The following is a 57,671-nucleotide window of genomic DNA, read 5'->3' as shown; positions in this document are numbered from 1 at the left end:
ACGTAAGAAATCGACCCCGTGGTGTTCATAAAAGCGGGAATCTTCCGTTGCCAGGAAAGCTTCTTCGACAAGATCGGGTATGTCTTCATAATTTACATAATCCCGGTTTTCCTTTCCGATTTCAGCTAACAATTTACCATTTTCATCGAGAATCTTGGATGTGACCGGATCTTTCAAAAGCTTTTCGTCAAGTTTTGGAGCGTCGCTTATAAAGTAAGCCATTGCAGCTCCTCCGGCAACCAAGCCTATTATTCCGATTGTAACAAGTATAAGGAAAATGCGCTTAAGCATATTGGTTGGCTTTTGAGGACCTTTCTTCGGTCCCTTTTTTTGTGTCTGCCCCTGCTTTCGGCGTTCTTCTCTAGTATTATATTTTTCAGCCATTACAGCTAACCTGCCTTTCTAAAAAAACTAAAAATTTTCTGAGATGAGCGAATCTACTACTTTAATATAGTCAATTCTCGGTTGAAAGCCAAGAGTAATCTTTCGTGAACTGCTTTCAACCTCTTGAAGAGTTATAGATTTGCGTCCGCCGTCTTTCATTCTCTTCCAATAAAAACTCAGTTGTTCAGAACTCATTACATATATATCATCCATTGCGGAAAACCGAATGATCACAAATGCAATTCCGTCATGCTGAACGATATGTTTCATATGTTCGATTTGATGGTCATGAAAATTCTTCAGAGGGAAAGAACTGCTGTTTTTCGTCTCCTTTGCCTCAAAATCAATGTACTTTCCTTTATAAACACCATTGTAATCGGTGGTCGATGCTTGTTTGAAATAAGCTTCTTTAATGACTGCAGCACTTCTTTTCGGATAGTGGACATCGACAATTTGAATGGGTGTCGGTTTTTTATGGATGACGGCAATGCCGTGTGCTAAATAATACTGATTGGTTTCGTTCAAATCGTCTTCCAATGTTTTTCCCCGGTTGCTGTAACTGATTTTTTTAAGTGGGCTTTTCTTTTCTTCCATAGCCTGCGGTACAAATCTTCGTCCGTTGGGATAATGAAATGCCACTTTTACCCCTCCTTTTTTTCACTTATCTATATTAGCAAAAAAAGAATCCAAAATGTGAATAAAAAGAATTGTTTCTTAGAACGATAGGATTTATGTACAACTATATGTCACAATTCATCTCTATAGAAAGGCGGACACATAGATGCGAATATTAATGACGGAAAAGCAATTGCTACATTCCATAAAAGCCCAAACCGCTAAAGGAAATAGGGATAATATATCAAGGACAAAGGCATATGAACGATTTTTCAAAATGCATCCCGAAATACAATGGTCTTTTTTAGCGGGGATGGTTTCTAGAAATGCAGGCTGGAATATGTGTGATCTTGAAGGGATTTGGTTTTCCCATTTGCTTGGCCAGAAATACAGGCATCTTTTATTCCTGACGTATGAAGAAGCCAACTGGAGAATATTCCAAGATGCTTATCCGCAATTACTTCTCTATCATTATTCGACGAAGTATGGACGTCCTTTGTTTCACTTATGTCATTATTTTTTTATTACCAAATTCATGACGAACGAATGGTATTCCTTTTGGAAACATGGAAATCGGGAAAAATTAGTCACTGCGCTCATCATAAATGAACAAAACATCATAGAAGAACCGGTTATTAAAAAACAATCTTTCGTATTTCATTCTCTCTTATTTTTCCTGCAGGACTGGATGCATTTTAGCACGGTTTTATTTCCTGCTTGCAATGGAGAACTATATGGATCGTCCGTTTCGCATTTTAGAAATATCGATAAAAGGATTGAATTGGGGAAAAGGTTGGCCGGCCTTTTATTTTCTGAAGATTTGTTTCCGCTATTCTATGAATTTTCCTGCAGGACAGAACCAACGGGTGCCAGATATGATTATGAACAATATCGAAAAAATCCTAGGTACCATGAAACCCCGATGCTGAGGGGAGTATATCCATTGATTCATCATCAAGCAGGAATGACAGAGCAATGGGATATGAAAAAAAAGGTTAAAAAAAAATGGTTCATTGAACCCAAATGGGAAGAAGACCCGCATTTGACCGATTGGTATGACCTTAAACAAAAGCAGCTACATACGGCAGCAATGATTAAAAATTGGATATTATAATAGCAAACAGGGAAGGCGTCATGTAAGCCTTCCCTGTTTTATCAGTCAGTATTTATGTCTTACGTAGAGGGGCGGTTTTCTCCGCTAAGCTTCGGATTTCCCGTTCCTGCCTTTTTAGTGGGCGGCTTTTGTCGTTTTTCGTTTTTTTGCTGTCTGCTTTCATTCGACTGCATAAAATCACCTCCTGTCTGTATTCTTGTTTAAAACTTCATTCTTCATTCTGCCATTGTTGTCGAAGGGCATAATAAATTAAGCGAATTGCACTTTCTTTGCCGATTCCCTTCTAGTTTTGTCAGTCATGAAGGGCTTTCTGATAAAAAAAAGAATAGTACAGGTAAAGAATGGGAGGGATCAGCATGGTCAATAAAAGTGTCGCAACAGAGGAGATATTAAGGATGATAGCTGAGATCAGTACCAGCCTGGATCGTTTGGAAATTTCATATGGGGAAACTGTAAATACAGTGCGGTGCAAACTATGGGCGGAGCAATATACATTAGTTAACGAAGCCCAGGAAGCCATTGAGAAAGCCGAGGATTATTGGGTGAATGCTGAAGGTGTAAACCATTCCTTTTCCATTGTCCCGAAAAAAACAATAATAAAGCACAATGTTCTCACTGAATTGCACGTATAAGCCAGAGGAATATCATTTTATAATGAACTGGATTATAATAAGGGAAACAATTGTGCGGAGGAATATATTGTGCAAAAAGAAAAACTGCAGCTATTAACAGAACAATTAATAAAATATACGGACCAAGTGGATGATATCTATGAGGGTGTACGGAAGGAAGGAAAGGAAAAGGATTTTTTTTCGGAAGTCAAGCCGTTTGCAGACCAGGTAAGGACCGCATGCATCGAATGGGAAACCGGAATGAAGGAGTGGATGAAAGAAACTGAATTTAGGCATCTTTTCCCCGAGCAAATCGAACAAACCGCCCATAACCTTTCTGATGTGGCCGTACAGGCATTTTTTCCAAAAACAAGTTATAAGCGATTTAAAAGCCATGTTCAATCGGTGGAATTCATCCTTAATAATGTAAGAACGGAAATCAATCGGATTTTATCATAAAAATACCTACACTTTATTCCCCTTTTTTTCATATATTATCAGAACCATGTAATGAAAAAAGAGGAGGGCTCATTGACATGATGAGATCCGGTTTTAACCATATCTCCCCAAATCAAGGACAGTTTCCTCAATCAATGACGGAATATTGGGGAGGGTACCAGCAGCCAATGCCGTATCCTCCGCCCAATAATCATAATCATGAACAACCATTTATGTATCCATATCATCTCCAGGATACAGGGGGCTATATGACACCATATCATGATCCTTATCAGCAAGCGGCCTATCATCCATTCCAACCTGTCCAGCAGCAGGCGATGCCTGTGGGAGCTTATCCGGGCAGCAGTGTAATGCAGCCAATGGCACAAATACAGCCAATGGCACAAAGTCAGCCAATGGCACAAATGCAGTCAATGGCACAAATGCAGCCAATCCAGTCCAATCAGCAGCCGCAAGCTTTTAGCCCGTTCGCCAATCCGCTCCAGCCAGCTAAAAGACCTCCGCAAGGTCAGCAGCAGGCTCATAATCCATATCCTAAGCAACAGTTCATGCAAAAACCCCAGCCATCGGGTTTCAAATCGGTCATGAATCAATTCAAAACACAAGATGGCTCGATGGATATAACGAAGATGATGAATACAGCTGGACAAATGATGAATACAGTTTCTCAAGTATCTTCAATGGTCAAAGGAGTAGGGGGCTTCTTCAAAGCTTAGATGGTGAATAAAGGAAAAGCAGACTTACAAGTGACCCAGCCACTTTTTTAAGTCTGCTTTTATTCATGTCTAATGGATTTCAATCCGATTCCCCCTGATTTTGGGTAGCTGAAGCGTGAGAATGCCATCGCGATGTCGAGCGGTGACTTTTGCTTCATCAATGGGTTTTGGAAAAGAAATGGTTCTTGAAAGAGTACCTGCTGAAACTTCTTTTTGAAACATTCCTTGATTTTTATGTCTTCTATCTACTTGCTTTGCAGTTATGGTTACAGCATGGGCCAGTACATCAATTGATATTTGGCTGCGTGCAATTCCAGGCAAAGTGGCGGTAAGTGTATATTCTGAATGCGTTTCGTGAACATCAACCGGAAAGCTGCGTTCTTTCGCCGAACCGAAGAAATCGTCAAGAGATTGCAGCATGCCTTTAGGAGGCCTTTCGGAAAACAGCCGATCCATTTTGTTAATGAAGTGGGTAAAGGGTTCTATTCTCCGATTATTATTTTTTTCAGAAGAGGTCATCACGGTGCTCCTTTCTAAAAAATTCCTTTGCCTATAGGCTATGTGAGGAATTAAGAAATGTGAATGCGCTGTTGGGTTTCAGATAAAGGACTATAGGGAATAACGTTACTGAATGATTAGAAAAGGAAATGAGGGTTTTATATGAAAGATAATGGCAAGCTTTCCTACATAGATACCGGGAAAGGAAATAAAACATTGTTGTTTATTCATGGATTTTGTGGAAGTCATGAATACTGGAGTGACATCATTACTGAATTAAAGGCTGATTACCGAGTTATTGCCGTTGATTTACGGGGGCATGGTGCAAGTGAGGAAATAGGGGAATCTTTCTCGATTGATGATATGGCTGCTGATATTGCGTCGTTACTGGACGAACTGGAAATCGCAAAGGTATATATGTTTGGTCATTCGCTTGGGGGATATATCACCTTGGCGTTCGCAGAAAGGTTTCCTGGGAAATTGTCAGGTTTTTCATTGGTACATTCTACAGCTTTGCCGGACGATGAAACTGGAAAGGCTGGGCGCTTAAAATCTGTCGAGAAAATCAAAAGTGAAGGAATTCCCGCTTTCATTGACGGACTTATACCAAAGCTTTTCTCTAATCCCGAAGATTCCAATATTGAACAAACTAAGGAAATCGGATATAAAACAAGTGAAAGCGGTGCGATAGGGTCTTTACATGCCATGAGGAACAGAATAGACAGAAATCATGTACTCAAAGACACAAAGCTGCCTGTCTTATTGGTTGCAGGTGAAGAGGATAAGCTAATTCCCGTTGAAAAAACCTTTTCTGCAAAAGGGATCCATATCCATGAAGTTATACTTAAGGGAAGTGGCCATATGGGAATGCTGGAAGCTCCAAGCAGACTACTCGAAGAAATCATTCGCTTTGCCGAAAAGAATTAAATGATAAAAGACCGAGCTGGAGACGGGATGTTGCCGTTTCCAGCTTTTTTTTTTGAATAGGAAATAGTTTCCCTTTTGCATAGAACGTTCATTCGGTAGAATAGGAGTATGAGGTGGTTATATGAAACTGCGAAAAAATTTACAAGAAGTTATTAAGGATTTAAAAACTAATGAGGATTTTAAAGATAACATCGTACATTGGCAAGTAATTGAAGCGAAAGAGGCAAAACATGTCCCTTTTCCCGCTGCAATGAATGATAAGATCAAGCATGCTCTTGAAATACGGGGGATAAATGGGTTATACACCCATCAGGCAACTGCATTCGACACTGCTGTCAGTGGCAATAGCCTTGTGGCGGTCACACCAACAGCTTCTGGTAAAACATTATGCTATAATTTGCCGGTCCTACAAAAAATACTGGAACATGAAAAAACCAGAGCGCTTTATATATTTCCGACAAAAGCGCTAAGCTATGATCAAAAAAGCGAATTGAATGAAATGATTGATGAAATGGATGCTAATATAAATAGTTATACATATGACGGGGACACACCTTCAAACATCAGGCAAAAAATCCGCCAGGCAGGGCATATCGTGATCACCAATCCTGATATGCTCCATTCGGGAATCCTGCCCCATCACACGAAATGGGTCTCTTTGTTTGAAAACTTGAAGTATGTGGTCATTGATGAACTTCATATTTACCGCGGCGTTTTCGGAAGTCATACAGCCAACGTCATAAGAAGGTTAAAAAGGATCTGCAAGTTTTATGGAAGCGACCCTGTTTTCATCTGTACTTCCGCTACGATCAATAACCCAAAGGAGTTAGCAGAAGAGCTTACGGAAAAACAAATGGTCCTGATCGATAATAACGGAGCCCCAAGTGGGAAAAAGCATTTTGTATTTTATAATCCCCCAATAGTCAATAAACCGCTCAACATACGAAGGAGTGCGGTATTGGAAGTCAGGAAGCTGGCAAATGAATTTTTGAAAAATAAAATACAAACCATCGTTTTTGCGCGAAGCAGGGTTCGAGTGGAAATTCTATTGACATATTTACAGGAACTTGTATCAAAGCAATTGGGGCCAAAATCGATCAGGGGCTATCGAGGCGGATATCTGCCAACACAGCGTAGGGAAATTGAACAAGGCCTCAGGGATGGTTCCATTTATGGGGTGGTTTCCACAAATGCACTTGAGTTGGGTGTCGATATCGGTCAGCTTCAGGTTTGCATAATGACAGGTTACCCTGGATCCATATCGAGTGCCTGGCAACAGGCTGGGCGAGCAGGAAGAAGGCATGGTGAAGCATTGATCATCATGGTCGGCAGTTCCAGTGCCCTTGATCAATATATCGTACAACATCCCGATTATTTCTTTACCAGAAATCCAGAAACTGCAAGAATCAATCCGGATAATCTTTTGATCTTGGTTGATCATGTAAAATGCGCAGCATATGAGCTGCCATTTAAAAAAGGCGATACTTTTGGGAAAACAGAGATTATCGACGTTCTTGAATTCCTTACGGAAGAAAGGGTCTTACACCTAAATGGGGACAAATGGCATTGGATGAATGATGCTTTTCCCGCAAGCAATATCAGCCTGCGCTCAGCGGCACAGGAAAATGTCGTGATCATCGACCAAACGAATGCACCGGTTAATCGGGTCATAGGGGAAATGGATACTTTCAGTGCAATGACCCTTCTTCACGATGAAGCCATTTATTTGCACCAGGGTATTCAATTTCAGGTGGAAGAACTTGATTGGGATGAAAAGAAGGCTTATGTACGTGAAGTCAATGTGGACTATTATACGGATGCTAACCTTGCTGTTCAATTGTCTGTATTGGAAGTCGATAAACAGCGAACTTTCGCTTCCACAGCAGCTGCTTTTGGTGATGTCGCAATCCGGGCGATGCCTACGATCTTCAAAAAAATCAAATTCGAAACTCATGAAAATATTGGTTCAGGTCCAATCAGTCTCCCTGAGATGGAACTGCATACGAGTTCGGCCATGCTTTCCATGGATCCTGATATATTTAAGTGGGACGAAAATCGAATAGAACAAGGAATGATAGGTGCGTCGCATGCACTTAATTACATGATTCCGCTATATGTTATGTGCGATCCGCATGATATTCATGTTTATCCGCAGGTTAAAGCAGCGCATAATGAAAAACCGACCATTTTTATCTATGATAGTTATCCGGGTGGCATAGGGTTAAGTGATAAAGTATATGAAAACTCTGAAGTCATTTTGCTGGAAACAATATCAATGATTGAAAATTGCACTTGTGAGAGCGGCTGCCCTTCCTGTATCGGTACGGAATCCGCAACGAAAACAGCCAAGAGTGATGCCAAACAATTATTAGGTCAATTTTGTAAGCAAAAACATTAATAGATTGCATTGATAGGAGAAAAGAGGTGTAATTTCATGTCTTTAAAAAATAAATTGAACCGTATGAAAACGCATATGAACCTAGGGAAACAACCTTCTCCTGTAGAAGAAAATGACCAGAAAGTGAATGAAGAAATTCCTTACTTTGAAAAGTGGCTTGAGAACGATACCGTTTCCTTTCATTTCGACGGTGACTATTGTTTCATTAGGGAAGTCCGCTACCCTATAAATCACATACACGGGTTATATGAATTTTCCGAGCTGAAAAAGGTCGTAAAAGAGTGGAATCAAACTTCATTGGAGCATCCACTTTCCGCCAGGGGCGTTAAAAGTGAAGATCTGTTTTTCTTCGATACGGAAACGACAGGACTAGGAGGCGGAGCCGGCAATACCATTTTTTTACTAGGGTATGCCTATTTAGAAGGTGAAGAAGTAGTCGTGAAGCAACATATCCTTCCGCAGCCTGGAAGTGAAATACCGCTTTATCAAAGCTTTTTGGAAAACATCAATTACGAAACACTTGTCACTTATAATGGTAAGTCCTTTGATTGGCCACAGTTAAAAACGAGACATACCTTGATAAAGGAACATGTGCCAAAACTACCGGAATTCGGACATTTCGATTTGTATCATGCTTCAAGACGCCTATGGAGAAACAAATTGGAACGAGTGAAATTATCAGCTGTCGAAACAGATATTCTAGGTGTACATAGGGAGGATGATATTCCTGGATATTTGGCACCGATGATTTATTTTGATTTTGTTGAGAGGAAGAATCCGGAAATACTGTTTGGAATCATGAAGCATAATGAATTGGATATCTTATCATTGATCACTTTGTATATTCATTTGTCCCGAAAAATCCTCCAAATCGATGGATATACGGAAGAGTCCATGGAAATTGCACGATGGCTTGCTTATTTGGGGAAAAAAGAGGAGTCAGTTGAGACATATCAAAAAATATTGGAAGCGGGTAATGAGGAAGATCGGATTATAGCTGGCCATGCATTAGCCTTCCAGAAAAAGAAGCAAAAACAATTCGATGAAGCTTTGGAAATTTGGAAGGAAGTCGCCTTAAAAGGGAATGTGCAAATTAGGGTACAGGCACAGATTGAATGTGCGAAATTATACGAACATCAATTTAAGGACGTCGGTCATGCTCTAAAATGTTCAATAATCGCGCATCAAGAGATGGTTAGGGAAGGGACCGCCCTGGGGAAAAAACAGTTGGAATTGGAAAAGAGGATCCGGCGGCTCGAAAAGAAAGAGGAATCAAAGGATATTTCTGTATAAGATTAGGGAGTGAGAAACTTCTTTTAGTGCAAAAGGCCGAAAATAAAAAATATGTATACATTTATTGTAGCCTTCAACTATTGTGTGTAAAATGGAAAGAGTTGAGGGTGAAATTCCGAAGCGTTCATTTCATGCCTTTACATCATATAAAATTAAGGTGAAAGCGGAGCGGAGAAATGTATAAAACGACTTTATTTCTATTTTTTGTAGTTCTTTGTTTAACGATAGTTTTGTTTACTTCATTAAAAGACAGTCTCTATTCCTTTTTATAGAAAATCCCTCATTTCATTTGACGGTTAGCCAGATATAATAATGCTAGTGTACTTATTGACAGCCATCCATCGTTTTATACTTATTCTGTATAAATAGGTCATTTCATCAGTACACGTATCCCCTTTTTTTCATAGTCTGTAATGGTAAGACTAAACTTATCATGATGAAAGGGGACGTATTATAAATGTATTTTCGTAATTGTGGAGGAAATAACCCCAATGTAATGGGAGCATCCAACAATGTAATGGGTGCATCTAACAATGTAATGGGTGCATCTAACAATGTAATGGGCGCATCTAACAATGTAATGGGAGCATACGGGAACGCACCTGGAGTAATGGGCGCATCAACCGGTAAAAACTCCAACGTAATGGGAGCGTCAGCTGGTAAAAACTCTAACGTAATGGGAGCCTATAGTCCATCTGCTGTATCTCCAGCGCAATATGGTCCATCGGCTGTGTCTCCAGCGCAATATGGTCCAACCCAAACATCTCCATCTCAAGTTGCCCCAGCGCAAGTCTCTCCAACACAGCAATATGTCAATACGAATGTATCGAACACAGTGATCCCTGTCGTTCATCCATCACATACTACAAATGTCAATAAACATGTGAACACGTATAAGCATTATTTCCCGCATACTCAATCCGTGGTGAACGAGTGCTATAATCAACACTTGATTTGTGGCAGGCCGCCGCAAAACCCATGCTGTCCACCTAAGCATTTCGGATACTAAAAAATAAGGGCTTATTAAGCCCTTGTTTTCATACATAATCATGTTAAAGGAGATTAGCCAAGAGATGAAGGTTTTGTATATGACGGGCTACAAAGCTTTTGAATTCGGGATATTCAAAAATGACCATGAAGCCGTAAAATATATAAAGAAAGCGATGAAGGAGCGTCTCCTGCCATTGGTGGAAGACGGGCTGGAATGGGTGATCATCTCAGGTCAGTTGGGTACGGAACTATGGGGTGCCGAAGTGGTGTTCGAATTACAGGAAGAATATCATCAGCTTAAATTAGGGGTGCTTACTCCTTTTCTGAAACAGGAAGAGTCATGGAACGAGACGAATCAAGATTACTACCGATCCATATTGGCCCGTGCCGATTTTGTCGAGTCCATTTTCAACAAACCATATGAAGGGCCACAACAGCTGAAAACCAAAAATAGGTATATGGTCCATAAAAGCGATGCCATGCTCATCATTTTCGAAGCTGAAAAAGAAGGATCAGCCCGATATCCTTATTTCGAGGCGATGAAAAAGGCGGAAACACAGCCATACCCCATCTTTCAGATAAACTTTGATGATCTGCAACTGGCTGCGGAAGAAGCCAGCTGGTCCGAAGAATGATGGAGTGAAAATAATTATGGATTAAAAGTTGTTTCTAAAGCATAATCATATTATGATGAAATTTAGATACAGATTTAATGGGATTACATATCGTTCTCTGAAACAGTAAGCTTACAAAATGGTGTTTCGTTGACAAACCCAAGCAGATTTGAAAAAATAATAAAAAGTCGATTGTATTGGCGAAAGTATTGAGGTGAAGTCTTATGCTATCCGATAAGATAAAATTAACGGCTAAAGATATTCTTGAAAAAGATTTTAAAACAGCCATGCGCGGTTATAAACCTGAAGATGTGGATCAATTCCTGGATCTGATCATTAAAGATTATGAAGTGTTCCATCAGGAAATTGAAGATCTTAAACAAGAAAATCTTAAATTGAAAAAACAAGCCGAAGAGAGTACAAAACGTCCAAATCAACCTGCTCCCAGTGCCACTCCGGGAACCACTAACTTTGACATCCTTAAACGGTTATCCAACTTGGAAAAGCACGTTTTTGGTAACAAGCTTTTTGACTGAGATTTTGCATTGTAAAAGTGAAAATGATTTTGGTATTGTGTTTTCGTGAATAATGGAGTATAATCAATTATGTTATGTTAACGTTTGGGTAATTGCTGCTGCATTTATGCAGTAGAGGAAAGTCCATGCTCGCACGGACTGCGATGTCCGTAGTGTTCGTGCCTGGCGAAAAAATAAGCTTGGGCAGCAATCTTGGATTGCTGACGGCTGGGAAAATGCCTAAGTCCTTTTGGATATGGCATGAATACCTATAAAAGTGCCACAGTGACGTAGCCTTTACAGAAATGTAAAGGGTGGAACGAGGTAAACCCCACGAGCGAGAAACCCAAATTAATGGTAGGGGCGCTTTCTTCCTTGGAATTGAACGAGGAGAAGGACAGAAGCATATGCTTCTGTAGATAGATGATTACCGCCGAAGTACGAGACGCGAGTCGCTTGCAGTACTGAGGAACAAAACATGGCTTACAAAACGTTATCATATAACACCAAAAGCACAACTCTCCTTTTAAAAGGAGAGTTTTTGTTTATGGAGAATGCATTATAATAAAAAGATTGGGCATTTCCATTTATTTTTCGTTTTCTGAAACATGGCTGTGTTAAACTTAAAACTTGGCAAGTTTTTCATTGCGTTCGAATGATTAGGAAAATGGCTTAAATGAAGTCTGTCGGTAACGTTTTTAAAAATAGTGTTGGAATGTTAAGCATTTCTTTGATTCTGGGTATCCTATTTATAAAGGTTCCTTATTAGCCCTAAAATGAAGGTATCAAAACAGAACTTCAAACTTCAGGATAATGGATGGGAAGCATACATAATTGGTCGGATGATTTAATTGCAGCATGTATCCTAAGGTACATGGATAATTGAGTATAGCTTTACATCACGGTGATTAATACGCTACATGATCGGCTAACTGAAATATAAAAACGCGGTGGACCATAAGGTTTACATGTAAAAAATCAATGCCTGATTCTAAATACATAAATGAAAGAAATTCGGGAAAAAGTGCCATTGATTGGATTAATGGAAAGAAGGTGCAGGATTAATGAAACAATTCGATATAATTGCAACATCAGCAATGGGATTGGAATCAATTGTTGCCAAGGAGGTGCGGGATCTTGGTTACGATTGTCAAGTCGAAAATGGTAAGATCACCTATAAAGGGGATCAATCCGCCATTGCCCGCTCTAATTTATGGCTGCGCAGTGCCGATAGGGTGAAAATTAAAGTCGCGGAATTCAAAGCATATTCATTTGATGAGTTGTTTGAAAAAACAAAGGCCTTGAATTGGGAGGATTTCTTGTCAGCCGATGTCGAGTTCCCCGTTAGTGGAAAATCCGTTAAGTCAAAGCTATACAGTGTCCCTGATTGTCAGGCTATTGTAAAAAAGGCGATTGTTGATAGATTGAAAAGTAAATATAAGCAAGTATCTTGGTTTGCAGAGACAGGTCCTTTGTTTAAAATTGAAGTGTCTATTTTAAAAGATGTAGTGACACTTACCATAGACACTTCAGGTGCGGGTTTGCATAAGCGGGGTTATCGGACAGGGCAGGGAGAGGCGCCCCTTAAAGAAACATTGGCGGCTGCGTTAATCATGCTGACCAATTGGAAGCCGGATAAACCTTTCATAGATCCATTTTGCGGATCTGGAACGATTCCCATCGAGGCGGCCTTAATTGGACAGAATATAGCACCGGGGTTTAACAGGGAATTCGTTTCTGAAACCTGGTCATGGATGGACAGCAAGGTATGGGATGAAGCGCGGATTGAGGCTGAAGATTTAGCCGACTATGATCAATACTTGGACATAACCGGTTGTGATATTGACCATCGAATGGTCGATATAGCTAAAGCGAATAGTTTTGAAGCCGGTCTTGGTGATTTGATTGAATTCAAACAAATGCAGGTAAGGGATATCTCAACCAAGAAAGAGTATGGTGTCATTGTCGGGAACCCGCCTTATGGAGAACGTCTAGGTGAGAAAAAAGCGGTAGAGCAGATGTATAGGGAAATGGGCCAAGCCTTCAAGAAGCTTGATACATGGTCGGTATACATGATTACCTCCAATCCTGACTTCGAACAGCATTATGGTAAGCCTGCAACGAAAAAAAGGAAATTGTTCAATGGTTTCATCCGTGCTGACCTTTATCAATATTGGGGGAAAAGGCCGCCAAGGCAGCCTCAAGGTGAATGAGTAGGTAGAATATAATGGAGGATTTTGCTAGTCAGGACGATTTATTCATAATAGGTTCCAGTCTTGCTTATCATTTCCTTTTCTGTTATTCTAATAATGAATTATTTTTGTTCAGATTTAAGGAATACCTTAATATTCTTTTGAGCAAGGATAGTAATATAATGTGTGGAGAACACACTAGGAGGCAACAAAAATGGAACAAGGTAAAGTAAAATGGTTTAACGCAGAAAAAGGTTTTGGATTCATCGAACGTGAAGGTGGAGACGATGTATTCGTACATTTCTCAGCTATCCAAGGCGAAGGTTTCAAAACACTTGAAGAAGGCCAAGACGTTACATTTGATGTAGAACAAGGTCAACGTGGACCACAAGCATCAAACGTAAACAAAGCTTAATTCAACCCTATATTATTTACAGACAGGCTCTCTTGGAGCCTGTCTTTTATTTTACGAATCGGGCAACCAGACAGCATACATACATATTGCCTTTCATTCTGATAATAGGTAAATATCTTGACTACTAATGTGAAATAAAGGATAATATACTTTTGCCTAAGATAATAATGATTCGGATTTTATATAATGATGATAGATAAAAGGGGAGACCATGATGCTTAAAACACTGCCTTTTTCGGTAACAAAGGAAGATTCTTTTTACGATAAGCTTTCAGAATGGATCGGTGATGTTTTTTACGATATTCTTCCCGAAAAAGGATTTGAGCTGCGTGACGAACAAATCTTCATGGCTTTTCAGTTAGAAAAAGCCTTTAAAGAAAAAAATATAAGTTTTGCTGAAGCAGGGGTAGGGACTGGTAAGACTTTGGTCTATTTACTGTATGCGATTTGTTATGCGAGATATACGAATAAACCGGCAATTATTTCATGTGCAGATGAAACGTTGATTGAACAGCTTGTCAAAGAGGAAGGCGACATCCAAAAAATCAAGAATGCTTTAGGTATTGAAGTGGATGTCCGGCTTGCCAAATATCACGATCAATATGTATGTCTTAAGAAATTGGATTATGCTGTGAATCATGAGGATTCAGAGGGGATAGATCAGCTCTATGATGAACTTCCCAAGTTTGTTCATGATAACTCATCCATGAACGCCTATACACCATATGGGGACCGTAAACAGTATCCATATTTAAATGATGAAGACTGGTCTAAAGTTGGCTGGGATCAGCTTCAAAACTGTTTTACTTGTGATAAACGCCATCGTTGTGGGCAAACCCTATCACGGGACCACTATCGAAAATCAAGTGATTTGATCATTTGTTCACATGACTTCTTCATGGAGCATGTATGGACTAAGGAAAAGCGTAAGCGTGAAGGACAGTTACCATTACTGCCTGAACATAGCTGTGTTGTCTTTGATGAAGGCCATCTTTTGGAATTTGCTGCTCAAAAGGCTTTAACTTATAAAGTTGGGGAACAAACCCTCGCTTCGGTTCTGGAATTGCTAACAGCCAATCAGGTTCGTGAAGAAACCTTATACATCATCGAGGACTTAATTGATATCAATGAAGAGTTTTTTGATTTGTTGGATGAAAAAGCGATACATGTCAGCGGGTCTAATCGTTATGAAATCCCAATGTCAAAAGAAATAACAAGCTTTGCCCAAAAGCTTCATAAAAAGGTTGAAGAGTTAGAGGAGAACCTAGTTTTTGAAGCGGAAATGTACACGATCAATGATTATGATTTAAAAGTGACGGAAGAGTATTTAGAGCAGCTGGGCTATTCCCTTTCTCTATTTGTGAAGGATGAACAGGCCGTTTCCTGGTTTGAAGAAAATGAAATGACCAAAACATTGGTGATCATGCCAAGGCTAGTGCAGGATATTTTGTCTGAACAGGTATTCTCGAAAAAAATCCCTTACATTTTTTCATCGGCAACATTATCGGATAATAAATCCTTCCAATATATTGCAGATAGTTTAGGGATAGAAAAGTATGACAGCTTTTCCGTTGAATCACCATTTGATTACGATGAAGTCATGAATATGAACATGCCGGTCTTCGAAAATGGAGACCAATTGGCAAAACTTCAATATACAATGAATACAATTGAGGAAAATGAAGGTCGAACACTAGTGTTATTCCACTCAAAAGAAGAATTGCAATGGTTCAAGGAAAACTGCCCAGTATCATCCTATCCATTTTATTTTGAAGGGGAAGCGGAAATCAGCGAGCTTGTTAAGAAGTTCCAAGAGGATGAGCAATCTGTCCTTTTCTCCTATCATTTATGGGAGGGTCTTGATGTTCCAGGACCTTCATTACAAAATGTAGTGATACACTCGCTTCCATTCCCGCCTCGCGATCCGGTTTTCGAAGCCAAACGTAACTCGGTTACCGATGCATTCGAAGAGGTGGATCTTCCATACATGCTCCTTCGATTGCGCCAGGGAATAGGGCGTTTGATCAGGACGAGCAATGATTCGGGAACCGTCCAGATTTTGATTGAAAAGAATCTTTCGGAACATGTGAAAGAGAAGATTGTATCCATTCTTCCTGTAACGATTTAAATATAACCCCCAAAAAAAGAGCCAAGGGAACCCCTTGGCTCTTTTTTATTTTAATTTATTAATCGGAGTGGTTCTGATATGAAAGACTTTTGTATAATATGGTAAAGTGTAGTTGGAAGGAGCAGTGAATATGAAAAAAAAGGGTATAGATCTGATAGAAAAAGAGTTTAAAGAATATGTAAAGAAAATCTCTGCTTATAATGAAGCTCTCGCGTTAATTTTTTGGGATTTGCGTACAGGTGCACCTAAAAAGGGAGTTGAGCAGCGTTCCGAAGTTATCGGTATGCTTTCCTCCGAAGTGTTTAATATGAGCACAAGTAAGGAAATGGAATCCTTCATTGCAGAACTTTCGATGGATAAAGCCATTCTTGGTGAATCGACGAATAAGATGGTACAAGAGTGTAAAAAAGAGTTTGAAAGGAATAAGAAAATTCCTGTGAACGAATATAAGGAATTCGTCATTTTACAATCGCGTTCCGAAAGTGCATGGGAAGAGGCAAGGGAAAAAGCTGATTTTTCTTTATTTCAACCTTATCTGGAGCAAATTGTAGCATATACCCGCAGGTTCGTAGAGTACTGGGGATATGAAGGGACGAAATATAATACCCTTTTAGACATATATGAACCAGGAATGACTGTAGATATACTTGATGGAGTATTCAGTGAGCTTCGGTCGAGGATCGTTCCCTTGGTAAAACAGATTGCAAAAAGCGAACATAGACCGGAAACAGCGTTCCTATATAAAGAATTTCCAAAAGAAAAACAGCATCAATTCAACTTGGAAATTTTAAAACAGCTAGGATACGATTTCAAGGCTGGCAGGCTTGATGAAACAGTTCACCCTTTTGAAATTAGAATAAATAGGGGCGATGTCCGGGTGACGACCCGATACGATGAAAATGATTTTAGGGGGGCAATCTTTGGTACCATTCATGAATGTGGACATGCCATTTATGAGCAGAATATCGCTGAAGAGTTAACCGGAACACTTCTCGATAGCGGGACATCAATGGGGATCCATGAATCACAATCTTTGTTTTTTGAAAACTTCATTGGGCGGAACCATAGCTTTTGGAAAAATAAATTTTCCTTATTAAAGGAATATGCTCCCGAACAATTCCAAGATGTGACGCTGGATGAATTTTACCGGGGCATTAACGAATCAAAACCATCGTTCATCCGTATTGACGCTGATGAACTGACGTATCCTCTACATATTATGATTCGGTATGAACTGGAAAAGTCCCTCTTTAATGGGGAACTTGAAGTGAAGGATTTACCGGAAGTCTGGAATGAAAAATACAAGGATTATCTGGGAATTGTGCCAGAAAATGATGCAATGGGCGTGTTGCAAGATGTACACTGGGCAGATGGCAGCTTTGGTTATTTCCCTTCTTATGCATTGGGATATATGTATGCAGCTCAAATCAAGCAATCGATGCTTAAAGATTTGCCTGATTTTGATGAACTGTTGGAAGCGGGTGATATTGAACCAATCAGGAAATGGCTTAATGAAAAAATACATAAATACGGAAAAACAAAAAAGCCTCTGGAGATTTTGAAAGAAACGACAGGGGAAGGCCTGAATGTTCAGTATTTAATAAAGTATCTTGAAGATAAATATAAAGAAGTTTATAAAATCAAATGAATCAAAGAAGAAGGACTTGGATTAAATCTCAAGCCCTTCTCAGTTTGTAGACAAAAGGGGTTCGGAATTAAAAATTCCGAAACCCCTTTTGAAATTTCCTTTAAATTTCCGCCTGAAATTAAGAGATTGGGGCTCTACAAGCCCACCAGGTTAGGCCATTTTTGGACCTTACCATGTCCAATTGGCCATCTTCTTTAAAATAACAGCAGCGAAAGTAAGCATCGCCTGCATTGACAATTTTTAAGTCCCCTTAAAGTAGTCCACTGAATACCATTCTTTTGCATTTGCGAATACACGCTCAATCGTTTCTTTACGTTTCGCATATATAGGTTTTACATCTTAATGATGACGCAGATGATCTGCTTCTTCCGCATATGTTTGCCAGATAGGCCGTGTCACCACTTTTTGATATTCTTTTGTACACGGTGATAAAGATGATGAGCATGTTGCACAGAGGTGTTTTGGTGATTTGTACTCACGATAGCCCTCTTTATATGTTGAATACATATCTTTCACCAATTCATAAATGAAAAAAAGTCAATGGCAGCCTCCATTTCACGAACCAAATGGTTCGCTGGCACTAGTTGATTTAAAGTAATCATTTTCATTTGATTTCGCTGAATAGAATCATGATAGAAAGCATCCTCATTCCCTCAAGTTTTATAAATTTAAAAACAATCAAGACTTTAAGCAAAAGGATTCTATCTAAAAGTTAAAAACAAGTTGATTGGTGCGGGTGTGCGAGACTCTTGCGGGAAAAGCGAGTCCAGGGGAGACCCCGGAGGCACAAAGGCGACGAGGAGGCTCCCGGACCGCCCCCGGAAAGCGAGTGCCTGTAGAGGAAATCAACGGTCAAATTGTACAAACCATAAATAACTGTAGACAAACTCGATTTTAATCGAAGTTTGCCTACAGTCTGAGAAGGACTTGGGTTAAATCTCAAACCCTTCTTCTTTCTTTAGGGTCGCTACAAAAACGCATGGTATATACCAGTAAAATGGAAAATGGTGTTTTTTTTGATAGGAAATCCAAGTTATTTAGGTTTGGTGATTTCACAATTTTCTAATAATACGAATAATGATTTATTTTTTTAATTTAAAGTTCGGCTTTTTATCAAAAATTACTTTTCAAATAGAGCCAGCGTTGGTATAATTCAGATATTAATATAATATAATGTTTCACTCGTATAATAGCAGGGATATGGCCTGCAAGTTTCTACCGAATTACCGTAAATAATTCGACTATGGGTGAGTAATAGATCTTGTTGCGTAATGAAGGCTTTTGTTGATTCATTTTTCATTCATGCCCAAGAAGTATTGCTTCACTCCAAAAAAGTGCCGCAATGTTTCTTGGGCTTTTTTATATGCCGGGAAATAATTGTGTGGTTTATGGGTCAATAAACATCCAAGATTGGGAGGAACCTTCATGCAACTTTTAAAGGAAAAAATCTTGTCCGAGGGTCAAGCTTTATCAGAAGATATTTTAAAGGTAGATTCATTCTTAAATCATCAAATGGATCCTATGCTAATGAAAGAAATTGGTAAAGAATTCGTTAATCGTTTCGAACACAAGGAAATCACGAAAGTGCTGACAATTGAATCATCAGGCATTGGTCCTGGTTTGATGGCTGCTTTGGAATTGGGAGTTCCGCTCATTTTTGCCCGTAAACGTAAATCACTTACTTTAACAAATGATTTAGTGACGGCTTCCGTTCATTCCTTTACAAAAAAAGAAACCAATACCATTACGGTTTCCAATAAATATATTGAAGCTGGAGATAAGGTCTTGATCATCGATGACTTCCTTGCGGTCGGACAGGCAGCCAGGGGCTTGGTGGAAATCTGTAAGCAGGTTGGAGCAGAAGTGGCCGGAATCGGCATCGTGATTGAAAAAGCATTTCAAAGTGGTGGTAAGGATCTTAGGGAACAAGGCTTCCAAGTGGAATCACTTGCGAGAATTGCTGAGTTGAAATTCGGTGAGATAACGTTCGCTGAGGAAAAGGAAGGAGCAGCCGTCAATGTCTAATCAATCACCATTAAAAGTTGCATCCTTAGGATTACAACATGTTCTCGCCATGTATGCCGGTGCCGTCGTCATTCCATTGATTGTCGGTGGGGCGCTGGAATTGACTGCAGCGCAGTTAACTTATTTAGTTTCGATAGACATTTTGATGTGTGGGATAGCAACTTTATTGCAAGTGTGGAAAAATAAATTCTTTGGAATTGGGCTTCCGGTCGTCCTAGGCTGCACATTTACAGCAGTTAGCCCGATGATTGCAATTGGTACGCAATATGGAATCAACTCCATTTATGGATCTATTTTGGCGTCGGGATTGATCGTCATTATCATTAGTAAGTTCTTCGGAAAACTGGCAAGGTTCTTCCCGCCCATTGTCACTGGATCGGTCGTTTTGATTATTGGCATTACGCTCATTCCTGTTGCAATCAACAACCTTGGTGGAGGCCAGGGAGCTGCTGATTTCGGAGACTTGAATAATGTAGCTCTTGGTTTTGGAACTTTATTATTCATCATTTTCATGTATAAATTCTCGACGGGATTCGTACGCTCCATTTCTATTTTATTGGGGCTGTTAGTCGGAACCTTTGCGGCCTTCTTCCTTGGAAAAGTGGATTTTAGCTCAGTGGTCAGTGCCAATTGGCTGCATATGCCACATTTTTTCTACTTTGGAACTCCGACATTTAACGTCACGGCAATCATTACAATGACATTGGTGGCGATCGTCAGCTTGGTGGAATCGACTGGTGTTTATTATGCCCTTGGTGAAATCACGGACAAAGAGATTTCAGAAGACGATCTAGCTCGCGGATATCGTTCTGAAGGACTTGCCATCATGATTGGCGGTTTGTTCAATTCGTTTCCTTATACAGCTTTTTCACAAAATGTCGGCTTGATTCAATTGTCAGGCATTAAAACAAGAAATGTCATATACACAACAGCCGGCATTCTCATTTTCATAGGTTTTGTTCCGAAAATCGGTGCATTCACGACTATTATCCCTTCATCCGTGCTTGGCGGTGCAATGGTTGCGATGTTCGGGATGGTAATTGCCGCTGGAATTAAGATGTTGAGCAAAGTGGACTTTGCTTCTCAAGAAAATTTATTGATCATCGCTTGTTCAGTAGGTATGGGACTTGGAGTGACGGTCGTTCCTGAGTTATTTGCGCAAATTCCGGAAAGCTTTCAAATCTTAACTGAAAACGGTATTGTAGCCGGAAGTTTGACAGCCATTTTCTTGAATATTGTCTTTAACATCGTCCCTACAAAAGGCAAAGTGAAGGAAACGCGTATTGAAGGTCAAAATGTAGCCTGAATATAGTTTCGCTAAACTTGATAGATTCACCCATTAAATGCCCAAATTTCTCAGATGATGAGGATTGGGCATTTTTACATTTAGGCCGAATAATATCATTGATAATCAAATTGGCGTTTTGTCAGATAAAAGGAAACTCTCTTCACTTTTTGAATATATTGATAGTATATGTTCAGGAAAGTAGTGATAGGGATGGAGAAAAAATATTGTATTCATTGTCGGACCATTCTAAGCCAGGAGTATAGGTGCAGTGTGTGTGGAAAAGAGGAGTTTCAAAATATCATCATACAAGTGCAAAATCAATCTTCAGTAAAGAAGGAAGAATGAAAGTGCCCCCTTACCTAAAATCGGTAAGGGGGTTTTATTGTTTTGTGAATTACATTTCGATCATTAAGATGATAAGAAGGGTACCTACGCCCTTTTATGATATGGGTAACATGCATTTCGCCATTGCCCACAATGACGGTGGGCGGTGTAATATCAATCAATGGATTCTCTTCTGCTAAAGGGGCGGTAATATTACCGGCAATTATGTTACCGAATTCTACTGCATAAGATCAAGCATTTCACCTTCTAACGGCATGCCGAACATACTTTCACCTATTTTACTCATGCATCCGTTAGTCCCCTCAATCATTATTCTCCCAAGGATATCCCCTGTCATGCCAATAAGGACGCTATTGGGTTCCTGTTCGAAAGGCTGTCTTATAATTTAAATGTCCAAAGAGAAAGGAATAAGGGACTATCGCCCAGGATGGTTCCATATAACAATTTTGTGATTATAGTGTTGATTTCCAATTTCATTCCCACTTGTATGGTTATGTTCTTTTATCGAATTTATAGTCTTTTTTTCTATAAGAAAAAAGGAAAAAATATTATAAGATCCAGACAAATATAACCATTTAGCTATAAAGCATAATTGATATCCTGGTGGGTATATTAACCATATCATGAATAATTAGGGGTGGAATCATGCCGTATTTATTATCTGCATCACATGTAAAGCTGCCATATTTACTTTCACAGGAAAAAATCATGGAATTTTCGAGAGAAATATTTGGAGCATCTTTTAAGAATATAGAACGGTTACTAAAGGCCTTTAAGAATGGACAAGTGGAGAATCGATATTTTTCAAATGATCTCGATTGGTTTAAAGAGGATCATTCTTTTGCCGAGCGGAATGATTTATATATACAGCAGGCAGTCAAGTTTGGGAAAGAAGCTATAGAAAAATGCTTAGCGAACACAGCATTTTTAAAAGAAGAACTGCCGGCAAACGAGTTAGATGCTTTCTTCTTTATCTCAAGCACGGGGATTGCCACCCCGACCATTGATGCCAGGATAATGAATGAACTTCCATTTAACCCGCATGCTAAAAGGATTCCGATTTGGGGGCTTGGCTGTGCAGGGGGAGCGAGTGGACTATCACGTGCTTTTGAATATTGCCAAGCATACCCGACTGCGAAGGTCATTGTTTTAAGCGTGGAGTTATGCAGTTTGACATTTCAAAGGAATGATATCTCCAAAAGCAATTTAATTGGGACTTCCTTATTTTCCGACGGAGTAAGCTGTGTTTTGGTTTGCGGTGATGAAGTGCCGAATGAACAGTTTTCAAAAAAAGTAAGACATTTGCAATTTTTGGATTCGCAATCGACGCTTATGCCGGATTCATTGGATGTCATGGGTTGGGATGTAAAAAATCAAGGGTTATACGTGATCTTTTCGAAAGATATCCCTACAATCATCAAGGATTGGCTTAAACCGAATGTTCAAGAGTTCTTAATGGAGAATGGATTCGATTTAAACGATATAAAAGATTTCATCGCTCATCCTGGAGGCAAGAAAGTAATTGATGCATATCACGAAGCTCTCGGGTTCGATGAAAGCATGACGGCAGAGGCAATGAGCGTATTGCGTGAATTTGGCAATATGTCATCAGCGACTATTTTGTATGTTCTGGAGAGGTTCATGCAGCGGGGCGGGAATAAAGGTGAGGTGGGCCTGGCTGCTGCATTAGGGCCTGGGTTTTCATCTGAACTTGTGTTAATGAGGTGGAAGTGATGATCTTTGCCATTCTCATTATCTTGATCGCTATACAGCGCCTAGTTGAATTATATATCGCCAAACAAAATGAAAAACAGCTGAAAGCTGCAGGAGCAGTGGAATACGGTGAGTCCCATTACAGGTGGATGGTTCTAATGCATCTTAGTTTTTTTATTGTTCTCATTATTGAAGTAATCGTGCTTGAAAGGAATATGTCTGGACTTTGGCCAATTTTGCTGACCCTTTTTCTAATTGCGCAGTCAGGCAGGATTTGGGTAATCCGTTCATTGGGCAAACATTGGAATACAAAAATCATAGTGGTTCCTGATGCCGATGTAGTCATTAAAGGTCCTTATAAATATTTCAAACATCCGAACTATATCATAGTCGCAACTGAGATTTTAGTTATTTCCTTATTATTCAACGCATATTATACTGCTATCATCTTTAGTTTATTGAATGTTTGGATGATGACGGTAAGAATCCCGCTGGAAGAGAAGGCATTAAAGGAACATACGGAATATTCTACGGTTTTTAAGGGAAAATAATAAAAAAATTTAATTTCTTATTGAAAATGATTATCGTTCGTGATAAGATTCTAAATGAAGATGAAAATTATTCTCATTCGGATCTCGATAATTTTATTTAAATAACTAATAACTAATAACTAAAAGCTAAACAATATATAAGAGGATGGTGTTGGTAATGGTTTGGGTATTCATTTTATTGACAATCGCTACATATGGTTTTGTGATGAAACATGTATTGAATAATATTCAAAAACCGGCAAAGGCATTAAAACCTTATACCGAGTCACCAATTGAAAACCGAGCTGCTTTTAACCCCACCCCTACAACCAGGTAAACATCCTGGTTTTTTTTTTTGCATTCCAAGTCAATATGAATCAAACTGCATGAATCCACCAATCGGTGGTTTTTTTTTTGAACATGGACTGTAATGAATCATATAGTAAAAATAAAGCTGATGGTATGAATAACAAACGAAATCGTTTACAATAAGAATATCAAAATGACGATAGATTAAGGGGTATGGATTCATGATTCAAGAAACATTAAAGCAACAGTCCAAATTGGGGATTTTGACTGCCATGTATGAGAAATTTCAATCGGCAGGTGATACAGGCAATGCCGATAAACTGAAACAGTTAATCATGAAAGTGAATAAAGAGGAGTTCATCATTGCTTTTTGCGGGCATTTTTCAGCGGGGAAATCCAGTATGATCAATTTTTTCCTTGGTGATCAAGTACTGCCTTCAAGTCCGATTCCAACGAGTGCAAATACGGTAAAGGTCCAAAAAGGCGAAGACTATGCCAAGGTCTTTTACCATCATCAGCCACCAGTATTATTTCCTGCACCTTATGATTTTAAAGAGGTCAAGAAATTTGCCAAGGATGGAGACTCAGTATCGGCAATAACGATAAGCTCCAATGATTTTTCACTGCCGGATTCATGTGCGATCATGGATACGCCAGGAATTGATTCAACAGATGATGCACATAGAGTTTCTACGGAATCTGCCTTGCATCTAGCTGATGTCGTCTTCTATGTCATGGACTACAATCACGTCCAATCAGAGGTGAACTTCCTATTCACTAAAGAGCTGTTAGAGGCAGAAAAACCGACATACTTAATTATCAATATGATTGATAAGCATGATGAGAACGAGCTTAGCTTTCAAGACTTCAAGCTTTCCGTTTCTGAAGCATTTGCGAACTGGAATGTATATCCTGACGGGATTTTTTATACTTCCGTAAGAGACTTGAACAATAGTGAAAATGAAATAGAAGTGGTCAAGCAATTCATATATGAAATGGCTGGCAAAGGTCTAAATGATGGCAAAGATGCCATCATGCAATCTGCTAATGCCCTTGTCGAAAGGCATCTTAATTGGCTGAAGGAGCAGTATGAAGAGGAACATGCCGATGATTTTGAAGTATTGTCAGAACTTCCTCATGAAGAACGAGTACACCTGACGAATCAAGTGGACAGCCTATTGAAAGAAAAAAAATCATTAACGGGACGCATAGAGGACATCAAGGTTCAATACGCTGATGCATTAGAAACGATTTTGAAAGGTGCGTACATCATGCCCGCGGCAACACGGGACCTGGGTAAATCTTTCTTGGAATCGGCTCAGCCAGATTTTAAAATGGGTCTATTATTTGCCAAGAAAAAAACGGATGCCGAACGTGAGGCACGTATCAAGGCGTTCTTGAGCGATCTACAAGAAAAGGTAAAAACCCAGCTTGAATGGCATATTAAAGAATTAGCAGTTAAAATGCTTAATCAAGCGGAGATGCATGATTCAACACTTGAAGGTAAGGCTCAGGCACTTCAGATCGAGGTAACGGAATCTTACATAAAAAATTCTTTGAGGCCTCAAGTCGATATTACGGGTGAATACGTTTTAAACTATACGAATGATTTAGCATCAGCCATCAAAAAGAAAGCACGTGATGTATCTGAAGGATTTTTGAATGAAATGGTTACCGTTATGGAAGGAATAGTGGAACAGCAGTCTATATCCATCGATAAGGAACTTGAAGGATATTCTGAATTTGCGGAAGCCCTTAAAGTTACTGCTGCGATGAACGCGGAAATCGTTTACCAAACGGAGCGTTTAGAGGCCATTGCCCATCAAACTGAATCATTAGTAGATGAGCGTGATATCGATATGCTGTTAACTCAATGGAATGAAGAGGAAAAAAATATTACGGTCAAAATCATGAAAACCGAAAAAGGAAGTAATTCAAGGTCCGTCAACGAACAACCTGAAAGTGATGATAAAGAAAACAAGGAAGCTGTACCTTCCGTGACAGTTTCTTCATCTGATGCTGCTGATTTACGCGGAAAAGAAAAGCTGATGGAGACTGCAGCGAGTTTACAACAGGCAGCCAAGCTTATACAGCCTTTGAGAGGATTTCAATCACTTTATAAGGAATTGAAAGAGAAGGCAAATCGCTTGGAACAGCAGACGTTCACGGTTGCCCTCTTCGGTGCATTCAGTGCGGGCAAATCTTCCTTTGCCAATGCGTTGATGGGAGAAAGCGTTCTTCCTGTTTCACCAAATCCGACAACTGCCGCAATCAACAAAATCATGTCTTCGGACGCTGAGCATCCACATGGAACGGCAACCGTCAAATTAAAGACCGAAGCGATGCTGTTGGAAGATGTAAGCCTGGCCTTGGCAGCTTTTGATAAATCGGCAAAGACTCTAGATGAAGCCCTCCAACTAGCAGGGCAAATCATTGCGAAGGCGGGGGAAGTCGATAAGGGGAAGACTCATTTATCCTTTCTAAGGGCTTTTCATCAAGGGCTGCCTGAGTACCAAAATGATCTAGGAAATGTGGTTACGGTAGATCTTGAAGGATTTAAACGTTTTGCTGCAGAAGAGTCCAAGTCATGTCTTGTTGATCTGATTGAATTGCGTTATGACTGTGAAATGACAAAGCAGGGGATGGTCCTTGTTGACACGCCTGGGGCGGATTCGATAAATGCACGACATACAGGAGCAGCTTTCGAATATATTAAGAATTCGGATGCCATTCTTTTTGTGACCTATTATAATCACCCATTCTCACGGGCGGACAGGGAGTTCTTGATACAACTTGGACGTGTGAAAGATTCATTCGCTATGGATAAGATGTTTTTCATTGTCAATGCCGTCGATCTGGCTCAAACCACTGACGAATTGGACGAAGTGATGGATTATGTCACAGATCAATTGAATGGATTCGGAATCCGTTTTCCAAAACTGTTCCCGCTTACGAGTAAGGGAGCGTTGATGGAAAAACAAACGCCTGGTTCATTTAAGCATTCTTTCCTTCCTAATAGCGGAATTTCCGAATTCCAAGGCCAATTCGATTCTTTCATAGAAAACGATTTAACTGGACTTGCAATTGAATCGGCTCAAGCGGCTGTAAAAAGAACGGAAGAACTGCTACGAGATGTAATTACAGCTTCAAGGCAGGATGAGAAAGCGAAACGAAATGCCCTGGAGACCCTTTCTCAAGAGGCACAGTCCATTTCGGAACTCCTCTCAGTCATTAAAGGGGATGCAGAAAGGCAGCGTTTGAAAAAAGAAGTCGACGAATTGACCTTCTATAGTAAACAACGAGTCTTCTTCCGGTTTAATGATTTCTTTAAAGAATCGTTCAATCCGGCTGTTTTAAAAGATGATGGAGGCGATCTGAAAATTGTCCTCAAGCAATCGATGAAGAACTTATTGGATGCGTTAGGCTTTGACCTTGCCCAGGAAATGCGGGCAACGGCATTAAGGACGGAAATGTTCGTAAATAAATTACTGAATGAGAAACAAAGCAGTTTGCTTCAGCAAATGCAAAAAGTAAGAAGAACCCTTTCATTGCAGCCATATGAGCCTAATGAGAGGGAGTCCATTGAATTTACAGGAGCTTTTGCCCAATTGGATTCAGGAGAATTCAAAAAGGAATTAGCATTATTTAAAAATCCAAAATCTTTCTTTGAAAAAAATGAGAAAGCGAAAATGAGCGAAGGGCTTCAGAAGCGTTTGGATGAACCTGCCCTTATATATGTTAAAGAACAGGGTGAGCGGATTTTCGAAATGTATACTGAAGTCCTCGATCAAGAGTTACTCGCGATTCAAAAAGAGTTTAAAACGGAAATATCGGATATCTTTGCAGGCTTACGTGCAGCATTGGAGGAAACGGTCGATTTACCGTATTATGAAAATGCTGTAGCTGAATTGGCAAAAATGCATTCGAAATAGAAACGAGGTTCATTCATGAAAGAAAACCTTATTTCAAGATTGAGATACCTGGAAAAGAAAGAGGATATGACCATTTTGATGGCTGCTGTTACTGGCAGCCATTCTTTTGGTTTAGCATCCGGCCAATCTGATTATGATGTTCGATATATATATGTTCATAATGATAAGCGATCATACCTCAGCTTAAGTCAGCCAGTTGAAGTCATTCAAATGAAAGAAGGCCAATTTGACATGGAAGGCTGGGATCTATTTAAATCATCACGTCTTACCTTAAAGAGTAATCCTGCTTTATTTGAATTATTTCAGTCGCAAATCAAGTTGATTATGCATCCGGATTATTATAGGAAGATGAATGGTTTGATAGCGGATTGCTATTCCAAAAAGGCACTGGGGCACCATTATTATCGGATGATGAGCGACAATCTTCAACAATTGACAAAAACAAGGGAATCCAAAAGAAAAGAACTAAAAATATGGGTACAAGTATGCCGTTCATATTTAATCTTGGAATATATCATCCAACGGGGTTCACTGCCACCTTTATCGGTATGGGAATTACTTGATTTGGTTTCAATTGATCAAGACCTGAAAACCCGGATGACCCGGATATTCAAGACAAAACAAATGGAAGAATGTATAAGCAACAATGAAAGTGAAAAGAATCTTTTGCTATTGGAAGGGAAATCACTTTCCTTAAAGAATGAGATAACTGAGCTACATCAAGGGAAGAGCATGGAAACGGAGCTTAATGAATTAATTTGGGCCATTTTGAAGTAGGGGGTTATACAGATGAGTTTAATAATCGAAAAAGAAGAGCTGTTGCCGTTGTTGAATTCCAATGATATCAGAATTTGTGACTGCCGCTTTCAGCTAGGCACTCCTGATGCAGGGTATAAGGCATACAAAAAAGACCATATTTTAGGCGCTGTTTATTTCGATCTAGAAAAGGACTTATCGGGTCAGGTTAAAGAACATGGAGGAAGACATCCTCTTCCTGACCTGGAAACCATTAAAGGTAAACTGGAATCACATGGAGTCACCAATGATACGGTACTCATTGCTTATGATGGCGGAGAAGGTTCTTTTGCTTCCAGGTTTGCGTGGCTGCTGAGCTACCTTGGACATAGGAAAGTTTTTGTTCTTAACGGGGGATATCGCGCCTGGAGGGATGCGGGCTATCCCATTGACTCGAATCAAACGAATTATGTGCCAGCTGAATATCATATTGATTTAAATGAGTCCGTTTTTGCTTCTTTCCAAACAGTAAAGAATTACACAATGAATAGGCCAGACGATGTCATTTTAATCGATTCAAGGGAATCTAAACGCTACGAGGGAATTGAGGAGCCGATTGATAAAAAAGCCGGCCATATACCTGGTGCCGTAAATAAGGTGTGGACGAACGTTCTGGAAAATGGCTATTTTAAAAAGAAGGAAGATCTTCAGTCGAATTTCACAGGCATCGGTAATGATAATGAAATCATTGTTTACTGCGGTTCAGGTGTAACCGCATCACCAAATTATATCGCCCTGAAAGAAGCGGGTTTTAAAGATGTGAAGATTTATATTGGCAGTTTCAGTGACTGGATCTCCTATGACGATAATCCAATTGAATAATATTTTTTCCAATTAAACGATCCTTAAAAAAGGGGACGGTTATGTTAAAATGGAAGTACATCATGATAGAGGTGATAATGTGTTAATGAAAGAAAACGAGCAGCACCCTTCCTTTATGCTTGTCGATGGGATGGCGCTTTTATTTAGAGCTTTTTATGCAACGGCTGTTACTGGTCAATTCATGATTAACTCGAAAGGCATACCAACCAATGCCGTTCAAGGTTTTTTGAAGCATATGCTGACGGCGGTGAATCACTTTTCACCCAGTCATGTAGCGGTTTGTTGGGATATGGGCAGCAAGACCTTCAGAAATGAATTATTTGATGGATACAAGGCTAATCGATCAGAAGCTCCAGTCGAAATGATTCCTCAATTCGACCTGGCGAAAAAAGCGGTTGAAGCATTTGATATCCCTAACATAGGGCTCTCTGGATATGAGGCGGATGACTGTATCGGGACAATTGCCAAAGCATCTGCCCAAAATAGCCGGGTGGGTATATTGACTGGCGATCAAGATATGCTGCAGTTAATAGATGAAAACATTTCCGTACTTTTGTTAAAAAAAGGGTATGGTAACTATGAGGTGCATAATCCCGATAGCTTTTTTGAATGGAAAGGGATTACACCAAGACAAATGATCGATTTAAAAGCTTTAATGGGTGATACAGCTGATAACTATCCCGGAGTTAAAGGAATAGGGGAAAAGACAGCGTTGAAATTATTGATCCAGTATCAAAATATCGAAGGGATTCTTGAAAATGTTGCTTCATTGACGAATGGGCAACGGGCTAAAATTGAATCCGCCGTCGATATGCTTCATTTATCCAGAAAGCTAGCAGAAATAAAATGTGATGTACCAATTTCATGTTCTTTGGACGATGCGGTCTATCAGTATGATCGCGAGAAGGTAAAAAATCTGGCTAATGATCATGAATTCAGGGCTTTACTGCGAATGATTTAATCAAACAAGCGGAGCTTCCCAATGGGGGCTCCGTTATTTTGAATGGTGATTTTTTTGTCGAAAAATGGATAGTCAAAATCTTTGATATACGGTAAGATGAAAATAAGGTATGAAGTATGGAGTGGATGCAGAATTGGCGAAGTCAACTGAAGAGTATGTTAGTTTTTTAGAGGGTAAGGGATTCACTTTTGGTAATGACGCTATTGGTTTTATTTATTTTGGTAAGCGCTACACGGATGCAAGTGATATTTTAGTCAATGCAGCAATAGAATTGACATTGAAGGTACAAAAGAATTTTGATGGCAGTTTTTATATTTCCTTTTTGGAAAACTTAAAACAAAATGGCATTGAAACGCGTAGTGCAGCGGTATCGTTTGCAAAAGAACAGGGGCTGCTTAAATAAATCGGACTTCGTAACTGGAAGTCCGATTTATTTAATTGGGCTTTTCAAGAAAACTCCTGTGTCACCGATTTCTTTTTCTTAACAGGCAGTTCAGCGAAAATCATTCCCAAGAAAATGAATGCGCAGCCGATTATGGAGGCGGTAGTCAATTTTTCCCCTATCAATATGTATGAGGATAACGCAGCAAAAACCGGTTCCATAGAAAAGATCAGCGCCACTCTTGTAGGTGTCGTATAAGCTTGGAAGAAGGTTTGTGCGAAAAAGGCGAACGCCGTGGCAAGGGCTGCAGTAACCAATAAAGCAGTCCATACATCCTTCTGTAACATGACCTCTGAGCTGAAGATGACGGAATGATTCTCGTTGAAAATGAAGGCTGAAACAAATGATAATAAAGATACGGTCGAAACCTGAATCAGCGTCAACGGTAAAGCGGGTAGGGTCTTGGCATATCTAGCGGTAGTAATGATCTGCATGGCAAAACTGATTGCGCATAAAAATACCAGTAAATCACCGATATTCAAATTGGAGCGGTCAGCGAAAGTCATTAGATAAAGCCCAATGGTTGCCGCTGCGACACCGATCAATGTATTGCGGGAAAGCCGATGTTTTAAAAGCAGCAAGGAAAAAACCGGTACCATGACGACACTTAATCCTGTTATGAAGCCTGTCTTTGCAGGAGTCGTATAATTCAATCCGATCGTTTGAAGCCCATATCCCAGAAAAAGCCAAACCCCAATATGAAACCCGGCTATAATGATGCCCTTATTCCAAGTTTTCCCTTTTTTGTGTAAAGTCGATATATATGGAATGAGCAAGAAAACGAAGGCCATGAAGAAACGGACGGCATTAAACGTGAATGGGTCAAGAAATGACAGGGCGTTTTGAACCATGACAAAAGTCACGCCCCAGATGAATACAACGAATAATAACGAAAAATCAGCTGTCTTGTTCATGAATTTCCTCAGCCTTATTCATGCGAATGGCCCGTCTCGCCAATTCATCCGCGGACTTGTTTTCAAGGTTTGGAATCCATTTCATGAAAAATAATTCAAGCTCGTCGGAAAGCTTTAGCGCCCGTTCCAGCAATATCGCATACTTATTTTTTGCAAATCTTTTTTCAATGGCCTGGTTGATGGCTTGGGAGTCAGTACGGAAAGAAACGACTTGATACTTATTGGCTACACAAATTTCCAATGCTTTGATTAAAGCATGGTATTCCGCTTCATGGTTTTCCATATTTCCAAGCGGAAATGAATGCCTCTCGACCACACCGTTATTATTTATGAAAACACCTGCGCCGCTCGGCCCGGGATTGCCCGCACTGGCACCATCAATATACACTTCGATCAATATATGCTCCTCCTCGAGTTTAACTGTCAATATGCCTTTATAAAAAATGTTTCATATAAAATAAGATTGAAACATGAGAATTTCAGGCTGATATGGGAACTATAATTAAAAAGAGTGATTCAAATGCTTACAATATATTATAAAGGGTATGACGAAAAAAAGGTATGAAAATTGTAAGCTGTTCTGCATGAATGGTGAATGGATAAGGAGCTGGAAATCTTTGAAGGTAATTATGCAATGGACATATCATGCTTCAAAAAAACCATCTGCCGTTTTCGTTTCAGATTGGCTTGATGCCGGGACTGCACTGGTCATTACGGAGGATCTTGAAAAGGCAGGAAGGCTGAAAGAAGTGGAATTCAAGGATGAATTCGATACAACATGGACGAAGAAAGAGCTAAAGAAACTCCTGACGGAAGTTGAGGAAGAGCCGCAGGATGTGACGGTTTTTTTTGATGGCGGTTTTCAAAAAGATGAAAGGGTGGCAGGACTCGGTGTAGCTATTTACTTTCGACAAGGTAAGAAGTTCTGGCGGTTACGCACCAACGTTAAATTGGACCAATTCGAATCCAATAATGAAGCGGAATATGCGGCCTTTCATGAAGCGGTCAGTCAGATGGAAGAACTTGGGGTGCATCATCAAAGCTGTGTCTTTAAAGGGGATTCTCTAGTTGTCTTAAATCAACTTTCCGGTGAATGGCCCTGTATGGAAGAAAACTTAAATAAATGGCTGGACCGCATTGAAGCGAAACTGGATAAATTAAAGATCATTCCGGTCTGCAAACCAATTTCTCGGAAGGAAAACCAGGAAGCTGATCGCCTGGCAACACTTGCACTGCAGGGAAAAGCCATTTTCAGCAAAATAGAGATTGTTGAATCAAAGGAGCCATAACAACAATGAACAGGAAAAAAATATATGAAGAAGTGGAAGATGTTCTTGCTTCATTTTGCCAGGATTGTTTTTTACGAAAGCATTTTCGAAAAGAGAAGGGGCGTACGTATGCCCATCAGTTTTGTATTTCAGAATGTACGGTTGGTGAAAAATTAAAACGCCTAGGCAATGAACTTAGTGACCGAACTTAAGTGCCAAAAAATTGTTTTCATTAAGACACAATGTCAGATATGGTATTATAGGTAAAAAATAGAGAAAAGTGTGAGAGCGATGAAAAATAGAAGAGGGAAGCTGATTAATAAAGCGAATCCGCCTCTTACCATACCTGAAATTGATTTCAAAATGGAAGAATTGAAAAAAGGTGAATCTACTCTAACTGAAGATCATGTACAACCTAAAGTAAAGATTCATGAAAGAATCAATAAAGCTTCTATTCAAATCAAAAACATCTTTCAAGATATACGTAATGAAGGGAAAATACAGCTTGAAAATGTTGAAGTGATTAAAGCGGAGGTAGCACCTGTCATTGCACAAGCTGCAAAGAATCCTGATGTTTATTACCTTTTCGAAGAGCTGCAAGCAAATAACGAGTACACGTATAAGCATAATATCGGTGTCGGAATCATTGCCACTTATCTAGGGATGAAGCTTGGATTATCGAAAGAAAACCTTTCAGCACTGACACTGGCAGCCACACTGCATGACGTGGGTAAAACAAGGATTCCGGATAGTATATTGGAAAAGCCGGGTAAACTGACTGCGGCAGAATATGAAGAAATGAAACGCCATGCCATTTATGGTTATGAATTACTAAAATCTATCCCAGGAATCCCACCATCGATTGCATTAACAGCCCTTCAGCACCATGAACGGGAAGATGGGAAAGGCTATCCACATGGTCTGATGGGGAATGATATCCATCATCATTCGAAAATCGTCGCAATAGCCGATGTATTCCATGCGATGTCTTCAAATCGTGTATATCATCAGGCCATGCCGTTTTATAAGGTGATTGAGCAAATGAACAGCGATAAGTTCGGTAAATTCAATCCAGAGATACTGCTGGAGTTTGTAAACCGATTAATGTCCACTTTAGTCGGAAAAGAAGTCACGCTTACCAATGGACGAAACGGGACGATCATCATGATCAATCCATACGATCCCCTTAAAGTCCTATTGAATACGGGTTCAGGGATCATGGATTTGCGAATGGAAAAGGAATGGCAGATTGAACGAATCATCGGTTAATGAAAAAGAGCCCGATTATAAAAAATCGGGCTTTTCGTCATGCTGCTTAACTGAATCGAAATAAGTTTTGAGCATCACTTTATTTTCGCTGAAGTCTGCAATCGTATATTGATCAAGGACCTTTAAAAAAGCATCCAAGGCATTATTAAGGACAAATTTCAATGAACAAACGGGAGAAATTACACAGTTATCGTGATCTTTAAAACATTCCACTAAATAAAAATCTTCTTCAGTTCTCCGTACCAGTTCCCCTACATTTATTTCGGCGGGTGATTTTGCAAGCCGGAAACCGCCATTTCTTCCACGTATGGTCTCAATATAGCCTAATTTACCTAGATTATGAACAATCTTCATCAAGTGATTTTTAGACAGTTGATAAACTTCAGATATCTCTTTAATATTTGACAATTTGCTTTGGTCGTGGGAAGCCAGGTAAATCAACACTCTTAGTGAGTAATCGGAATAACTCGTCAACCTCATGTTTATCGCCTCACATTCTATCCCCATTAGACTATATCATAAATGTGAACATTTTATAAACATGAAAACTTATTATTTAAAAAGATGTATAAAAAATATTGCTTTTAATGCATTTAAGTTCTAATATAAACATGTATTTAAAATACTTGTTTATGAAGAGGGGTTTACCTATGCTATCCCAGAAAACTATCGATGTTATCAAATCAACCGTACCCGTATTAGAAGTCCATGGTGCAACTATCACAACTGTATTCTATAAAAATCTTTTCGAAGCACATCCTGAATTGTTAAATGTCTTTAATCATGCCAATCAAAAAAAGGGGCGTCAGCAAACTGCACTTGCCAACACGGTTTTGGCAGCGGCTAAACATATAGATCAACTTGAAACAATCTTACCTGCCGTGAAGCAAATAGCACAAAAACACAGAAGTCTTGCTGTTAAAGCTGAACATTATCCTATTGTTGGAGAATATCTATTAGGAGCAATCAAGGAAGTGTTACAAGATTCGGCTACAGAAGAGATCCTCCAAGCTTGGGGAGAGGCCTATGGAGTCATTGCCGATGTTTTCATTAGCATTGAAAAGGAAATGTACGATCAAGCTTCCAATCAGGTCGGCGGATGGTCTGATTTCAAACGATTCACTGTGGTGGAAAAAGTACGGGAAAGTGACGTAATCACTTCCTTTTATTTAAAGCCATCAAATGGTGACAAGGTTCCAGCATTTCTTCCTGGACAATATATTACCGTTCGTATCGAGATACCGGGTGAACGCTATTTATTCAACCGTCAGTATAGTTTGTCTGATGTTCCGGGAAAAGATTACTTCCGGATTTCCGTTAAAAAAGAAAAGCCTGGAACCTCTCCTGATGGAAGGGTCTCTAACTACTTGCATGAATCCATTCAGATGGGTGACAGTATAGACGTAACGGCTCCTGCAGGTGATTTCACCATTGATTTGGGAAAACGAACTCCGGCAGTATTCTTGAGCGGAGGCGTTGGCATAACGCCTTTCATGAGTATGGTTCATGCAGTAGCTGAACAAACACCTGAGCGTGATGTCCAATTCATTCACGCATCCGATAAAGGCACTTTACAGCCGTTCAGAACGGAACTGACAGAACTAACGCACAAGCTTGCCAGTTATCATTTATCCTTTGTCTTTAAAAATCCGAGTGAGGATGATAAGAACCTGCCGAATTTTGCAAAGCAAGGGTATGTTGATAAGGAATTATTGAGCAGTATTGTTAAACCTGAGGCTGATTATTATGTGTGCGGCCCTGTGCCTTTCATGAAGGCCATCATCACTTACCTGAAAGAGCTTGGGGTAGATACGGATAAAATCCACTATGAATTCTTCGGCCCAGCCATGGCGCTATAAGGTTCATTCATCGAAGGAATGTTATTGACATCAAGAAGATAATTTTGCATACTATATTAAAACAATGAACGTTGAGAGAAGATTAGTATGCGAGAATCACTGTGACAGAGAGCGGCGTCAATTGCTGGAAGGCCCGCGACAGGAATGCGCAGAACCTGCTTCTTGAGTCCTATGCAAAACATAGGCGCAAATCCTGGCGTTATCAGGCAAAGTGGAATGCATGAATTTGCATTCAATGAAGGTGGTACCACGGAGAGCAGCCCTTTTCGTCCTTATTTCGAGGATGAAAAGGGCTTTTTTTCATGTCTTAGATATTTATTGGAGGAAGTAATCGATGGAAAAGAAACGCATCGTTGTAAAGATAGGAAGTAGTTCTTTGACCAACACACAAGGTGAAATCGACCAGAATAAATTTTCCGATCATATCCAGGCAGTGGCAGCTTTAAGGAAAGCCGGACATGAAGTTGTCCTTGTTTCATCAGGTGCTGTAGCGACAGGTTTTCGCAAGCTTGGCTACCCGACGAGACCTGTCACTCTCAAAGGAAAACAAGCTGCTGCAGCTGTAGGTCAAAGCCTATTGATTCAATCGTATATGGAACAATTGGGGCATTTTGGAATCGTTCCGGCGCAGATTTTATTAACAAGGAAAGATTTCTCGAAAAAAGATAGATATAAAAATGCATATGCCACATTGATGGAATTGCTTGAACGCGGCATCCTTCCGATCATAAATGAAAATGATACAGTATCGGTCGAGGAGTTGACTTTTGGTGATAATGATATGCTATCCGCCTTAGTAAGCGGCCTGGTCCACGCGTCCAACTTGATCATATTAACGGACATTAATGGGCTTTATGATTCCAATCCACAGACAAATCCAGGGGCTAAACGATTTGATAAGCTATCCGAAATAACGGATGATTTATTGCAAATGGCAGAAGGTGCAGGTTCCAATGTCGGAACCGGTGGGATGAAATCGAAGCTGATTGCAGCGCAAACTGCATTGTCTCTAGGGGTGAAAGTATTCATCGGTTCTGGTTTGGGGAGTGATAAACTTCTAACAATCCTTGAAGGCAATGGTGATGGCACGTATATTGGGAATGATCTCTTGACGACGGTAACGAAAAACAAACAATGGATATCACTTCATTCAAAAGTATCAGGGAAAATTTTCGTTGATGAAGGTGCCGAAAGGGCCTTAGTTTCAAATGGCAGCAGTCTGCTGCCAGCTGGAATTTATGAAATTAAAGGAGTCTTCAATAAGGGTGATGTTGTCGAAGTCTTTGGTGCAAATGGGTTATTAGGGCGGGGTGAGGTCCTTTATTCCGACGAAGAATTAAAACAGGCGATGGGAAAGAGGACATCCGAGCTTATAATCACTTCCATAGAAGTTATCCATCGCGATAAATGGGTGAAAGCATAAAAAATCAATTTCAACAAAAAAGGGGGAATTTAGAAATGAGTGAAGTGACGGCGAAAGGAAAGGCAGCCCAAAAAGCCAGTTATCAGCTAATCGGTTTGAGTACGGAAAAGAAGAATGAGGCACTTGGAAAAATTGCTAAACAACTTATTATCGATAAAGATTTTTTGATAAAGGAAAACCAAAAGGATCTGGAAGATGGCAGGAAAAAAGGTCTCAGCGAGTCTATATTAGATCGAATTATGTTGAATGTTAACCGTATTGATGACATGGCAGCGGCCATTATGCTTTTAATCGATTTAAATGATCCGATTGGGGAACGATTGGAGACGATCGAAAAAGAGAATGGTTTATTGATTAAAAAGCAACGGGTGCCGATCGGGGTAATCGGAATGATTTATGAAGCAAGGCCTAACGTGACCATCGATGCAGCTACATTATCCTTGAAAACGGGGAATGCTGTCATCTTAAGAGGCAGCTCGTCAGCCAAATACTCCAATATGGCACTAGTCTCTTCCATTCATAAAGCATTGGAGAATACGGAAATCCCTGTAGAAGCTGTTCAGTTGATCGAGGATACAAGTCGTGAAACCGCTAAGGAACTTTTTCATCTTAATGAGTATTTAGATGTTTTGATTCCCCGCGGCGGAAAGAATTTAATTGAAACGGTCATTAAGGAGTCCACTGTTCCTGTCCTTGAAACAGGTGCAGGCAATTGCCATATCTTCATCGATCAGACCGCAGATATCACGATGGTCGAGAAAATTGTCTTAAACGGTAAAACTCAGCGCCCATCCGTATGCAATGCTATTGAGGGGCTTCTAATCCATGAAGAATGGTATAAAGAAAATGGAGTGCGTATTCTGGAACTCCTGGACGAAAAGGGTATTGAATTATATGGAGATGAAGCGGTTTGCAGCTCCTTTCCGAGAGCGAAAACGGCTACGGAGGAAGATTGGTCAACTGAGTACCTGGCTTTAAAACTCAGCGTGAAAACTGTAAAAGGTGTATCCGATGCCATTGATCACATAAACCGATACGGTTCCAAGCATTCTGAAGCAATCCTAACGAGGGATGAACAAAATGCTTACGCATTTTTGAATAAAGTAGATGCCGCAGCAGTTTATCACAATGCTTCCACCCGTTTTACCGACGGCTTTGAATTCGGTTATGGCGCAGAAATCGGCATTTCCACACAAAAGCTGCATGCACGTGGACCAATGGGGTTACCGGCCTTAACATCAAGCAAGTACTTCATATACGGCCAGGGGCAAATCCGGGAATGAAATTCATTTCTTTCATGGAAGGTTATTAAACCTCAATTAAGGGTATTGTACAATACATTACTTTTAAAGGAGCAGATACCATGGACAAGAGGTTTATAGCAATATATGATAATGAAAATGAAGCGACTTCAGCAGTCAAAAATTTAAAGGAACAAGGATATACATCCGATCAAATATCAGTAGTGGCAAAAAACATCGATAAATTACCAACTGAAGCCGAGGAAGTCAGCCCGGCAAAAACTGATGGATTAGTAGCTGGGGCAGCAGCCGGCGGAGCTGTCGGGTTGACAGGCCTGCTTATTGGAATGAGTGCATTAGCCGTACCAGGAATTGGTCCGATATTGGCAGCGGGTCCGATTTTCACCACATTTGGCGGAGCCGCAGCCGGGGCAGCATCGGGAGCAGGCGGATTGAGGAAGCCATTATTGAATCTTGGACTGGAGGAAACCGAAGTCGATCAATATATGGAGGATATTAAAGCAGGGAAAATCCTTGTCATAGCCGATCCTTTTTAAGTTCGCAAGTAAAACCACCTTGAATGAACAGACTTATGATGTTTGAGAACTTAACTCCATAAAAACTCAAAATTAAACAGCCCTTATTTATTGAAAAACCCCGTTCAGGATTCTTGAACGGGGTTAATCTTTTTGTAGGCTAATTTTATTGTCACTTACGATAAAATCAAAAGGAATTCCACATTGGTATGAAGAATAAAGGAATATAGTCCTATTAGCGAGAAAGGGAGGGGGATTATGGTGAAAAAGCAGAAGCCGATGCCACTTTAAGAAATTATAGCTATTTTATTCATGATGATTTTCCCCTTGAGAATCATTATACTGATTATAATGTTAAAAAGCGTTTTCCAGTGATGAAAAGCAAGTTTTATTGAGAAGAATTGAATGACCATTCTTATTGTGATATTTAATACCAATCGAAATCCTTGTGATGAAAAAACCCACGATAACAGGGTTTTTTATTTTTAAAAGTGAAAGATGGAATATCTTGATAAAATGGGGAATTAATCTCATGCGTACTTAAGGCATTAACTTTTCATATTCTGGCTTTGAAAAACTTTACGGCATTCTTAGTTAACTCGAACTATCAAGACCTTGTATGACCAGGGCTTTGAGCTTTATCCAATAAAGCAAAATGATTTTAGGTTGGAGGTGGGTGTTTTGATAAAAATAAAACTCGTTGTTCCTCGAAAAGGGTATATTACGGACGCCTTTGAAAGATTTGAGGAATTCAACAAGTTGGAAGCATCGGAAAACAATGATAACGGATCGGTGAAGTTTGTATTAGAGGAGGTAGTTGAGGATGCCGATAAGATTGGAAAGCTGAAGCTTGATGCTGATGTAATCATCTCAAGGGGGTTAATCACGAAACTTTTAAAAGAAAGCAATGAATTCATTCCAATCGTTGATATACCAGTGCAGGGTATCGATCTCATTCGTTCCCTGTATGATTGCAAGGCTCGTTTTGGCAGTAAAAAAGTGGCTGTCATAGGTGCGTTAAATATGATTTATGGTGTTGAAAACCTTTCAGATATCGTTGATTTGCCAATTCAGTCCTATATATTAAATGATATCGAGTCCTCAGTCAGTTTAGTGGATTTAGCAGCCAGAGATGGCTGTGAGGTTGTGTTAAGTGGTTTAAGTACATGTAAATATGCCGAAGAAATAGGGTTGGGAGCCATTCTGGTTGATACTGGAAAGGAATCATTTCGGCAGGCGTTGATTGAGGCGAAACGAGTAGCTCTTGTCAGCAGAAGGGAACAGGAGAAGACCAAGCGTTACCAAACGATTCTTAATTATGCCTATGAAGGGGTTATTGCTATAGATTTAAAGGGACAAATATCCGTATTAAATACGGCGGCTCAGGAGATTTTGTCCATTGCTAAGGGGAGCTTAATTGGAAATTCCATATACGATATAATAAAGCCCGGGAAATTTCGTAATATGCTTTTAAGCGATGATGAATACGAAAAAGATACGGTTGCTTACCAATCCATTCAATTATCGGTAAAAAAAGTCGGGATATTTTTAAAAGGTAAAAAAGTGGGGGATATGGTCGCCTTTCAAGATGTTACCCGCATTCAGGAGATGGAAGGGAAGTTCTTTAGAAAGCTTCATTCACGCGGACATGTGGCGAAGTACACATTTGATGATATATTGTATCGGAGTTCGGAAATCAAGAGGACGATTGAAACGGCTCAACGTTATAGTGAAGTAGATTCAAACATTCTTATAATTGGAGAAACTGGAACGGGCAAGGAAATATTCGCCCAAAGCATACATAATCATAGCAACCGTAAAAATAACCCGTTTGTAGCCATTAATTGCGCAGCCCTTCCCGAAAATCTATTGGAAAGTGAGCTTTTCGGATATGCAGAAGGAGCTTTCACGGGAGCCATGAAAGGCGGAAAGCAAGGATTTTTTGAACTGGCCCATAGAGGTACGATTTTTTTAGATGAAATCGGAGAAATCTCCCCAAAAATGCAAAGCCGGCTGCTACGTGTCCTGCAGGAGCGGGAGATCATGCGCATCGGTGATGATAAAGTAATTCCGGTTGATGTGAGAATTGTGTCGGCAACGAACAAAGACCTCATGCAAATGGTAAAAAGTAATGACTTTCGGGAGGATCTGTATTATCGCTTGAGTGTGCTGGACCTTGTATTGCCTCCGCTTCGGGAACGCAGAGAAGATATTCCGTTATTGGTGAATGCCTTTATTCGGAAAGGTCATTCGGAACAAAAACAAATCAAGATCACGGATAGTGCCATGAAAAAGCTAAGTGAAGGGAATTGGGAGGGGAATATTCGCCAATTGCAAAATTTTTGTGAGCGATTATGTGCTCTTTATAAGAACAAATTAATTGATGTGTACGATATCGAAATGTATTTTCCGAATAGAGTTAAAAAGAAAATACCGCTGTCGCAACAAGACGGAGAGAGCGATATGTCACCCGGAATACATTTATCCGAGCGTGAAAGAATTGTTCAAACGTTAACGAAGGTTAATTTTAATAAAGGAAAAGCCGCCTTTGAGTTAGGCATGAGTCGCACGACATTATGGAGAAAGATGAAAGTCTTGAATATTGAAACAAATTGAAACGGATTGAAACAAATTAATTCATTATGAAACAAATTGTTTACTTTATTTATCTCTTAATTTGAGGACTAATTGGCTTCTTTCTTGAATAAACGGATGTTTTTTATGTTGGCACAATAATTGTATATAAACAATGTAGTAGGAAAGGTTTTTCCTTCAAGGTTAACATGGAAGGTTGGTGGGAATGTGAGTCATTTAGTGTATATTCCTCAAGATATTGAGAAAGAGGGGAAAAGTTATTTAGTAGAAAAAGGCTTTAAGATTAAAGTAGGGTCTGATTTGTCGCAAGAAATTCTTATGGAAGAAATCAAGGGTTGTGATGCAGTACTAACGAGATCAACGGCTGTAATAAATAGAGAAGTTATTACAGCAGCTGAAAACCTCAAAGTAATAGCTAAGTATGGAGTGGGCTTGGACAATATCGATATCGAAGCCGCTACAGAGCGTGGCATATATGTAACAAATACCCCAGAGGCGAATGCGAATTCTGTAGCTGAACATGTAATGGCATTAATTTTATCATTGTCCAAAAACTTAAGCTTGGCTGATAAAGAGCTGCGCAGCGGGAATTTTGCTATCCGTAATCAACTTTTTGGCATGGACTTGGAAGGCAAGACTTTGGGGATTATCGGACTAGGGAGAATCGGTAGAATACTGGCAAAAAAGGCTTCCGAAGGCTTCGATATGAAAGTAATTGGCTACGACCCTTATGTTACAGCCAGTCCGAATTCTGAGCTGGAGATAGCAACAGATTTAGAACGGGTATTCAGAAACTCTGATGTTATTAGTCTACATCTGCCGTTAACGAAAACAACAAAAGGAATAATAGGAAGCCGTGAGTTTTCCTGGATGAAACCTTCCTCCTTTTTTGTAAACGCTTCCAGGGGCGGAGTGGTGAAGGAAATTGATTTAGTAAACGCTTTGCAAGCAGGCGAGATTGCCGGAGCTGGAATAGACGTATTTGAAGTTGAACCTCCTGATAAATGGAATCCCCTTTTTAAATTGGATAATGTGATTGTCAGTCCTCATAATGCGGCATTGACGAAGGAAGGTTCCGTACGCATGGCTGTACATGCAGCAATGCAGGTGGAACAAGTTCTTACTGGCGTAAAACCGAACTGGGCTGTAAATGAGCCCTTAACTAAAGGGGTGTCAATGTAATAATACAGTGATAATTATCTGTTTTTTCTGATAAATAGGGTTTGGAAGATTCGAGTTTAGCATTTGTTGATAAGGATGATTATGCCAATTTATCAAGTAATCATCATTTTTTCGTTATTTATTGGTTTTTCTGCGATTCTCCAAGTTCCGAATTTACAGGGAGCGGAAGCAGACTTAGCTTTATTAAAAATGCCGAAGATGTCATTTGATCCCTGGTTTGTCGGAGTTATTGGAGCATCAGGGGAGATGGCCGTCCTTATACCCAGTTCACTCGTGTTGACGGCTACGGCCACGATCCTTTCAAAAAATGTATTTAAGGTGTGGAAGCCGAATACAACAGATGAGCAGCTTCAAAGACTGAGCAGGATGTTAGTACCTGTCATTTCTATAGTGACTCTATATTTTACGTTCAATGGCGGGGAGTCGATTTTTAAGTTATATCTTATGGCATATAGCTTCATGGCACAGTTGTTTCCAGCACTATTTTTCAGTCTGTGGAAAAAGAATCCGGTTACCGTTCAAGGAGCTTTTGCCGGAATGATCGTTGGAATCCTAATTGTCATATACTCGACTACTTCAGGTACGACGCTTGCTACTTTATTTCCATCTCTACCGCAAGGAATACAAGATCTTGATGTGGGGTTAGCTGTATTATTCATCAACATTGCAGTAACTTTGGGAGTGAGTGCCGTTACTGGAAAAACTCCAATTCGGATGGAAGAGAAAAAACAAGTTTCCGGTATGGAAAAACTTATTAAATGATAGTGGGAATGAGTTCAATATTAATATAATCATAAATTACGAGAACAAAAACACGTACTTGAAAGCGGGAGGCTTGATTATGAAAGTCAGTGGAGGAAGAGCAGTCGTAGAAGTAATGGCTATAGAAGGGGTGAAAAAAGCTTTTTGTGTACCAGGTGAAAGTTATCTTAGTGTAATGGATGCACTATATCAACATCCTGAAATAGAACTTATTTCCGCCAGGCATGAAGGCGGTGCCTCTTTTATGGCGGAAGGTTATGCCAAGGCTTCAGGGGAGGTAGGAGTTTGTATGGCAACGCGTGGAGTGGGGGCTACAAACTTAGCTATCGGCATTCATACTGCTGCTCAAGATTCAACCCCTTTGGTTGCGCTTATTGGCCAAGTCGAACGCCCTTTTAAAGAGAAGGAAGCATTTCAGGAAGTGAATTTGACGGGTTTTTTCAGTCATTTATGTAAATGGACGGTAGAGATCGATCGTGTGGAAAGAATCCCGGAATTATTGCAGCGGGCTTTCCATATTGCGCGATCGGGTCGGCCGGGCCCTGTATTAGTGGCTTTACCGCATGACATGTTAGAAGATGAGGCAGAGTTGAACATTAATCCATCTTATCGCCCGCGTCCTCCTCAACCACATATGGAAGATGTGAAGCGGGCGATGGATACGATACGAAACGCGGAGCGCCCCGTATTGATTGCAGGCGGAGGTGTGATTCACGCTAAGGCCAACAGGCTGCTTGTACAATTTGTAGAGACAATGAAACTTCCTGTCGTTACAGCTTTCCGTCGATTTGACGCGTTTCCTAACTCACACCCTAGCTATGCAGGATGGCTTGGGTTTGGGACACCTCAATATTTACTTGATGCAATCCGTGACGCAGATGTAGTTTTGGCATTAGGGACACGATTCTCTCAAGTAGGAACCCAAGATTACACCTTGCTTTCTAAAAATACTAAACTGATCCATGTGGATATTTGTCCGGAAATTTTTAGTAAAGTGTATGCTCCTTCCCTTGCCATTGAAGCAGACGCCAAGAGCTTCTTGGAACAAGCACTACTAACGCCAGAATCAGAATCTTTTATTTCAAGCGAGGATCATTTGAAGGAATTGCACGATAAATATATGGAATTTTCTGAACTGAAGGCCGACTATACAGAAGATTTCGTGGATATGGACGGATTGATGCATGATCTTGCCGTCGGTCTGCCGAAGGATACCATCATTACAAATGATGCAGGAAACTTTTTTGGATGGCTATCCAGATATTATCGTTTTGAACAAGAAAACACATACGTGGGGCCAACTTCGGGTGCGATGGGATATGGACTGCCTGCTGCTATTGGGGCAAAGCTGGCGCAGCCTCACAAACATGTTGTTTCTATTTCAGGAGACGGCGGCTTTATGATGACTCTCCAAGAGATTGAAACCGCTGTACGGTATAAAATTCCGACTATATCAATTGTTGTGAACAACAATATTTACGGAACAATTCGTGTACATCAAGAAAGGCATTTTCCAAATCGGGTCGTTGGAACTGACTTGTCTAATCCTGATTTTGCTGAATTGGCGCGTTTATTTGGAGCACATGGTGAAAAGGTTGAAAAAAATAGTGATTTTGTGCCAGCGTTGCAAAGGGCGATTGCTTCAGGGCTGCCTGCTGTAATCGAAGTTGCAGTCAATCCAAAGATTCAATCTGTAGGCCAAGACAAGAAGGAAGTCCACGAAAAGCTAATGTCGAACAATTAACATTGGAAGTTAGCAGGAACCAATAAAAAGAAGATATTTAGGGAGGTTTCATAGTTGTTAAAACCATATTTAGTTGTGGAATGGAATGATACGGAAACAGATGCTAAAGGCTGGCTGGTCGTCCATAACTTTGTCAAAGGTTACACAGGCGGCGGTACTAGAATGCACCCAACGGTTACAAGAGAAGAGGTCGAGAGGTTGGCCGAGGCTATGGCTTATAAGTATGTAGCCTGTGAGTCTGAGACGACTGGCGGTTGTAAAGCGGGCATTGCCTATGATTATAAAGCGCCAGACGCATATGCAGTGTTAAGAAGATTTCTGATTGCGATGATGCCTTATATAGATATAGGGGTATCGTTAGGAAGTGATTTAGGTACCAAGTATGAAGATGTGCTCAAAATATTTAATGAATTTGGCATTGATATCCCATTAACGAAATCAATGAAGCAGAATCCGGATGTTCTGCAAGGGATAAAAGACTTCGATGAATTATTGACGACAAAAATCGACGGGTTGTTTTTAAACGATGTCGTAACAGGCTATGGTGTGGCTTTTTCCGCAGATGAGGCATGGAAATTTAAAAGCGGAAAAGGTGGAGCGAGAGTTGTCATTCAAGGATTCGGCTGTGTAGGGGCAAGCTGCGCATTGAAAATGTCCCAGTTAGGATACAATGTTGTGGGAATTTCCGATGCAGCCCTTTTGGTTACGTGTGAAGAAGGATTGGATGTCCAAAAGCTTATTGATCATAAGAATATGTACGGGGAAATGGATAAAGCCTTTTTTGAACCGCATTATGATGTAAGGTCAAACACGGAATGGCTCGACATAGATTGCGACATTTTAATTCCGTCCGCATTGGAGGATGTCATCCACATATCCAATGCCAAAAGCGTAAAAGCGAGTTTGATCGTTGAGGCGGCAAACATTCCCCTTTCTTCAGAGGGAGACGAAATCATAAAACAGAGAGGAATAGATGTTGTCAATGATTTCGTTGCCAACCTTGGGGCGATAAGATTTTATGATGTGGTTATTTTCGGACTGGTTAAACCAAATCCACAAGCTGTCGTTGATGATATAGAAAAACTATGCAGGAAAAATACGTATCATTTATTTACACAAGCTAAAAAACAAAAAAAATATCAAAGAGAAGTAGCCTATGAAATATTTAAACCGACAATCAGCGGCTTTCCAGAATATGCAGTGCCTTCCGAAGCGTTATCGTGAACTCTCGTTAACTTGTGTTAATCATAAAAGTGTTTAAGCTGATTATCGATCAGAAACGGGGGGGAAATCATGCAAACAGAACATGAAAATCAGCCAAAAGAATTACAGCGTTCAATGAAGAGCAGACATTTATTCATGCTCTCCTTAGGTGGGGTAATTGGAACAGGTCTTTTCCTGGGCTCAGGATATGCCATCGGTGAAGCTGGACCCTTAGGAGCGATTGTTGCCTATTTGGTCGGTGGTTTATTAATGTACTTGGCGATGATTTGTCTCGGTGAATTATCGGTAGTGATGCCGGTATCCGGATCCTTTCAGGTTCATGCAACGAAATTTATCGGTCCCGCCACTGGATTTGTCATTGGCTGGATTTACTGGCTGAGCTGGGCTCTTTACGTAGGCCTGGAATTTGTAGCGGCCGGTTTGCTCATGACTAGATGGTTTCCCAATACACCAGTATGGATATGGTGTGTGATATTTACGGTACTTTTATTCACTATAAATGCATTAACAACTAGAAGTTTCGCTGAGACAGAGTATTGGTTCTCCGGGATTAAAGTACTTGCCGTCATTCTATTCATAATTATCGGTGCAGCAGCGATGTTTGGATTGATTCATATGGAGGATGCACAGCCTGCCCCGTTCTTTTCCAATTTTATAGGAGATGGACTATTCCCTACAGGATTCACGGGTGTGTTTATATCGATGATGACAGTTGTGTATGCTTTCCAGGGATCGGAAATCATGGGTGTTGCAGCAGGAGAGACGGAAAACCCGCAAAAAAGCATTCCTAGAGCGATTAGAAATATCGTAATACGTGTGCTGCTTTTCTATGTACTGGCAATCTTTGTTCTATCGGCCGTCGTTCCTTGGAAAGAAGTTGGGGTACTGGAAAGTCCATTTGTTACCGTGTTTGAAATGGTAGGCATTCCTTATGCAGCTGACATTATGAATTTCGTAATTTTGACGGCGGTCCTCTCTGTAGGAAACACGGGTCTGTTTGCTTGTACAAGGATCCTTTTCTCCCTTTCTCAAAACGGTATGGCGCATTCTGCATTTGGAAAGCTCAATCGGCGCGGTGTACCGTTTAACGCCTTACTTGTCACCATGGTCTTTGCCTTGCTGTCCTTACTTACTAGTGTAGTAGCGGAAGAAACGTTATTCGTTGTACTACTTTCCATAAGCGGGGTTGGAGGGGTGCTTACTTGGATGGCGATTGCGTTCGCACAATACAGATTCCGTAAGCAGTATATCAGAGCAGGCGGAAAGGTTGAAAATCTGAAGTTCAGAGTACCTTTTTTCCCGTTTGCCCCGATTCTCTGCATCATTATGTGTCTAGGTATTTTCGTGTTCACCGCTTATGATCCGACACAGCGAACCTCATTGTATTGGGGATTAGGTTTCGTCATTGCTTGCTATATCTTTTACTATTTTAGATATGCGAGAAGGAAAGTGGAGGTGCCAGCCTTAACAAATGATCAGCCCAATGATTTTGTTCAATAGGAGAATATTCTTAATGTGCCCGACAAAAGAAAACGTTAGGGTATGCAGAAGGAGTCGTTGAAGTATCCATTTAGAAGTTACCGGTTATAAGTAATCCTATTATTTAAAAGTAGAAAAATAGAATACGGAGGAAATCGTATGCGTTACTTAAATTATATTAATGGAAAATGGAAAGAACCCACTACAGGTGAGTATAAGGAAAATCTTAGTCCTCATAATGGAAAAAATTTAGGGGAATTTCCATCAAGTGCTGCGGCTGATTTACATGATGCAGTGGCAGCCGCAAAAAATTCATTTCCTGACTGGAAAAAGCTGTCGTTTCAGCAACGGGCTTCATACTTGCAGAAAGCAGCTGATATTTTGAAAAAGAATATTCAGGAAGTAGGTCAAGATTTGATAAAGGAAGAAGGAAAAACATTCTTGGAAGGGATGGGGGAAGCCAATCGTGCTGCAAGCATACTTGAATATTATGCTGCTGAAGCCCGACAGCCAATCGGGGAAGTAATTCCTTCAGCAAATGCCAATACATTTTTATACACTATTCGCACCCCGCTAGGTCCGGTGGGGTTGATTACCCCATGGAACTTTCCTATCGCCATCCCTGTATGGAAATTGGCGCCGGCCCTGATTTACGGGAATACAGTCGTGATTAAGCCGGCTGATTTTACACCTAAGTCGGTCTACCATGTGATGAAAGCCTTCGATGAGGCGGGTCTTCCACCTGGTGTCATCAATTGTGTATTCGGAAGGGGCTCCGTCATTGGTGCTGCTTTAGTGGAACATCCGGATGTGAAGGCCATATCTTTTACCGGCTCGAATCAAGTAGGTCAGCAAATTCAAAAACAAGCCATTGAGCATGGAAAGAAAGTGCAAGCGGAAATGGGAGGGAAAAACCCGCTTGTCGTCCTCGCCGATGCTGATCTTGAAAAAGCAGTGGAAATAGCTATAGGCGGAGCTTTTAAATCCACAGGGCAAAAATGCACAGCCACTAGCCGGGTGATTGTGGAAGAAGGAATTTATGAAGTATTCCGGGAGCGGCTTGTCGCGCGTACGAAAGAATTAAAAGTGGGCGACCCGCTCAAAGAAGAAACATATATCGGTCCCGCGGTTTCTAGATCACAACGTGATGGCGTGCTTGAAATGATCGATGTTGGGAAATCAGAAGCTACGCTGTTGTGTGGAGGGGAGATTCCGGCAGAAGAGGAATTGGCGAACGGTTTTTATGTCCGGCCGGCTATCTTTGAAAATGTTCCACAACAAGCCCGCATTGCACGTGAAGAAATCTTCGGACCAGTCATCGCCCTTTTTAAGGCCGTAAATTATGAGGAAGCAGTTAAGATGGCCAATGATACAGAGTATGGATTGAGCGCAGCAATTTGTACAAACAATTTAACGTTGGCTCAACGGTTTATTGAAGATGTGGAGGTGGGTCTTGTTCATGTCAATTCGGAAACAGCAGGAACCGAACCGCAAATGCCATTTGGCGGATGTAAAAATTCAAGTGCAGGCAGCCGTGAACAAGGGAAGAGTGCCGTTGAATTCTATACAGAGGTCAAGACAGTCTATATGGATCGGGTATAACTAAAATGGTACCATGCATTTTTTAAACTTTTTAATTAGATGATAATCAGGAGGGATTTTCAATATGTCTATTAAAGAAAATGTACAGTTCAGCCCTACACTCCCTTATTCACGGTATGTCGAACCAGAGGCATTCAATGAAGAAAGAAAAAAAATCTTTAGAAAGAGTTGGATATTAGCTGGTCATGCAAGCCAAGTTGAAAAAGTAGGCGATTTCATGACAATAGACATCGCCGGAGAGCCTATTATCGTTTCTCGCGGTACTGATGGTGAACTGCGTGCTTTCTATAATATTTGCCCTCATCGCGGAATGAAAGTAGAAAACTCCGATAAAGGAAATAAGAAAATTTTACAATGCGGTTACCATGGATGGACGTTCAAATTAGATGGAAGTGTGCATAAAGCTCCTAATTTTAAAACGAATGAACTGGGAATACACAGTTGTATGAAATCCATTCGCTTAGAAGTTCAGAATGCTATGATTTTTGTCAATCTAGATAAAAATGCACCTTCTATGGCAGAAGCATATCAGGAATTTTTAGAGGAAATGAAAGAGTATCCCTTCTTTGATTCACTGAAACTAGTTAGGGAAACTAAGCGTGTAGTAAAAGCTAATTGGAAAGCCGTTGTTGACAATTACCTTGAATGTGATCATTGTTCCATTGCTCATCCTGGCTTTGCAAAATCCTTTGATATATCAAACTTTTGCACAACGACACACGACAAATTCACCTATCAATATATGACAGCAAGTAAGAATGGCGAAGGTGATCAAGCGCGTTTTTATTGGGTTTGGCCAAATATGATGATTAACGTTTATCCTGGAGACGGGAATGTGAATACCATCCAAGTAATTCCTGTTGATGCCGTTACGTCGTTAGGAATTTATCGTGATTACTCCCTCGATGAAAAAATAACCATAGAAAAAGAAGAATATTTTAAATTTGTTGATCAAGTAAGGCAGGAAGACTTTGAACTGGTGGAAAAACTGCAAAAAGGATTAAGTTCCGAGGCATTTACAAATGGTATCTTTTCTCCAACTGAACATGCTGCAGTCTATTTTCATGAACTTATTGATAAAAAGCTCCAGAACTAACAACTAAGCTGCAAATGGAATGCACTTAAAGAAGAAACGTGATACAGAGATTTTTTTTAATTTAATAGCCTAAGCAACCAACAAGTGTGATTCGGCAGTTTATCGGATCAGACTTGTTGAGTTGTTTCTTTCGTGCTGAGTTTTTTGCTTATTTCTACCGATATTATTCCGGGTTTGAGGATTTGTTCTTCCATTGTTGTTCTTCAGCAAGAAACTCAAAAAAAACATTCATGGCAGTAAGCGGATGCTCATTTACTCTTTTAAAGTAGTTACTTTTTCTGGCATCTGTTAAATAGCTGCTTTTTTTGATTCTATCCAACATATATTGTTGACTAATTTTCACTATTTCTTTTTGGTTGTGTTTGTTTTCTTTTAATAAGGCAAATCCTACAGCTCCCACCAATGCATAGATTCCGAGTGCAATTTTCGAGATGGGTAAAGATTCGTTCTTAAATAAAAGGAAAAAAAGATTAATGACGGAAAAGCCTATCATCACCGTCGAAAAAAAACCGTATTTCATATTTTTCTTCAACAAGGGGGATAATTTTGATTGAAGTTGTTCGATTTCGGCTTGCATGAAACTCGGTATATTATTTATTTTAATATTCATTGTATCCTCCTTAATATTGTTCAAAAATGGCACTGAGAAATCGTACTTATTCAATGAAACAGGAAAAGGAACCTAATAATATATATCTTATCGTTTGGTAACGTGTTTGTCATTTAATATAACCCTTGGACTCTTATAAAGGGAAAAGTACAGCAGTGATGTGAATAAGAATGCCATGTATACTTTGATAACCCAGTTAGACAGCGGTATTGCAGTATGTTGCCTTAATATACTAACAATGGTATTAATGATGAATGGATTATGGTAAAATGGTCCTCAAATGGAAGTTATATTTTTCGTTTTTTGCTTATTATTAGTTATGGATGGCCTTGCCGCGCCTTTTTTTGTCATAAATACGTGACTATTGTGGTATTTAGTACTTTTAAATCGAGTTTTGGCACAAATCCATATATAATTAGAAAGCGAGATATTAGATTCAAAGATTAAGGAGGGACATAAAATGATGGAATGGGCTCTGATCATTTTGTTTGCTGCAGCAGTATTACTGTTCATTTTATCGTTTATTAAAAAGGATTCTGCAAAAGTGGACAGTCAATTGGAACAGCTTGCTATCACTTTTGGAGATGAAATGAATGTATTACAGGAAAAAATCAGGAACATCGAGATAGATGCTGAAATTACGGTGCAAGAGGCAGGCGTTCTAGCAATGACTTCCGAAAAGCGGAACTTGTTGCGTGAAGTACTCGACCTACATAAGCGAGGCTACTCATTTGAAAGCATCGCACTAAAGACAAAACAGCCGGAAGATGAAATTGAAAGCATGCTTACTCCTTACATAAAAACGAAGAATGAAAGGAGAAATGTGGCCAATGACATCTAAATCAATGCGCAGCTTTGCCGGAGGCCTTGTTGTTGCAGCAGGTTTATGCGGTGCAGTGTACTTCTTTGGTCCAGGAGAAGCGACCGGCACATCAGAGAAACTATCAGAAGATGAAATGAAAGAGTCTCTGGCTTCAGAAGGGTATGTCATACATTCAGAAAAAGAATGGGAAGATCAGATTGCTGAAGCACAGTCGATTAAAGATAAAGCGGAAGCGGAAAAAGAAGCGGTAAAAGAACCAACAGAAAAAATCATATACCGTACAGTTCTTACTGTGTCTAAAGGCTCGACCAGCATCGATGTGGGTAAAAACCTACAAAGGGCAAAGGTCATTAAAAATGCCAATGAGTTTTCTGACGCGGTTGAAAAGAAAGGCAAGGCCAACGGTTTACGACCTGGAACATATGTGGTGGATAGTGCGATGACGACGGAAAAAATAATTTCCATCATATTTAAATGAACATAAAAACGACCATCGATAAGATGGTCGTTTCAGTTTGTCTACAAAAGGGATATCGTTATCCCCAACCCCTTGGCAGACAGTCGGCGGAAAGGGAGCGCGTTTATGAAATCAACTGGAACGTTTTTTTATGTTTTCTTTAACTTAATCTTTGTCCGCACTCCGGCCCACACTGCAATGATAAGCCCCCCAACAGTATCTGCGATTAAATCTATCATTGTATCTTTATTTCCCCCACCTTGCAGTGTCATTCCGAATAATTGATCAGAACTAAATTCGTAAATCTCCCAAATGACACCACCAAGTGCTGAGAAGGAGAGGGTAAACAAAAAGACAAACCAAGGGGATATATCTTTGCCTGCATTTCTGTATATCAATCGTTCATATAAAGCAATTCCCGTAAAAGCTAGAAGGGAACCGCTTAGTAAATGTAAGAGTGTATCCCACCATCCCAGTCCATACCAGCCTAAAATAGATCCTAAATATTGTGAACCGAATAAGAAGATTAAATAGGAAATGATAATTGGCAGATTGAATTGAAGCTTGGTAAATAGGGCCAATAAAAGGGGAATTGCTCCACATACCACACCGCCTATCGAAACCAGTGATTTAAAATTTTCATCGTCTGTATAGTAAAAAATAGATAAAGCTGCCATGAAAAGTACATACACTGAACTTATAGAAATAACTAGCTTACGATTCATATGATTACCTCAATAAATTATAATTTTGATTTTTGTAAAATAGAATAAATGGAGATAAGCAGGCCGCCAGTAAGACCGAAAATTATATCGTACATGGTGTCTTTATTACCGCCTCGTTGCATGGTATGAGTAAAAGTGAGATCTCCTACGAACTCATATATCTCCCAAAGGACAGTGGCGATGGTTGAAAGTGAGAGAGCAAAAAGAAAGGTGACCCACCTTGAAACATCTTTTCTCGCTTTTTGAGGAATGAATTGTTTATAAAGAGCAATTCCAACAAAGGCCACGAAAATGCCTTTGTAGAAGTGAAGGCCAGAGTCCCACCATTTAAAATCCACATAAAAATTTGCGATGGACCCTAAAAATGTCGTACAGAAAATAAAAACATAGTAACCGATTATGATTGGAATGTTAAAAGGATTATTTTTTACAAACAATAATATAATGGGCAGGGCACTTACCAATATTCCTCCAAGAGCTACCATCCATCGGGAAGAATCATCTTTTATGAGGTAAAAGATGAGTAAACCAGTCATGAACGCTATAAAAACAACACTAAAAATGATGATTATTTTATGTTTCAATATACTCACCTCATTCATAAATATTCATTACCCGGTAAATTAGGACTTCTGGAATATTTTTGTAATGTTCTTTTTAACCGTTATGGATATTATCATTGTTGGTGCCATGGTGCTTTTTAATGATATTTTTAAATTTAGCCGTGATAAATAATAATAAAGGCATGACCAGACCAAAAGTCGCTGCATGGAATAACCATATATTTTTATTGAATTCCCCGGATGAAGGGACCGTCGGAAAAACAATCAATGAATAAAAAACCATTATCATCCCTAAAGCCGTAGTAAATGGACGATAATCTTTTATATTGAATATGTTTGAAAATACAACAACCGAAACATAAAAATACATAACCGTCCTGGTATAGGTTGTAAAGATCCAAATTGTGGCAATTATAGCTTCGATCCGCATTAGGAAATTCCCTACATTTATTTTTTTTGCCATCGTATAACTTGGAGCGATATTTCTTGCCGTGTTATCGGTTCCAAGAACCAAAATATCCAGCATGATAACTAGAATTAAAATGATTCCACCGATCAATGTGCCAATATAAAAGGCTTTACCCCCTTTTTTACTATCATTGACTTTTGAAGGGAAAATCATTAAAAACATAACAGGAGACAGCGTGAACACGCTGATGAAAAAAAGTGTCCCCCGTATGACAGGTTTGGCTCCATTTTCAAATACTGGCTGAATGTTTTGGATATTGGCTTGAGGAATGATGGATACCAAAAAAATAGTCAGTAATATTAATACGGGTATGAAGAATATTTCCAACGTGCGTGTAAAAGTTTCAATACCAAGGCGAACTGTCAAGATCACAACTGCAGCTAACAATAAATTCAATGCTGCAAGTGGGGTATCTGGCATCCAAAAAGTTTCAATGAAATTCCCCACATAATAAATAGTCTCGGCAGCAGTTGAAAAAGACCAGATAAAAAATGTGAAATTGATCATCTTTCCGACTAAATTACCAAAAACCTTTTCATTTATTTGATCTAAAGGGAGATCAGGATATAAATTACCAACCCTGATGTAGAACCATACAAAAATTAATGCGATTCCTGTCCCAAATAATGCAGCAAGCCACGCATCCTGCTTTGCAAAACCAGCTAAAGGAGAAGGAGTATGTAAAATAACCGTTCCTACCGAATACAAAAGGATAAAAATCATCAATTGATGTGATGAAATTTTGAAACTACCAGGCATTATTTTTCACCTTAATGTTTGTTCCTTCCTACTTAATACCCCTTAGTTTTGGCTATTCATGTTCAAGTTATTCACACGGAATAACTTGAATCGTCATGGCTTTACTTCGACAATCCATTGCCATTTCATTATTCAGGCTCGATTTTGCTGCTTTTTATATTATTCTTATTTCTTATTCCGGAATCAAAATCAAAAATAAACAATCTGTATTTGAAATATGTGTAAACCTCCTTATCTAAAGTTATATGGCCGTTAATCCGAGACAAAATATACAATTGTCAAACACATAGGAAAATAATTTAAAAACGCGTGATGGGTAAATTACTGGAAAAAACATAGCAGAATAATTTTACTTGTCCCACTTTCATTATGCAGCTTCTCTTATTGGTCCAAGCGAAAGTATTTAAATTCCCCCACATCATAATTTTTTAGGAACTGAATATTGGATTTAACTTCCTAATTTTTCATCAAATATCATTTGGTGAGATTTTCCGATTAACCTGCTTCGTTACGTCAATTAAGGGAAAATGCAACAATATTTTGATTTGTAATAGATTTGAGTTGGCGCGATTCTTGCATATTATTTATGTGTATATCTATGTGTGTATTTCTAATAAATATGGAGAAAGGAGAAGAATGGGAAACTGTTAGACACACAATTATTGAAACATTTATTTGATGTTTAGTTTGCCCTTGGTTATATGTCAGAAATTTAATCCGGAAGGCGAATCCATTAAAGTAAAAAAGGTAGGGGAACTTTAGAATGAAAATACCAGTAGAAAATATAGTAGAGTTAACTGTAGAACATCAATTCTTACAGGCTTATCCTATATTAAGTCAATTGCGTACTGATTTGACTTTTAAGGAATATCTAGAATTATTAAATGATATGCGTATGGAGGGTAAAAAGTTATTTGCTTTATATCATGATACGAGCATCGTAGCGTTAGCAGGTATTAGCTGGCGTGAAGATTCACATAATGAGCGCTATGTTTATGTACAAGATTTGGTTACTGATGTAAATCATCGTCCTAGTGGCCTTGGATATAATCTGCTAAGTTATATACATAATTGGGCAAAAGACCAGGGAGCTGAATATATTACATTGGAATCTTGAATTCGGAGCCTTGTTACCATATATAGTTCGTCGCCATTAGCCTTTTCAAAGGCAAGGTGCCTGCACCAAAAAATTAGTTAAAAGCTTCTTATAGAAACTCTGTGGAGATATCTCTGCAGGGTTTTTCTTCATTTATATTTTTTCGTGCCCCTAAACCAGCCAACTTCATACTACTTTAGTCCAACAAGCATAAGTTAAAATCGTTGCCTCGAAAATGATAATAGATTATGCGAATATTGGCAATCTATGCATTTACTCATAGGATACTTTTAAACATAACTTCCAATAAATTTCATTAGTTGTGCTTCAGCAAGAAAGTTTTAGATCAATAAAACACAATTAATATACAAAATTACCTTAAAGCATTTTCATCGGAAACCTACATCGGGTTGTCAAAGAAAATCCATTTTTAATGTTATATCTACTGAACTGACTCCAAAAGAGAAGTTGCTTCCGAGTTTGCAGTGAAGACGGAAGTGGTTAATGTAATTCAATTTTTTTGGAAAAAACAGGTCCAAAAAGGTTAATATCCGAGGCATCTTCAGCAACCTTTAATTGAATTTTGCGCTTGAAAATTAATTGTAATTTATTTTACTTAGATGGATATAATTGCAGCCAAGGTGAAAACATAATTTTAACAGGCTTTTGGTTATGAGGGGGTTAGCATTGAAATCTCGAGTTCCTATCCCATTGAGGAAATTAATTGAAGATAAACAATCAGTGAAAAGTAAAAAACAAGAAGCAGACCCAAAGCAAAGCGAACATCCAAACTCCAGCAAAACTAATAATCACAACCAAAATCCGGTTCAAGCCCAAAACCGAAGTAAAGACTCAAAGAAACATGAAACAAAACTTATCTCTTCTGACCTTCAATTTAACTTAGACCATATTAAGAAAACGGTAGGAAATAGTTCAGACATAGTTATAAGGGATTTTCAAGCAGGTAAAAATGGGCAAATTAAATTAGGCGTCGTTTATACAGATGGATTAACGGATTCAGCTTCCATCCAAGATTTCATCCTCGACACTTTGATGGTTGAAATTCGGAATTCGGAGTTGGACGTTGCGCTCCTTAATCACACTGACTGTTTTGAAATGATAAAATCACATATTCTTCCTGTCGGGGGGATAGTGGAAATAAATGATTTTCAAAAGCTTTTTAACCATGTCTTATCGGGAGACACGATGTTATTGATTGACGGCTCCCCAAAAGGAATGGCACTCGGATCAAGAGATTGGGCCGATCGCGGAGTTCAGGAACCTTCCTCCCAAACA

The 57,671-nt window shown here is 39.6% G+C and carries 54 protein-coding genes, 1 other RNA gene, 1 pseudogene, 1 riboswitch and 1 other annotated feature (2 of these 58 only partly in view); of the genes and pseudogenes, 44 read left to right on the top strand and 12 right to left on the bottom strand.

The features are described from left to right. Positions 1-384, bottom strand: partial view of a PBP1A family penicillin-binding protein gene (locus ACYP5M_RS07155; RefSeq protein ID WP_459734831.1) — the 5' end (the start) only. The gene continues 2,364 nt to the left of window position 1, outside the view; 384 of the gene's 2,748 nt are visible here — the first part of the coding sequence; its start codon is at positions 382-384; its stop codon lies off the left edge, out of view. A 27-nt stretch (positions 385-411) separates the two neighbouring features. Further along, a complete protein-coding gene (recU, locus tag ACYP5M_RS07150) occupies positions 412-1,023 on the bottom strand; it encodes a Holliday junction resolvase RecU (protein WP_459734830.1) in 612 nt (203 codons plus the stop codon). Positions 1,024-1,165: 142 nt separating this feature from the next. Between recU and ACYP5M_RS07145 the strand changes: the two genes are divergently transcribed. The 4 genes from ACYP5M_RS07145 to ACYP5M_RS07130 all read left to right on the top strand — a co-directional run bounded on the left by ACYP5M_RS07145 (position 1,166) and on the right by ACYP5M_RS07130 (position 3,899). Further along, positions 1,166-2,113, top strand: coding sequence for a DUF2515 domain-containing protein (locus ACYP5M_RS07145; protein WP_260358978.1), 948 nt, complete (start codon positions 1,166-1,168; stop codon positions 2,111-2,113). A 356-nt stretch (positions 2,114-2,469) separates the two neighbouring features. Continuing rightward, positions 2,470-2,745, top strand: a complete 276-nt coding sequence (locus ACYP5M_RS07140) for a hypothetical protein (RefSeq protein WP_101222373.1) — start codon at positions 2,470-2,472, stop codon at positions 2,743-2,745. A gap of 69 nt (positions 2,746-2,814) precedes the next feature. After that, the gene (locus tag ACYP5M_RS07135; protein ID WP_157830997.1) at positions 2,815-3,183 is read left to right on the top strand and encodes a YppE family protein; all 369 of its coding nucleotides are present in this window, start codon (positions 2,815-2,817) and stop codon (positions 3,181-3,183) included. A gap of 77 nt (positions 3,184-3,260) precedes the next feature. Beyond that, the gene (locus ACYP5M_RS07130) at positions 3,261-3,899 is read left to right on the top strand and encodes a YppG family protein (protein WP_452444960.1); all 639 of its coding nucleotides are present in this window, start codon (positions 3,261-3,263) and stop codon (positions 3,897-3,899) included. 69 nt (positions 3,900-3,968) lie between these two features. Here the strand turns inward: ACYP5M_RS07130 and ACYP5M_RS07125 are convergent, their stop codons facing one another. Then, the gene (locus ACYP5M_RS07125) at positions 3,969-4,418 is read right to left on the bottom strand and encodes an Hsp20/alpha crystallin family protein (protein WP_101222371.1); all 450 of its coding nucleotides are present in this window, start codon (positions 4,416-4,418) and stop codon (positions 3,969-3,971) included. Between the two features lie 141 nt (positions 4,419-4,559). On the opposite strand from ACYP5M_RS07125, the gene ACYP5M_RS07120 reads away from it, so the two are divergent. The 11 genes from ACYP5M_RS07120 to ACYP5M_RS07070 all read left to right on the top strand — a co-directional run bounded on the left by ACYP5M_RS07120 (position 4,560) and on the right by ACYP5M_RS07070 (position 17,517). Next, positions 4,560-5,324, top strand: a complete 765-nt coding sequence (locus ACYP5M_RS07120) for an alpha/beta fold hydrolase (protein WP_434167304.1) — start codon at positions 4,560-4,562, stop codon at positions 5,322-5,324. A 121-nt stretch (positions 5,325-5,445) separates the two neighbouring features. Continuing rightward, on the top strand, positions 5,446-7,722 hold the full coding sequence (locus ACYP5M_RS07115) for a DEAD/DEAH box helicase (RefSeq protein WP_434167303.1): 2,277 nt from the start codon (positions 5,446-5,448) through the stop codon (positions 7,720-7,722). Between the two features lie 36 nt (positions 7,723-7,758). Then, positions 7,759-9,015 carry a ribonuclease H-like domain-containing protein gene (locus ACYP5M_RS07110; RefSeq protein ID WP_434167302.1) on the top strand — a complete coding sequence of 419 codons (1,257 nt, stop codon included), beginning with the start codon at positions 7,759-7,761 and terminating at the stop codon, positions 9,013-9,015. Between the two features lie 457 nt (positions 9,016-9,472). After that, entirely contained in the window at positions 9,473-10,024 is a 552-nt protein-coding gene (locus tag ACYP5M_RS07105) for a CotD family spore coat protein (protein ID WP_459734829.1), read from the top strand. Positions 10,025-10,088: 64 nt separating this feature from the next. Beyond that, positions 10,089-10,640 (top strand): SLOG family protein, encoded by a 552-nt coding sequence (locus ACYP5M_RS07100; RefSeq protein WP_101222367.1) that lies wholly within the window; start codon positions 10,089-10,091, stop codon positions 10,638-10,640. A gap of 203 nt (positions 10,641-10,843) precedes the next feature. Then, positions 10,844-11,155 carry a cell division regulator GpsB gene (gpsB, locus tag ACYP5M_RS07095; protein WP_061463822.1) on the top strand — a complete coding sequence of 104 codons (312 nt, stop codon included), beginning with the start codon at positions 10,844-10,846 and terminating at the stop codon, positions 11,153-11,155. An 80-nt stretch (positions 11,156-11,235) separates the two neighbouring features. Next, positions 11,236-11,625, top strand: an RNA gene (gene rnpB, locus ACYP5M_RS07090) — RNase P RNA component class B. Between the two features lie 573 nt (positions 11,626-12,198). Then, positions 12,199-13,347, top strand: a complete 1,149-nt coding sequence (locus ACYP5M_RS07085; RefSeq protein ID WP_101222366.1) for a THUMP domain-containing class I SAM-dependent RNA methyltransferase — start codon at positions 12,199-12,201, stop codon at positions 13,345-13,347. Between the two features lie 193 nt (positions 13,348-13,540). After that, the gene (locus ACYP5M_RS07080) at positions 13,541-13,741 is read left to right on the top strand and encodes a cold-shock protein (RefSeq protein WP_034307871.1); all 201 of its coding nucleotides are present in this window, start codon (positions 13,541-13,543) and stop codon (positions 13,739-13,741) included. Positions 13,742-13,952: 211 nt separating this feature from the next. Beyond that, entirely contained in the window at positions 13,953-15,869 is a 1,917-nt protein-coding gene (locus ACYP5M_RS07075; protein WP_434167300.1) for an ATP-dependent DNA helicase, read from the top strand. 130 nt (positions 15,870-15,999) lie between these two features. Beyond that, positions 16,000-17,517: a carboxypeptidase M32 gene (locus ACYP5M_RS07070; protein WP_459734828.1), complete on the top strand. Its 1,518-nt coding sequence runs from the start codon at positions 16,000-16,002 to the stop codon at positions 17,515-17,517. Between the two features lie 168 nt (positions 17,518-17,685). On the opposite strand, the pseudogene ACYP5M_RS07065 reads toward ACYP5M_RS07070, so the two are convergent. Further along, positions 17,686-18,018: pseudogene (locus ACYP5M_RS07065) on the bottom strand (transposase); the annotation flags it as partial. 661 nt (positions 18,019-18,679) lie between these two features. After that, a riboswitch (purine riboswitch) is annotated at positions 18,680-18,781 on the top strand. 161 nt (positions 18,782-18,942) lie between these two features. On the opposite strand from ACYP5M_RS07065, the gene ACYP5M_RS07060 reads away from it, so the two are divergent. Continuing rightward, positions 18,943-19,542 carry a xanthine phosphoribosyltransferase gene (locus ACYP5M_RS07060; protein ID WP_459734827.1) on the top strand — a complete coding sequence of 200 codons (600 nt, stop codon included), beginning with the start codon at positions 18,943-18,945 and terminating at the stop codon, positions 19,540-19,542. Next, complete coding sequence (locus ACYP5M_RS07055; RefSeq protein ID WP_101222361.1) at positions 19,535-20,848, top strand: nucleobase:cation symporter-2 family protein; 1,314 nt, start codon at positions 19,535-19,537, stop codon at positions 20,846-20,848. Before ACYP5M_RS07060 ends, ACYP5M_RS07055 begins: the two co-directional genes overlap by 8 nt. 341 nt (positions 20,849-21,189) lie before the next feature. Here ACYP5M_RS07055 and ACYP5M_RS07050 read toward each other — a convergent pair whose 3' ends face one another. Then, complete coding sequence (locus ACYP5M_RS07050) at positions 21,190-21,381, bottom strand: hypothetical protein (protein WP_434169693.1); 192 nt, start codon at positions 21,379-21,381, stop codon at positions 21,190-21,192. 439 nt (positions 21,382-21,820) lie between these two features. Between ACYP5M_RS07050 and ACYP5M_RS07045 the strand changes: the two genes are divergently transcribed. The 8 genes from ACYP5M_RS07045 (at position 21,821) to ACYP5M_RS07010 (ending at position 30,640) form a co-directional block, all read left to right on the top strand. Beyond that, positions 21,821-22,909 (top strand): type III polyketide synthase, encoded by a 1,089-nt coding sequence (locus ACYP5M_RS07045; RefSeq protein WP_459734826.1) that lies wholly within the window; start codon positions 21,821-21,823, stop codon positions 22,907-22,909. Continuing rightward, positions 22,909-23,439, top strand: coding sequence for an isoprenylcysteine carboxyl methyltransferase family protein (locus ACYP5M_RS07040; protein WP_434167296.1), 531 nt, complete (start codon positions 22,909-22,911; stop codon positions 23,437-23,439). Before ACYP5M_RS07045 ends, ACYP5M_RS07040 begins: the two co-directional genes overlap by 1 nt. A gap of 151 nt (positions 23,440-23,590) precedes the next feature. Further along, entirely contained in the window at positions 23,591-23,755 is a 165-nt protein-coding gene (locus ACYP5M_RS07035; protein ID WP_157830996.1) for a hypothetical protein, read from the top strand. A gap of 193 nt (positions 23,756-23,948) precedes the next feature. Further along, positions 23,949-27,659 (top strand): dynamin family protein, encoded by a 3,711-nt coding sequence (locus ACYP5M_RS07030; RefSeq protein WP_459734825.1) that lies wholly within the window; start codon positions 23,949-23,951, stop codon positions 27,657-27,659. Between the two features lie 15 nt (positions 27,660-27,674). Beyond that, complete coding sequence (locus ACYP5M_RS07025; protein ID WP_459734824.1) at positions 27,675-28,436, top strand: DNA polymerase beta superfamily protein; 762 nt, start codon at positions 27,675-27,677, stop codon at positions 28,434-28,436. A 12-nt stretch (positions 28,437-28,448) separates the two neighbouring features. Next, positions 28,449-29,276, top strand: coding sequence for a sulfurtransferase (locus ACYP5M_RS07020; RefSeq protein ID WP_434167293.1), 828 nt, complete (start codon positions 28,449-28,451; stop codon positions 29,274-29,276). 85 nt (positions 29,277-29,361) lie between these two features. Further along, on the top strand, positions 29,362-30,237 hold the full coding sequence (locus tag ACYP5M_RS07015; RefSeq protein ID WP_101223445.1) for a 5'-3' exonuclease: 876 nt from the start codon (positions 29,362-29,364) through the stop codon (positions 30,235-30,237). 109 nt (positions 30,238-30,346) lie between these two features. Next, positions 30,347-30,640 carry a DUF6123 family protein gene (locus ACYP5M_RS07010; RefSeq protein WP_063233274.1) on the top strand — a complete coding sequence of 98 codons (294 nt, stop codon included), beginning with the start codon at positions 30,347-30,349 and terminating at the stop codon, positions 30,638-30,640. A gap of 44 nt (positions 30,641-30,684) precedes the next feature. Here ACYP5M_RS07010 and ACYP5M_RS07005 read toward each other — a convergent pair whose 3' ends face one another. Then, positions 30,685-31,593 (bottom strand): DMT family transporter, encoded by a 909-nt coding sequence (locus ACYP5M_RS07005; protein ID WP_459734823.1) that lies wholly within the window; start codon positions 31,591-31,593, stop codon positions 30,685-30,687. Continuing rightward, on the bottom strand, positions 31,577-31,990 hold the full coding sequence (locus tag ACYP5M_RS07000; protein ID WP_101222354.1) for a reverse transcriptase-like protein: 414 nt from the start codon (positions 31,988-31,990) through the stop codon (positions 31,577-31,579). The genes ACYP5M_RS07005 and ACYP5M_RS07000 overlap by 17 nt, the downstream gene beginning before the upstream one ends. 220 nt (positions 31,991-32,210) lie before the next feature. Between ACYP5M_RS07000 and ACYP5M_RS06995 the strand changes: the two genes are divergently transcribed. The 3 genes from ACYP5M_RS06995 to ACYP5M_RS06985 all read left to right on the top strand — a co-directional run bounded on the left by ACYP5M_RS06995 (position 32,211) and on the right by ACYP5M_RS06985 (position 34,130). Next, entirely contained in the window at positions 32,211-32,882 is a 672-nt protein-coding gene (locus tag ACYP5M_RS06995) for a ribonuclease H family protein (protein WP_434167292.1), read from the top strand. Positions 32,883-32,887: 5 nt separating this feature from the next. Beyond that, positions 32,888-33,073 (top strand): zinc-finger domain-containing protein, encoded by a 186-nt coding sequence (locus ACYP5M_RS06990; RefSeq protein ID WP_101222353.1) that lies wholly within the window; start codon positions 32,888-32,890, stop codon positions 33,071-33,073. 79 nt (positions 33,074-33,152) lie between these two features. Then, a complete protein-coding gene (locus ACYP5M_RS06985) occupies positions 33,153-34,130 on the top strand; it encodes an HD-GYP domain-containing protein (protein ID WP_434167291.1) in 978 nt (325 codons plus the stop codon). Between the two features lie 15 nt (positions 34,131-34,145). Here the strand turns inward: ACYP5M_RS06985 and ACYP5M_RS06980 are convergent, their stop codons facing one another. Beyond that, a complete protein-coding gene (locus ACYP5M_RS06980) occupies positions 34,146-34,610 on the bottom strand; it encodes an RrF2 family transcriptional regulator (RefSeq protein WP_101222351.1) in 465 nt (154 codons plus the stop codon). 170 nt (positions 34,611-34,780) lie between these two features. Between ACYP5M_RS06980 and hmpA the strand changes: the two genes are divergently transcribed. The 12 genes from hmpA (at position 34,781) to ACYP5M_RS06920 (ending at position 50,873) form a co-directional block, all read left to right on the top strand. Beyond that, positions 34,781-35,989, top strand: a complete 1,209-nt coding sequence (gene hmpA / locus ACYP5M_RS06975) for an NO-inducible flavohemoprotein (RefSeq protein ID WP_230176918.1) — start codon at positions 34,781-34,783, stop codon at positions 35,987-35,989. Between the two features lie 62 nt (positions 35,990-36,051). Next, positions 36,052-36,266: a binding site (T-box leader), on the top strand. Positions 36,267-36,323: 57 nt separating this feature from the next. Then, positions 36,324-37,412 carry a glutamate 5-kinase gene (gene proB / locus ACYP5M_RS06970; RefSeq protein WP_063593971.1) on the top strand — a complete coding sequence of 363 codons (1,089 nt, stop codon included), beginning with the start codon at positions 36,324-36,326 and terminating at the stop codon, positions 37,410-37,412. Positions 37,413-37,447: 35 nt separating this feature from the next. Continuing rightward, complete coding sequence (locus ACYP5M_RS06965; RefSeq protein WP_434167290.1) at positions 37,448-38,695, top strand: glutamate-5-semialdehyde dehydrogenase; 1,248 nt, start codon at positions 37,448-37,450, stop codon at positions 38,693-38,695. A gap of 80 nt (positions 38,696-38,775) precedes the next feature. Continuing rightward, positions 38,776-39,210, top strand: a complete 435-nt coding sequence (locus ACYP5M_RS06960) for a general stress protein (RefSeq protein ID WP_434167289.1) — start codon at positions 38,776-38,778, stop codon at positions 39,208-39,210. 660 nt (positions 39,211-39,870) lie between these two features. Beyond that, entirely contained in the window at positions 39,871-41,805 is a 1,935-nt protein-coding gene (locus ACYP5M_RS06955; protein ID WP_434167288.1) for a sigma 54-interacting transcriptional regulator, read from the top strand. A 186-nt stretch (positions 41,806-41,991) separates the two neighbouring features. Next, positions 41,992-42,966 carry a hydroxyacid dehydrogenase gene (locus ACYP5M_RS06950; protein WP_260358966.1) on the top strand — a complete coding sequence of 325 codons (975 nt, stop codon included), beginning with the start codon at positions 41,992-41,994 and terminating at the stop codon, positions 42,964-42,966. An 81-nt stretch (positions 42,967-43,047) separates the two neighbouring features. Then, positions 43,048-43,728 (top strand): sodium:solute symporter family transporter, encoded by a 681-nt coding sequence (locus ACYP5M_RS06945; protein ID WP_434167287.1) that lies wholly within the window; start codon positions 43,048-43,050, stop codon positions 43,726-43,728. Positions 43,729-43,807: 79 nt separating this feature from the next. Further along, the gene (locus ACYP5M_RS06940; RefSeq protein WP_230176912.1) at positions 43,808-45,472 is read left to right on the top strand and encodes a thiamine pyrophosphate-dependent enzyme; all 1,665 of its coding nucleotides are present in this window, start codon (positions 43,808-43,810) and stop codon (positions 45,470-45,472) included. A gap of 54 nt (positions 45,473-45,526) precedes the next feature. Beyond that, positions 45,527-46,696, top strand: a complete 1,170-nt coding sequence (locus ACYP5M_RS06935) for a Glu/Leu/Phe/Val family dehydrogenase (protein WP_459734822.1) — start codon at positions 45,527-45,529, stop codon at positions 46,694-46,696. A 69-nt stretch (positions 46,697-46,765) separates the two neighbouring features. Further along, positions 46,766-48,196 (top strand): amino acid permease, encoded by a 1,431-nt coding sequence (locus ACYP5M_RS06930; protein ID WP_459734821.1) that lies wholly within the window; start codon positions 46,766-46,768, stop codon positions 48,194-48,196. A 138-nt stretch (positions 48,197-48,334) separates the two neighbouring features. Next, positions 48,335-49,777 (top strand): aldehyde dehydrogenase family protein, encoded by a 1,443-nt coding sequence (locus tag ACYP5M_RS06925; protein WP_434167284.1) that lies wholly within the window; start codon positions 48,335-48,337, stop codon positions 49,775-49,777. A gap of 64 nt (positions 49,778-49,841) precedes the next feature. Next, positions 49,842-50,873 (top strand): aromatic ring-hydroxylating oxygenase subunit alpha, encoded by a 1,032-nt coding sequence (locus tag ACYP5M_RS06920; protein ID WP_459734820.1) that lies wholly within the window; start codon positions 49,842-49,844, stop codon positions 50,871-50,873. Between the two features lie 163 nt (positions 50,874-51,036). Here the strand turns inward: ACYP5M_RS06920 and ACYP5M_RS06915 are convergent, their stop codons facing one another. Next, positions 51,037-51,483, bottom strand: a complete 447-nt coding sequence (locus ACYP5M_RS06915; RefSeq protein ID WP_434167282.1) for a DUF5392 family protein — start codon at positions 51,481-51,483, stop codon at positions 51,037-51,039. 460 nt (positions 51,484-51,943) lie between these two features. Between ACYP5M_RS06915 and ACYP5M_RS06910 the strand changes: the two genes are divergently transcribed. Together ACYP5M_RS06910 and ACYP5M_RS06905 are read left to right on the top strand one after the other, a co-directional pair. Further along, complete coding sequence (locus ACYP5M_RS06910; RefSeq protein WP_232782911.1) at positions 51,944-52,324, top strand: hypothetical protein; 381 nt, start codon at positions 51,944-51,946, stop codon at positions 52,322-52,324. After that, positions 52,314-52,784, top strand: coding sequence for a hypothetical protein (locus tag ACYP5M_RS06905; RefSeq protein ID WP_459734819.1), 471 nt, complete (start codon positions 52,314-52,316; stop codon positions 52,782-52,784). The genes ACYP5M_RS06910 and ACYP5M_RS06905 overlap by 11 nt, the downstream gene beginning before the upstream one ends. Before the next feature lie 128 nt (positions 52,785-52,912). Here ACYP5M_RS06905 and ACYP5M_RS06900 read toward each other — a convergent pair whose 3' ends face one another. The 3 genes from ACYP5M_RS06900 to ACYP5M_RS06890 all read right to left on the bottom strand — a co-directional run bounded on the left by ACYP5M_RS06900 (position 52,913) and on the right by ACYP5M_RS06890 (position 55,279). Continuing rightward, positions 52,913-53,488 (bottom strand): hypothetical protein, encoded by a 576-nt coding sequence (locus ACYP5M_RS06900; protein WP_434167280.1) that lies wholly within the window; start codon positions 53,486-53,488, stop codon positions 52,913-52,915. A gap of 17 nt (positions 53,489-53,505) precedes the next feature. Beyond that, the gene (locus tag ACYP5M_RS06895; protein WP_434169692.1) at positions 53,506-54,081 is read right to left on the bottom strand and encodes a membrane-spanning protein; all 576 of its coding nucleotides are present in this window, start codon (positions 54,079-54,081) and stop codon (positions 53,506-53,508) included. A gap of 64 nt (positions 54,082-54,145) precedes the next feature. Next, the gene (locus ACYP5M_RS06890; RefSeq protein ID WP_434167279.1) at positions 54,146-55,279 is read right to left on the bottom strand and encodes a GerAB/ArcD/ProY family transporter; all 1,134 of its coding nucleotides are present in this window, start codon (positions 55,277-55,279) and stop codon (positions 54,146-54,148) included. Positions 55,280-56,042: 763 nt separating this feature from the next. Here ACYP5M_RS06890 and ACYP5M_RS06885 point away from each other — a divergent pair. Together ACYP5M_RS06885 and ACYP5M_RS06880 are read left to right on the top strand one after the other, a co-directional pair. Further along, positions 56,043-56,396 carry a GNAT family N-acetyltransferase gene (locus ACYP5M_RS06885; protein ID WP_434167278.1) on the top strand — a complete coding sequence of 118 codons (354 nt, stop codon included), beginning with the start codon at positions 56,043-56,045 and terminating at the stop codon, positions 56,394-56,396. A 720-nt stretch (positions 56,397-57,116) separates the two neighbouring features. After that, positions 57,117-57,671 carry the 5' portion of a spore germination protein gene (locus ACYP5M_RS06880; RefSeq protein ID WP_459734906.1) on the top strand. It continues 1,080 nt past the right edge of the window, so the window shows 555 of its 1,635 coding nt (coding positions 1-555); its start codon is at positions 57,117-57,119; its stop codon lies beyond the right edge, outside the window.

The organism is Peribacillus sp. N1 (assembly GCF_054600815.1).
This window is presented reverse-complemented; position numbering and strand designations above follow the sequence as displayed.

Coding starts and splice junctions, on each gene's coding strand:
- ACYP5M_RS06930 (WP_459734821.1), top strand. CDS start 46,766: ATGCAAACAGAACATGAAAATCAGCCAAAAGAATTACAGCGTTCAATG.
- ACYP5M_RS06890 (WP_434167279.1), bottom strand. CDS start 55,279: ATGCCTGGTAGTTTCAAAATTTCATCACATCAATTGATGATTTTTATC.
- ACYP5M_RS07025 (WP_459734824.1), top strand. CDS start 27,675: ATGAAAGAAAACCTTATTTCAAGATTGAGATACCTGGAAAAGAAAGAG.
- ACYP5M_RS07080 (WP_034307871.1), top strand. CDS start 13,541: ATGGAACAAGGTAAAGTAAAATGGTTTAACGCAGAAAAAGGTTTTGGA.
- ACYP5M_RS07130 (WP_452444960.1), top strand. CDS start 3,261: ATGATGAGATCCGGTTTTAACCATATCTCCCCAAATCAAGGACAGTTT.
- ACYP5M_RS07115 (WP_434167303.1), top strand. CDS start 5,446: ATGAAACTGCGAAAAAATTTACAAGAAGTTATTAAGGATTTAAAAACT.
- ACYP5M_RS07040 (WP_434167296.1), top strand. CDS start 22,909: ATGATCTTTGCCATTCTCATTATCTTGATCGCTATACAGCGCCTAGTT.
- ACYP5M_RS07110 (WP_434167302.1), top strand. CDS start 7,759: ATGTCTTTAAAAAATAAATTGAACCGTATGAAAACGCATATGAACCTA.
- ACYP5M_RS06900 (WP_434167280.1), bottom strand. CDS start 53,488: ATGAATCGTAAGCTAGTTATTTCTATAAGTTCAGTGTATGTACTTTTC.
- ACYP5M_RS06985 (WP_434167291.1), top strand. CDS start 33,153: ATGAAAAATAGAAGAGGGAAGCTGATTAATAAAGCGAATCCGCCTCTT.
- ACYP5M_RS07105 (WP_459734829.1), top strand. CDS start 9,473: ATGTATTTTCGTAATTGTGGAGGAAATAACCCCAATGTAATGGGAGCA.
- gpsB (WP_061463822.1), top strand. CDS start 10,844: ATGCTATCCGATAAGATAAAATTAACGGCTAAAGATATTCTTGAAAAA.
- ACYP5M_RS06915 (WP_434167282.1), bottom strand. CDS start 51,483: ATGAATATTAAAATAAATAATATACCGAGTTTCATGCAAGCCGAAATC.
- ACYP5M_RS07125 (WP_101222371.1), bottom strand. CDS start 4,418: ATGACCTCTTCTGAAAAAAATAATAATCGGAGAATAGAACCCTTTACC.
- ACYP5M_RS07120 (WP_434167304.1), top strand. CDS start 4,560: ATGAAAGATAATGGCAAGCTTTCCTACATAGATACCGGGAAAGGAAAT.
- ACYP5M_RS06885 (WP_434167278.1), top strand. CDS start 56,043: ATGAAAATACCAGTAGAAAATATAGTAGAGTTAACTGTAGAACATCAA.
- ACYP5M_RS07020 (WP_434167293.1), top strand. CDS start 28,449: ATGAGTTTAATAATCGAAAAAGAAGAGCTGTTGCCGTTGTTGAATTCC.
- ACYP5M_RS06965 (WP_434167290.1), top strand. CDS start 37,448: ATGAGTGAAGTGACGGCGAAAGGAAAGGCAGCCCAAAAAGCCAGTTAT.
- ACYP5M_RS07010 (WP_063233274.1), top strand. CDS start 30,347: ATGAAGTATGGAGTGGATGCAGAATTGGCGAAGTCAACTGAAGAGTAT.
- ACYP5M_RS07085 (WP_101222366.1), top strand. CDS start 12,199: ATGAAACAATTCGATATAATTGCAACATCAGCAATGGGATTGGAATCA.
- ACYP5M_RS07145 (WP_260358978.1), top strand. CDS start 1,166: ATGCGAATATTAATGACGGAAAAGCAATTGCTACATTCCATAAAAGCC.
- ACYP5M_RS07075 (WP_434167300.1), top strand. CDS start 13,953: ATGATGCTTAAAACACTGCCTTTTTCGGTAACAAAGGAAGATTCTTTT.
- ACYP5M_RS07030 (WP_459734825.1), top strand. CDS start 23,949: ATGATTCAAGAAACATTAAAGCAACAGTCCAAATTGGGGATTTTGACT.
- ACYP5M_RS06925 (WP_434167284.1), top strand. CDS start 48,335: ATGCGTTACTTAAATTATATTAATGGAAAATGGAAAGAACCCACTACA.
- ACYP5M_RS07015 (WP_101223445.1), top strand. CDS start 29,362: ATGAAAGAAAACGAGCAGCACCCTTCCTTTATGCTTGTCGATGGGATG.
- ACYP5M_RS07045 (WP_459734826.1), top strand. CDS start 21,821: ATGCCGTATTTATTATCTGCATCACATGTAAAGCTGCCATATTTACTT.
- ACYP5M_RS07005 (WP_459734823.1), bottom strand. CDS start 31,593: ATGAACAAGACAGCTGATTTTTCGTTATTATTCGTTGTATTCATCTGG.
- ACYP5M_RS06980 (WP_101222351.1), bottom strand. CDS start 34,610: ATGAGGTTGACGAGTTATTCCGATTACTCACTAAGAGTGTTGATTTAC.
- ACYP5M_RS07100 (WP_101222367.1), top strand. CDS start 10,089: ATGAAGGTTTTGTATATGACGGGCTACAAAGCTTTTGAATTCGGGATA.
- ACYP5M_RS06960 (WP_434167289.1), top strand. CDS start 38,776: ATGGACAAGAGGTTTATAGCAATATATGATAATGAAAATGAAGCGACT.
- ACYP5M_RS06945 (WP_434167287.1), top strand. CDS start 43,048: ATGCCAATTTATCAAGTAATCATCATTTTTTCGTTATTTATTGGTTTT.
- proB (WP_063593971.1), top strand. CDS start 36,324: ATGGAAAAGAAACGCATCGTTGTAAAGATAGGAAGTAGTTCTTTGACC.
- hmpA (WP_230176918.1), top strand. CDS start 34,781: ATGCTATCCCAGAAAACTATCGATGTTATCAAATCAACCGTACCCGTA.
- ACYP5M_RS06990 (WP_101222353.1), top strand. CDS start 32,888: ATGAACAGGAAAAAAATATATGAAGAAGTGGAAGATGTTCTTGCTTCA.
- ACYP5M_RS06910 (WP_232782911.1), top strand. CDS start 51,944: ATGATGGAATGGGCTCTGATCATTTTGTTTGCTGCAGCAGTATTACTG.
- ACYP5M_RS07140 (WP_101222373.1), top strand. CDS start 2,470: ATGGTCAATAAAAGTGTCGCAACAGAGGAGATATTAAGGATGATAGCT.
- ACYP5M_RS07060 (WP_459734827.1), top strand. CDS start 18,943: ATGCAACTTTTAAAGGAAAAAATCTTGTCCGAGGGTCAAGCTTTATCA.
- ACYP5M_RS07055 (WP_101222361.1), top strand. CDS start 19,535: ATGTCTAATCAATCACCATTAAAAGTTGCATCCTTAGGATTACAACAT.
- ACYP5M_RS06905 (WP_459734819.1), top strand. CDS start 52,314: ATGACATCTAAATCAATGCGCAGCTTTGCCGGAGGCCTTGTTGTTGCA.
- ACYP5M_RS06920 (WP_459734820.1), top strand. CDS start 49,842: ATGTCTATTAAAGAAAATGTACAGTTCAGCCCTACACTCCCTTATTCA.
- ACYP5M_RS06940 (WP_230176912.1), top strand. CDS start 43,808: ATGAAAGTCAGTGGAGGAAGAGCAGTCGTAGAAGTAATGGCTATAGAA.
- ACYP5M_RS07070 (WP_459734828.1), top strand. CDS start 16,000: ATGAAAAAAAAGGGTATAGATCTGATAGAAAAAGAGTTTAAAGAATAT.